The sequence below is a fragment of the Phocaeicola plebeius DSM 17135 genome, from assembly GCF_000187895.1.
Taxonomy (GTDB): Bacteria; Bacteroidota; Bacteroidia; order Bacteroidales; family Bacteroidaceae; genus Phocaeicola; species Phocaeicola plebeius.
In genome coordinates, this window is record NZ_DS990135.1 from 57,672 (window position 1) to 113,619 (window position 55,948).

Annotated in this window: 60 protein-coding genes and 5 pseudogenes (2 of these 65 only partly in view); 41 read left to right on the forward strand and 24 right to left on the reverse strand. The window is 42.7% G+C overall.

What is annotated here, in order from left to right; translation table 11 throughout:
• On the reverse strand, positions 1–77 hold the beginning of the coding sequence (dnaG, locus tag BACPLE_RS17915) for a DNA primase (protein ID WP_007564585.1). The gene continues 2,053 nt to the left of window position 1, outside the view; only the first 77 of its 2,130 coding nucleotides appear in the window; it begins with the start codon at positions 75–77; its stop codon lies beyond the left edge, outside the window.
• A 295-nt stretch (positions 78–372) separates the two neighbouring features.
• On the opposite strand from dnaG, the gene BACPLE_RS17920 reads away from it, so the two are divergent.
• The 16 genes and pseudogenes from BACPLE_RS17920 to istB all read left to right on the forward strand — a co-directional run bounded on the left by BACPLE_RS17920 (position 373) and on the right by istB (position 20,012).
• Positions 373–2,301: a glycoside hydrolase family 97 protein gene (locus tag BACPLE_RS17920; RefSeq protein WP_007564587.1), complete on the forward strand. Its 1,929-nt coding sequence runs from the start codon at positions 373–375 to the stop codon at positions 2,299–2,301.
• 30 nt (positions 2,302–2,331) lie between these two features.
• Positions 2,332–5,454, forward strand: a complete 3,123-nt coding sequence (locus BACPLE_RS17925) for a SusC/RagA family TonB-linked outer membrane protein (RefSeq protein WP_040313458.1) — start codon at positions 2,332–2,334, stop codon at positions 5,452–5,454.
• A gap of 21 nt (positions 5,455–5,475) precedes the next feature.
• Positions 5,476–7,146, forward strand: coding sequence for a RagB/SusD family nutrient uptake outer membrane protein (locus BACPLE_RS17930; RefSeq protein ID WP_007564591.1), 1,671 nt, complete (start codon positions 5,476–5,478; stop codon positions 7,144–7,146).
• A 98-nt stretch (positions 7,147–7,244) separates the two neighbouring features.
• Entirely contained in the window at positions 7,245–9,257 is a 2,013-nt protein-coding gene (locus BACPLE_RS17935; RefSeq protein ID WP_007564593.1) for a glucosidase family protein, read from the forward strand.
• 1 nt (position 9,258) lies between these two features.
• The gene (locus BACPLE_RS17940) at positions 9,259–10,737 is read left to right on the forward strand and encodes a hypothetical protein (protein WP_007564594.1); all 1,479 of its coding nucleotides are present in this window, start codon (positions 9,259–9,261) and stop codon (positions 10,735–10,737) included.
• Between the two features lie 190 nt (positions 10,738–10,927).
• A complete protein-coding gene (locus BACPLE_RS17945) occupies positions 10,928–13,384 on the forward strand; it encodes a ligand-binding sensor domain-containing protein (RefSeq protein ID WP_007564596.1) in 2,457 nt (818 codons plus the stop codon).
• 724 nt (positions 13,385–14,108) lie between these two features.
• Positions 14,109–14,402 (forward strand): hypothetical protein, encoded by a 294-nt coding sequence (locus BACPLE_RS17960; RefSeq protein ID WP_007562314.1) that lies wholly within the window; start codon positions 14,109–14,111, stop codon positions 14,400–14,402.
• Positions 14,403–14,420: 18 nt separating this feature from the next.
• Positions 14,421–14,597: a hypothetical protein gene (locus BACPLE_RS17965; protein WP_007562312.1), complete on the forward strand. Its 177-nt coding sequence runs from the start codon at positions 14,421–14,423 to the stop codon at positions 14,595–14,597.
• 14 nt (positions 14,598–14,611) lie between these two features.
• Positions 14,612–14,944: a hypothetical protein gene (locus BACPLE_RS17970; protein WP_007562311.1), complete on the forward strand. Its 333-nt coding sequence runs from the start codon at positions 14,612–14,614 to the stop codon at positions 14,942–14,944.
• A 12-nt stretch (positions 14,945–14,956) separates the two neighbouring features.
• Positions 14,957–15,253 (forward strand): hypothetical protein, encoded by a 297-nt coding sequence (locus tag BACPLE_RS17975; RefSeq protein ID WP_007562309.1) that lies wholly within the window; start codon positions 14,957–14,959, stop codon positions 15,251–15,253.
• A gap of 4 nt (positions 15,254–15,257) precedes the next feature.
• On the forward strand, positions 15,258–15,515 hold the full coding sequence (locus tag BACPLE_RS17980; protein ID WP_004289503.1) for a hypothetical protein: 258 nt from the start codon (positions 15,258–15,260) through the stop codon (positions 15,513–15,515).
• Between the two features lie 465 nt (positions 15,516–15,980).
• A complete protein-coding gene (locus BACPLE_RS17985; protein WP_007562306.1) occupies positions 15,981–16,268 on the forward strand; it encodes an LPD11 domain-containing protein in 288 nt (95 codons plus the stop codon).
• A gap of 36 nt (positions 16,269–16,304) precedes the next feature.
• Positions 16,305–16,538: a hypothetical protein gene (locus BACPLE_RS17990; RefSeq protein WP_007562304.1), complete on the forward strand. Its 234-nt coding sequence runs from the start codon at positions 16,305–16,307 to the stop codon at positions 16,536–16,538.
• A 757-nt stretch (positions 16,539–17,295) separates the two neighbouring features.
• Positions 17,296–17,457 (forward strand): annotated as a pseudogene (locus BACPLE_RS17995) (single stranded DNA-binding domain-containing protein); the annotation flags it as partial.
• Between the two features lie 179 nt (positions 17,458–17,636).
• Complete coding sequence (gene istA / locus BACPLE_RS18000) at positions 17,637–19,217, forward strand: IS21 family transposase (RefSeq protein ID WP_004353653.1); 1,581 nt, start codon at positions 17,637–17,639, stop codon at positions 19,215–19,217.
• 6 nt (positions 19,218–19,223) lie between these two features.
• A complete protein-coding gene (gene istB, locus BACPLE_RS18005) occupies positions 19,224–20,012 on the forward strand; it encodes an IS21-like element helper ATPase IstB (protein ID WP_004353655.1) in 789 nt (262 codons plus the stop codon).
• 67 nt (positions 20,013–20,079) lie between these two features.
• On the opposite strand, the gene BACPLE_RS18010 is transcribed toward istB, so the two are convergent.
• The 4 genes from BACPLE_RS18010 to BACPLE_RS18025 form a co-directional block, all read right to left on the reverse strand.
• Positions 20,080–21,636, reverse strand: a complete 1,557-nt coding sequence (locus BACPLE_RS18010; RefSeq protein ID WP_007564604.1) for a type II toxin-antitoxin system HipA family toxin — start codon at positions 21,634–21,636, stop codon at positions 20,080–20,082.
• A complete protein-coding gene (locus tag BACPLE_RS18015) occupies positions 21,626–21,946 on the reverse strand; it encodes a helix-turn-helix domain-containing protein (protein ID WP_005868815.1) in 321 nt (106 codons plus the stop codon). The genes BACPLE_RS18010 and BACPLE_RS18015 overlap by 11 nt, the downstream gene beginning before the upstream one ends.
• Before the next feature lie 99 nt (positions 21,947–22,045).
• Positions 22,046–23,635: a type II toxin-antitoxin system HipA family toxin gene (locus tag BACPLE_RS18020; protein ID WP_005868813.1), complete on the reverse strand. Its 1,590-nt coding sequence runs from the start codon at positions 23,633–23,635 to the stop codon at positions 22,046–22,048.
• Positions 23,628–23,978 carry a helix-turn-helix transcriptional regulator gene (locus tag BACPLE_RS18025; RefSeq protein WP_005868812.1) on the reverse strand — a complete coding sequence of 117 codons (351 nt, stop codon included), beginning with the start codon at positions 23,976–23,978 and terminating at the stop codon, positions 23,628–23,630. Before BACPLE_RS18025 ends, BACPLE_RS18020 begins: the two co-directional genes overlap by 8 nt.
• Positions 23,979–24,107: 129 nt before the next feature.
• On the opposite strand from BACPLE_RS18025, the pseudogene BACPLE_RS19790 reads away from it, so the two are divergent.
• Positions 24,108–24,267 (forward strand): annotated as a pseudogene (locus tag BACPLE_RS19790) (helix-turn-helix domain-containing protein).
• A gap of 126 nt (positions 24,268–24,393) precedes the next feature.
• On the forward strand, positions 24,394–25,674 hold the full coding sequence (locus BACPLE_RS18030; RefSeq protein ID WP_005868811.1) for an ATP-binding protein: 1,281 nt from the start codon (positions 24,394–24,396) through the stop codon (positions 25,672–25,674).
• A gap of 305 nt (positions 25,675–25,979) precedes the next feature.
• Here the strand turns inward: BACPLE_RS18030 and BACPLE_RS18035 are convergent, their stop codons facing one another.
• A complete protein-coding gene (locus BACPLE_RS18035) occupies positions 25,980–27,038 on the reverse strand; it encodes a helix-turn-helix domain-containing protein (RefSeq protein WP_007564609.1) in 1,059 nt (352 codons plus the stop codon).
• Positions 27,039–27,340: 302 nt separating this feature from the next.
• On the opposite strand from BACPLE_RS18035, the gene BACPLE_RS18040 reads away from it, so the two are divergent.
• The 3 genes from BACPLE_RS18040 to BACPLE_RS18050 all read left to right on the forward strand — a co-directional run bounded on the left by BACPLE_RS18040 (position 27,341) and on the right by BACPLE_RS18050 (position 30,741).
• Positions 27,341–28,573: a DUF3575 domain-containing protein gene (locus BACPLE_RS18040; protein ID WP_007564611.1), complete on the forward strand. Its 1,233-nt coding sequence runs from the start codon at positions 27,341–27,343 to the stop codon at positions 28,571–28,573.
• Positions 28,570–29,490 carry a DUF5119 domain-containing protein gene (locus BACPLE_RS18045; RefSeq protein ID WP_007564613.1) on the forward strand — a complete coding sequence of 307 codons (921 nt, stop codon included), beginning with the start codon at positions 28,570–28,572 and terminating at the stop codon, positions 29,488–29,490. The genes BACPLE_RS18040 and BACPLE_RS18045 overlap by 4 nt, the downstream gene beginning before the upstream one ends.
• A gap of 108 nt (positions 29,491–29,598) precedes the next feature.
• Positions 29,599–30,741 (forward strand): fimbrillin family protein, encoded by a 1,143-nt coding sequence (locus BACPLE_RS18050; RefSeq protein WP_227994799.1) that lies wholly within the window; start codon positions 29,599–29,601, stop codon positions 30,739–30,741.
• A gap of 188 nt (positions 30,742–30,929) precedes the next feature.
• On the opposite strand, the gene BACPLE_RS18055 is transcribed toward BACPLE_RS18050, so the two are convergent.
• Both BACPLE_RS18055 and BACPLE_RS18060 read right to left on the reverse strand, forming a co-directional pair.
• Positions 30,930–31,187 (reverse strand): hypothetical protein, encoded by a 258-nt coding sequence (locus tag BACPLE_RS18055; RefSeq protein ID WP_005648607.1) that lies wholly within the window; start codon positions 31,185–31,187, stop codon positions 30,930–30,932.
• 4 nt (positions 31,188–31,191) lie between these two features.
• Positions 31,192–31,950: a ParA family protein gene (locus BACPLE_RS18060; RefSeq protein WP_007564630.1), complete on the reverse strand. Its 759-nt coding sequence runs from the start codon at positions 31,948–31,950 to the stop codon at positions 31,192–31,194.
• A gap of 286 nt (positions 31,951–32,236) precedes the next feature.
• On the opposite strand from BACPLE_RS18060, the gene BACPLE_RS18065 reads away from it, so the two are divergent.
• From BACPLE_RS18065 to BACPLE_RS18075, 3 genes are all read left to right on the forward strand, one after another.
• Positions 32,237–32,566 carry a hypothetical protein gene (locus BACPLE_RS18065; RefSeq protein WP_007564632.1) on the forward strand — a complete coding sequence of 110 codons (330 nt, stop codon included), beginning with the start codon at positions 32,237–32,239 and terminating at the stop codon, positions 32,564–32,566.
• A 3-nt stretch (positions 32,567–32,569) separates the two neighbouring features.
• Positions 32,570–33,406, forward strand: a complete 837-nt coding sequence (locus tag BACPLE_RS18070; protein ID WP_007564633.1) for a virulence RhuM family protein — start codon at positions 32,570–32,572, stop codon at positions 33,404–33,406.
• 241 nt (positions 33,407–33,647) lie between these two features.
• Positions 33,648–34,286: a recombinase family protein gene (locus tag BACPLE_RS18075; RefSeq protein WP_007564634.1), complete on the forward strand. Its 639-nt coding sequence runs from the start codon at positions 33,648–33,650 to the stop codon at positions 34,284–34,286.
• Positions 34,287–34,560: 274 nt separating this feature from the next.
• On the opposite strand, the pseudogene BACPLE_RS18085 reads toward BACPLE_RS18075, so the two are convergent.
• The 4 genes and pseudogenes from BACPLE_RS18085 to BACPLE_RS18100 form a co-directional block, all read right to left on the reverse strand.
• Positions 34,561–35,052: pseudogene (locus BACPLE_RS18085) on the reverse strand (sensor histidine kinase); the annotation flags it as partial.
• Positions 35,053–35,928, reverse strand: a complete 876-nt coding sequence (locus BACPLE_RS18090) for a radical SAM mobile pair protein B (RefSeq protein ID WP_004329298.1) — start codon at positions 35,926–35,928, stop codon at positions 35,053–35,055. It lies immediately after the preceding pseudogene.
• The gene (locus BACPLE_RS18095; protein WP_004329299.1) at positions 35,925–36,593 is read right to left on the reverse strand and encodes a radical SAM mobile pair protein A; all 669 of its coding nucleotides are present in this window, start codon (positions 36,591–36,593) and stop codon (positions 35,925–35,927) included. Before BACPLE_RS18095 ends, BACPLE_RS18090 begins: the two co-directional genes overlap by 4 nt.
• On the reverse strand, positions 36,590–37,366 hold the full coding sequence (locus BACPLE_RS18100) for an MBL fold metallo-hydrolase (protein ID WP_004329300.1): 777 nt from the start codon (positions 37,364–37,366) through the stop codon (positions 36,590–36,592). The genes BACPLE_RS18095 and BACPLE_RS18100 overlap by 4 nt, the downstream gene beginning before the upstream one ends.
• A 130-nt stretch (positions 37,367–37,496) precedes the next feature.
• On the opposite strand from BACPLE_RS18100, the gene BACPLE_RS18105 reads away from it, so the two are divergent.
• Positions 37,497–38,396: a helix-turn-helix domain-containing protein gene (locus BACPLE_RS18105; protein WP_004329302.1), complete on the forward strand. Its 900-nt coding sequence runs from the start codon at positions 37,497–37,499 to the stop codon at positions 38,394–38,396.
• 47 nt (positions 38,397–38,443) lie between these two features.
• Here the strand turns inward: BACPLE_RS18105 and BACPLE_RS19540 are convergent, their stop codons facing one another.
• Positions 38,444–38,593: a hypothetical protein gene (locus BACPLE_RS19540; RefSeq protein ID WP_004329303.1), complete on the reverse strand. Its 150-nt coding sequence runs from the start codon at positions 38,591–38,593 to the stop codon at positions 38,444–38,446.
• Between the two features lie 62 nt (positions 38,594–38,655).
• Between BACPLE_RS19540 and BACPLE_RS18110 the strand changes: the two genes are divergently transcribed.
• Positions 38,656–39,315 carry a helix-turn-helix domain-containing protein gene (locus BACPLE_RS18110; protein ID WP_004329304.1) on the forward strand — a complete coding sequence of 220 codons (660 nt, stop codon included), beginning with the start codon at positions 38,656–38,658 and terminating at the stop codon, positions 39,313–39,315.
• Positions 39,316–39,336: 21 nt separating this feature from the next.
• Here the strand turns inward: BACPLE_RS18110 and BACPLE_RS18115 are convergent, their stop codons facing one another.
• The 3 genes and pseudogenes from BACPLE_RS18115 to BACPLE_RS19095 all read right to left on the reverse strand — a co-directional run.
• Entirely contained in the window at positions 39,337–40,284 is a 948-nt protein-coding gene (locus tag BACPLE_RS18115) for a relaxase/mobilization nuclease domain-containing protein (protein ID WP_005868790.1), read from the reverse strand.
• The gene (locus BACPLE_RS18120) at positions 40,281–40,673 is read right to left on the reverse strand and encodes a MobC family plasmid mobilization relaxosome protein (RefSeq protein WP_005868789.1); all 393 of its coding nucleotides are present in this window, start codon (positions 40,671–40,673) and stop codon (positions 40,281–40,283) included. The genes BACPLE_RS18115 and BACPLE_RS18120 overlap by 4 nt, the downstream gene beginning before the upstream one ends.
• 114 nt (positions 40,674–40,787) lie before the next feature.
• Positions 40,788–42,047, reverse strand: a pseudogene (locus BACPLE_RS19095) (IS1380 family transposase); the annotation flags it as partial.
• A gap of 359 nt (positions 42,048–42,406) precedes the next feature.
• Between BACPLE_RS19095 and BACPLE_RS18140 the strand changes: the two are divergent.
• From BACPLE_RS18140 to BACPLE_RS18155, 4 genes are all read left to right on the forward strand, one after another.
• Complete coding sequence (locus BACPLE_RS18140; protein WP_005868786.1) at positions 42,407–43,615, forward strand: hypothetical protein; 1,209 nt, start codon at positions 42,407–42,409, stop codon at positions 43,613–43,615.
• Between the two features lie 881 nt (positions 43,616–44,496).
• Positions 44,497–45,123 carry a JAB domain-containing protein gene (locus tag BACPLE_RS18145; protein ID WP_005868785.1) on the forward strand — a complete coding sequence of 209 codons (627 nt, stop codon included), beginning with the start codon at positions 44,497–44,499 and terminating at the stop codon, positions 45,121–45,123.
• A gap of 176 nt (positions 45,124–45,299) precedes the next feature.
• The gene (locus tag BACPLE_RS18150; RefSeq protein ID WP_005868783.1) at positions 45,300–45,710 is read left to right on the forward strand and encodes a hypothetical protein; all 411 of its coding nucleotides are present in this window, start codon (positions 45,300–45,302) and stop codon (positions 45,708–45,710) included.
• A 348-nt stretch (positions 45,711–46,058) separates the two neighbouring features.
• Positions 46,059–46,457 carry a hypothetical protein gene (locus BACPLE_RS18155; RefSeq protein WP_005868782.1) on the forward strand — a complete coding sequence of 133 codons (399 nt, stop codon included), beginning with the start codon at positions 46,059–46,061 and terminating at the stop codon, positions 46,455–46,457.
• A 112-nt stretch (positions 46,458–46,569) separates the two neighbouring features.
• On the opposite strand, the gene BACPLE_RS18160 is transcribed toward BACPLE_RS18155, so the two are convergent.
• The 3 genes and pseudogenes from BACPLE_RS18160 to BACPLE_RS18170 form a co-directional block, all read right to left on the reverse strand.
• Complete coding sequence (locus BACPLE_RS18160) at positions 46,570–47,166, reverse strand: recombinase family protein (RefSeq protein ID WP_005868781.1); 597 nt, start codon at positions 47,164–47,166, stop codon at positions 46,570–46,572.
• Between the two features lie 41 nt (positions 47,167–47,207).
• Positions 47,208–47,537 (reverse strand): hypothetical protein, encoded by a 330-nt coding sequence (locus BACPLE_RS18165; protein ID WP_005868780.1) that lies wholly within the window; start codon positions 47,535–47,537, stop codon positions 47,208–47,210.
• 16 nt (positions 47,538–47,553) lie between these two features.
• Positions 47,554–48,406 (reverse strand): annotated as a pseudogene (locus BACPLE_RS18170) (virulence RhuM family protein).
• A gap of 433 nt (positions 48,407–48,839) precedes the next feature.
• Here BACPLE_RS18170 and BACPLE_RS18175 point away from each other — a divergent pair.
• From BACPLE_RS18175 to BACPLE_RS18195, 5 genes are all read left to right on the forward strand, one after another.
• The gene (locus tag BACPLE_RS18175) at positions 48,840–49,088 is read left to right on the forward strand and encodes an AbrB/MazE/SpoVT family DNA-binding domain-containing protein (protein WP_005868778.1); all 249 of its coding nucleotides are present in this window, start codon (positions 48,840–48,842) and stop codon (positions 49,086–49,088) included.
• Positions 49,082–49,402, forward strand: coding sequence for a type II toxin-antitoxin system PemK/MazF family toxin (locus BACPLE_RS18180; RefSeq protein WP_005868777.1), 321 nt, complete (start codon positions 49,082–49,084; stop codon positions 49,400–49,402). Before BACPLE_RS18175 ends, BACPLE_RS18180 begins: the two co-directional genes overlap by 7 nt.
• Before the next feature lie 49 nt (positions 49,403–49,451).
• Entirely contained in the window at positions 49,452–49,850 is a 399-nt protein-coding gene (locus BACPLE_RS18185) for a hypothetical protein (RefSeq protein ID WP_005868776.1), read from the forward strand.
• A 99-nt stretch (positions 49,851–49,949) separates the two neighbouring features.
• Positions 49,950–50,234 carry an HU family DNA-binding protein gene (locus BACPLE_RS18190; RefSeq protein ID WP_005868774.1) on the forward strand — a complete coding sequence of 95 codons (285 nt, stop codon included), beginning with the start codon at positions 49,950–49,952 and terminating at the stop codon, positions 50,232–50,234.
• 12 nt (positions 50,235–50,246) lie between these two features.
• Positions 50,247–50,519, forward strand: a complete 273-nt coding sequence (locus BACPLE_RS18195; RefSeq protein ID WP_005868772.1) for a hypothetical protein — start codon at positions 50,247–50,249, stop codon at positions 50,517–50,519.
• 61 nt (positions 50,520–50,580) lie between these two features.
• On the opposite strand, the gene BACPLE_RS18200 is transcribed toward BACPLE_RS18195, so the two are convergent.
• From BACPLE_RS18200 to BACPLE_RS19925, 4 genes are all read right to left on the reverse strand, one after another.
• Complete coding sequence (locus BACPLE_RS18200; protein WP_005868770.1) at positions 50,581–50,958, reverse strand: hypothetical protein; 378 nt, start codon at positions 50,956–50,958, stop codon at positions 50,581–50,583.
• Between the two features lie 14 nt (positions 50,959–50,972).
• Complete coding sequence (locus BACPLE_RS18205) at positions 50,973–51,299, reverse strand: hypothetical protein (RefSeq protein ID WP_005868769.1); 327 nt, start codon at positions 51,297–51,299, stop codon at positions 50,973–50,975.
• A 45-nt stretch (positions 51,300–51,344) separates the two neighbouring features.
• The gene (locus BACPLE_RS18210) at positions 51,345–51,599 is read right to left on the reverse strand and encodes a hypothetical protein (protein ID WP_005868768.1); all 255 of its coding nucleotides are present in this window, start codon (positions 51,597–51,599) and stop codon (positions 51,345–51,347) included.
• Between the two features lie 197 nt (positions 51,600–51,796).
• Positions 51,797–51,997: a hypothetical protein gene (locus BACPLE_RS19925; RefSeq protein ID WP_007564649.1), complete on the reverse strand. Its 201-nt coding sequence runs from the start codon at positions 51,995–51,997 to the stop codon at positions 51,797–51,799.
• A 410-nt stretch (positions 51,998–52,407) separates the two neighbouring features.
• Between BACPLE_RS19925 and BACPLE_RS18220 the strand changes: the two genes are divergently transcribed.
• The 5 genes from BACPLE_RS18220 (at position 52,408) to BACPLE_RS18240 (ending at position 54,654) form a co-directional block, all read left to right on the forward strand.
• Complete coding sequence (locus BACPLE_RS18220; protein ID WP_005868767.1) at positions 52,408–52,887, forward strand: LPD28 domain-containing protein; 480 nt, start codon at positions 52,408–52,410, stop codon at positions 52,885–52,887.
• 56 nt (positions 52,888–52,943) lie between these two features.
• Complete coding sequence (locus BACPLE_RS18225; protein WP_005868765.1) at positions 52,944–53,207, forward strand: hypothetical protein; 264 nt, start codon at positions 52,944–52,946, stop codon at positions 53,205–53,207.
• Between the two features lie 177 nt (positions 53,208–53,384).
• Positions 53,385–53,948, forward strand: coding sequence for an N-6 DNA methylase (locus BACPLE_RS18230; RefSeq protein WP_225990576.1), 564 nt, complete (start codon positions 53,385–53,387; stop codon positions 53,946–53,948).
• Between the two features lie 29 nt (positions 53,949–53,977).
• Positions 53,978–54,301, forward strand: a complete 324-nt coding sequence (locus BACPLE_RS18235; protein WP_005868762.1) for a hypothetical protein — start codon at positions 53,978–53,980, stop codon at positions 54,299–54,301.
• A 44-nt stretch (positions 54,302–54,345) separates the two neighbouring features.
• Positions 54,346–54,654 carry a hypothetical protein gene (locus tag BACPLE_RS18240; protein ID WP_224263218.1) on the forward strand — a complete coding sequence of 103 codons (309 nt, stop codon included), beginning with the start codon at positions 54,346–54,348 and terminating at the stop codon, positions 54,652–54,654.
• Between the two features lie 212 nt (positions 54,655–54,866).
• On the opposite strand, the gene BACPLE_RS19930 is transcribed toward BACPLE_RS18240, so the two are convergent.
• Positions 54,867–55,067, reverse strand: coding sequence for a hypothetical protein (locus BACPLE_RS19930; protein WP_008782408.1), 201 nt, complete (start codon positions 55,065–55,067; stop codon positions 54,867–54,869).
• Between the two features lie 398 nt (positions 55,068–55,465).
• On the opposite strand from BACPLE_RS19930, the gene BACPLE_RS18250 reads away from it, so the two are divergent.
• Positions 55,466–55,948, forward strand: partial view of a phosphoribosyltransferase gene (locus BACPLE_RS18250; protein ID WP_005868760.1) — the 5' portion only. The gene runs 84 nt beyond the window's last position; 483 of the gene's 567 nt are visible here — the first part of the coding sequence; its start codon is at positions 55,466–55,468; its stop codon lies beyond the right edge, outside the window.

The window sequence follows — 55,948 nt, forward strand, 5'->3', positions numbered from 1 at the left end:
AGGGTGACAAACTCGGATACAACATCTACTATTTGTGCGGCATCCAGTATTCGGTCTATGGTAGCTTGGTCAATCATTTCGAAGGGCGAAAATAATAAAAATAAGTAGAATGTGCAATTGGCCGTAGCAAATCGTGGAATGACAACGATGGTACAGTTAATTGTATGGCATTTTTTCGATGAATAATCGAGCGTTTTGTAAAATGTTTATATTCAGCTGTTTGTGTGATTATTTTGGATAATAGAGTTCAAATTTTGGACAATAGAATTTCTCTTATAGACATTTGCGGCTGTAGTTTGGATATTTCGTTCCATGCTCATGGGAGGCTTATTGTACTTTTGCTACCAGAGTTAACAAATAAAAAGAACTAATATGAGAAAGACTTTATTCTTTTTGTTGCTGGCATCCAGTGCTGCAATGTTTGCGGAGAATTATACAGTGAAATCTCCGGATGAACGTATCCTTGTGAATGTAGAAACAGGAGCTACTACTACGTATTCTGTAACTTTCAATGGTAAAACTATTTTGAATCCTTCTCCTTTATCTATGACTTTTGATAATGGGGTAGTGATTGGCCGTAATATGAAGGTAAAAGATGTTCAGCATCGTACGGAAGACCAGATGTTGACACCTGTAGTCCGCCAAAAGAGCGATAAAATTAGAGATCACTATAATGAAATGGTGTTAAGTGCTGACCAGTATAAACTATATTTTCGTGTATATAATGATGGATTAGCTTATCGCTTCCATACAGATTTTGCTGACTCGCTGAAGGTAATCAGTGAAGAGGTGGACTATTGTTTCCCGGAAGATTATAATACACTTTTCCCTGAAGAAAGAACCATATTGTCTGCACAGCAGCCTTTGTTTAAACCGATGAAATTGTCGGAAATCGGAACTGACCGTTTTTGCAGTACTCCTGTATTGATTAAGGTAGATGATCAGGCACGTATCTTTATCAGTGAATCTGATTTGGAAAGTTATCCGGGTATGTTCTTGAAAAAACAAGGAAAATATGAACTGGCTGGAAAATTTGCTGCTTATTCTTTGGAAGAAGAAAAAACAGACGATCGTCAGATTTTCCCTACTAAACGGGCTGATTATATAGCAAGAGTAAGCGGAACCCGTAATTATCCTTGGCGTGCCATGATTGTAGCAGAGAACGATGCTAACCTTGTAACGAATCAGTTGATTTATAAATTGGCTCCAGAGTCACAGGGAGATTTTTCTTGGGTTAAACCGGGAAAGATTGCATGGGACTGGTATAATGCATTAATCTTGACAGGTGTTGACTTCAAATGTGGAGTAAATAATGATACTTATAAATATTATATAGATTTTGCTTCTAAATACGGTATTGAATATGTGGTGCTTGATGACGGTTGGTCAGAAGCATGGGATGTGACGAAAACAGTTCCAGAAATCAATATGGAAGAATTGGTGGCATACGGTAAAAAGAAAAATGTGGATTTGATTTTATGGGTATCATGGGCTCCTTTCCGTGAAAAACTGGATGAAGCATTCGATTTGTTTAGCAAATGGGGCATTAAAGGTATTAAAATGGACTTTATGAACCGTGACGATCAGGCTATGGTTGATTTCTACTATACTGTAGCCCGTAAGGCTGCCGAGCATAAAATGTTGGTTGATTTCCACGGAGCTTACAAACCGACTGGCTGGTTGAGAACATTTCCGAATGTATTGAGCTCTGAAGGTGTTGCCGGATTGGAAAATCATAAATGGGGAAGCTTTGTTACTCCGGAACACAATGTGACATTACCTTTTACTCGTATGGTAGCAGGTCCGATGGATTATACACCGGGAGCGATGATTAACTTCCATGAGAAAGATCATAAGGTATGGTTTAACTTGCCTGCTTCTGTGGGAACTCGTTGTCATCAGCTGGGTATGTATGTAGTGTATGAAAGTCCGCTTCAGATGCTGGCTGATTCTCCATCCAACTATTATCGTGAAGAAAAATGCATGGATTTCTTGAGTCAGGTTCCTGTGGTATGGGATGAAACACGTGTCTTGAAAGCATCTGTAGGCGAATACATTGTAGTGGCACGTCGCTCTGGTAATACTTGGTTCATTGGTGGTATGGTTGGTAAAAAAGGGCAGAAGTTCGATATTACTCTTGATTTCATTAAGGGAAATAAGACATTGACTTGTTGGGAAGATGGTGTGAATGTAGACCTCCAAGCACAAGATTTTGCTTGTCGTACAAAGAAAGTGAAACAAGGAGACACCATCACGATCAGCATGTATGATGGAGGTGGCTATGTAGCTATTATTAAATAATATATTAACCTGTTTTAATTACCTAATCTAATGAAAACATTTCAATCAACTTCAAAATGCAGGCATATTCTGATGGCAGGAATGCTGGCATGGGGAGTTCTGCCGGGCTTGGCAGTTCCCGAAACGAATGATGCGGCTGTATCTTTAGCGGTTACTCAGCAAAATGTGACACTGAAAGGTACGGTAGTAGACAAAAAGACAGGAGAGCCGATTATTGGAGCGAATGTCATTGTGAAGGGTACGACTAATGGAGTCATCACTGATTTGGATGGAAATTATACCTTGCAGGCACCTGCTGGATCTTTGCTGGAAATTTCGTATATCGGTTATCAGTCTGTTGAAATAAAAGCTACGGCTCAACCTCAAAAAATCCAGTTGGGAGAAGATACAGAAGTGTTGGAGGAAGTAGTGGTTGTAGGTTATGGTGTGCAGAAAAAAGCCACAGTGACCGGTTCTGTTGCAACCGTCAAAGGGAGTGATTTGAAGACAACAGGTAATGCCAATATTACGAATACATTCGCAGGTAAAATACCGGGTGTTGTTGCTACTAACCGTTCAGGTGAACCTGGTAACGATGCTTCTAAGATTTATATTCGTGGTATGGGTACTTTGGGTGATACGAATCCGTTGGTTGTAATTGATGGAGTAGCCGATCCAAATAATGGTTTGAGCAACTTGGAACGTATGAATCCGAATGATATTGAATCAATCAACGTACTGAAAGATGCCTCAGCGGCTATTTATGGTTCTCAAGCTGCTAATGGTGTAATCTTGGTTACGACAAAACGCGGTTCATCTGGTAATGATAAGCCAATGGTCAATTATAGCGGTTCTGTATCATTGACACAAAATACACGTGTTCCGGATTTGATGAATGCGTATGAATACATGACTTATTCGGATGAAATCCGTAAGTATAAAGGAGAAGCTCCTCTTTATGAGAATATTAAGGAAGGCTATCTGGATGGAACTATTGACCGTCTTCAGTATGCAGATACTGACTGGATGGATGCGGTGTTCCGCGACGTAGCTCCTCAAACTCGTCATTCTCTTTCTATTAACGGAGGAACAGATAAGGTTAGATATTACGTTTCAGGTGACTACTCTTATCAGGAACCCATGTATGAAAATACGGAGTTTAATTATAATACTTTCCAGGTACGTTCAAATATTGATGCACAGGTAAGTAAGAATTTGAAGATTGGTGTAGATTTAGACGGACGTAAAGAACGTCGTAATATGGGTATTTATGATTCCTATAAGATTTTCTGGGAAACTACCAATGCTTATCCTTACTTGTACGATTATTATCCGAACGGTTTACCGGGTCCAGGCATTAATCAGGGTAATAACCCTGCTGTATTGGTTTCAGGAAAAGATACGGGTTATGATAAGGTAGATGATTATTTTGTAAACTCTAAGTTTACTTTTGATTTGAAAATGCCTTGGATTACCGAAGGATTATCTTTGTCGGGGTATGGTGCTTTTAATTTCCATTTCCGTAATGAGAAATATTTAATTGATGTATGGGATACTTATCGTTATGATCCTACTACCCAGGATTATATCAAGCAGACTACTAATCCGGAAGGAGGTACTATCAAGTTAACACAATCACATGAAAACAGCCTTTCTCGTACGTTGCACTTGAAACTGAATTATGATCGCACTTTTGGTGACCATCATATCAGCGCCTTTGTGGCTTATGAACAGAATAAATATGACGGAGAGGTATTTGAAGCATTCCGAAATTACTTCTTGAACAGTAAACTGGATTACTTAAGTTTTGGCGGTGATAAGGAAAAGACAAACTCTGGTAGCGGTTATGTTTCTGTCAGACAGAATTTCTTCGGACGTTTGAATTATACATTGAAAGACCGTTATATGTTTGAATTCTCTATTCGTCGTGATGGTTCTATGAATTTTGCTCCCGGTCATCGTTGGGGTACTTTCCCAGGATTGTCTGTTGGATGGCGTTTGAGTGAAGAACGTTTTATTAAAGAAAAAGCCCCGTTTATTAATGACTTGAAGTTACGTGCTTCGTGGGGTAAATTAGGTAATGACCGAATTGATCCATTCCAATATATTAATCCGTATGTGATGGAGGATGGAGCTATTCTTGGAAAGACTCCTTCCATTGGTAAGGCAATTTATCCGGGCGTACTGGCTAATCCTAATGTAACCTGGGAAAAAGTTGATTCTAAGAATGTGGCTGTTGATGGTAACTTCTGGAACGGTATGTTAGGATTTACTGTGGAATATTTCTTCCAGAACCGTAAAGATATTCTGACTGCAAGACAAGCTTCTATACCTTCATACACAGGATTGGGAAATACATTGCCTGATGAAAATCTGGGAGAAGTTAATAATCAGGGTATTGAAATTATGTTGAATCATCGTAATAAAATCGGAGAAGTAAATTATTATATCGGAGGTAACTTTACTTTTGCCCGTAATAAAATTAAATTCTTTGATGAAGCGGCTAACATTCCTGAATGGCAAAGACAAACCGGGGGACCGCTTAACACATGGTTGATGTATAAGACTGATGGAATTTATCAGAATTGGGATGAAGTAAACAACAGTGTACACATGCCAGGAGCACAGCCGGGTGATATCAAATATGTAGATGTGGACAATAATGGAGTAATCAGTGAAAATGACAAGGTTCGCAGCGAAACGGGAAATGTACCTGAAATTGTGTATGGTATCAATTATGGTATTGAATGGAAAGGTCTGGAAGTAAGCATGATGTGGACCGGACAAGGCAGAGCTTCACAGATGATTGTTCCTTATTCTTACAACCAGGATAAAGATTTGTATTATAATCGCTGGATTTCGGAAGAGGAAACTCCTAATTCTAAATATCCTCGTGCTTTTGATAAAGACGATGTGATTAATACACCTTGGAGTGATTTCTGGTTGTATGATGCTTCATTCATTCGTTTGAAGAATGTAGAAGTTGCCTATACCTTACCGCAGAAGTGGGTAGAAAAAATGAAATTGCAGAATGTGCGTTTCTCATTGTCAGGTACAAACTTGTTGACTTTCGATAAGATTAAACTGCAAGATCCGGAATCGGATGCAACAGGTCTTGGTCAGGCTTATCCGTTGGCAAGAACTTACTCATTTGGCATCAATGTGACTTTCTAACCTTTTAAGAAAACTAAGAATATGAAGACAACATTTATAAAAACAATATGCTTCGGAACATTGCTGGCTTCTATGGCGGCATGCGATATTCTGGATGTGGATCCATTGGATACTTACACTGAAGAAGATGTGTTCTCAGATGTAAGTCTGCTGAAATCATACGTACACCGGAATTATAACCTTCCGCAAACTGGATGGGATCATACAGCTTTACGGTATTCGTGTGATGAGTCAATCAATAACTTCAACTGGAACAATTCTTATCAAGTACTGGAAGGATCGGTCACTCCTGACCAGTTGGGTAACCTTGATATTTGGGAAGCCTATTATGAGAATATCAAGAACTGTAATATCTTCTTTGAGCACATGGAGTATGTGAATAAGGTAGACCAGCCGGAGCAGAACTACTTGATTGGAGAAACAACCTTCTTCCGTGCGCTTTACTATATGGAACTGGTAAACCGTTATGGAGGAGTACCGATGATAACAAAATCTTATCAATTGGATGACACGGCTGAGGCTTTGAATGTCAAGCGTGCGAGCTATGAAGAATGTGTGGATTCTATTGTTACTTGGTTTGACCGCGCTGCTAATTATCTTCCAGAAGAATATGCGAGTGATGCAGATTTTGGTCGTGTGACAAAAGTGGCTGCTTTGGCCATGAAGAGTCGTATGCTACTTTATGCTGCCAGTCCATGGTGGGGAGTAAGAACTTATGAAGAAGCTGCCGATGCTGCAGAAGAAGTCATCGAACTTTGTGGAGGCCTTGGTGTTAATAATCTGGATCCGGATTATCAAGGGTTGTTCTTAAATCCTGAAAGTCCTGAGATTATTTTCCAGCGTCTTTATAATCAAGAGTATGGCCATTACTTTGATGCTGAAAACAGCCCGAATGGCTGGCATGGGTATTCTGCTACTTGTGTTACTCAGGAAATGGTTGACAGTTATGAAAAGAGAGGTGGAGTAATGCCTGATACACAGTGGTATGATGATAAGACTACTACAACTGCTAATCCTTGGGAAGATCGTGATCCGCGTTTCTATGCTTCTATCGTATGCGATGGACAGTCATTCCGTGATGGAGAAGCTGAGTTCTATGTCAATGAAGATGGTACAACAGGTGGAAAGGATAGTGAGTATGGAACAGATAACTGGAATTATTCTGAAACTCATTACACCATCCGTAAATTTATGGATGAGGCTCTTATTAACTTGTGGTCCGAAAAAGCATATCATCCTTGGATTTATTGTCGCTTGGCTGAAATTTATTTGAACTATGCGGAAGCGAAATATTTTTGCGGGGATGAGGTTACAGCTCGTCAGTATGTAAACTTTGTACGGGAAAGAGCCCGTAACATGGCTGAAGATCCTACAAACATGTTGCCGGATGTCACAGAAAGTGGAGATGCTTTGTTGAAGAAAATTCAGCAGGAACGCAAGGTGGAACTGGCCTTTGAGGAACATCGTTATTTTGATGTACGCCGTTGGAAAATTGCGGAAGATACGCAAGTGGGACAATTCCATGGCATTAAGATTACTAAAAAAGCCGATGGAACTAAAACATATACTATATCGAATGTAGGTAATCCTCGTAAGTTTATTTCTCCTAATCACTATTTGGCTCCTATTCCGAATTATGAACGTCGTAAGAATAGTGCATTAGAGCAGAATCCGGGATATTCTGACTTATAAGAATAGTAGAGGAAATCTGTTCCTGAATGAAAAATAAAACTTAATTTAGGAACAGATTTCTGATGTTTGTACATACTTAATTTTTAAATCTGTAATTGATGAATTTACTTAGAACAATTTTGATTGGTGGAATTGGATTCACAGCATTAGGAGTAAATGCAGTGGAGACAAGTCGTTGGCACATAGCTCCAGATAATCAGATTATCTGGTCGGTGAACGAAAATATTCCGCATGAGGATCATATAGAGATGAGTGGAAAGGCTGTTTCTGTGGTTCTCCGTTATGGAGTTGACGGTGAGGGAGCTTTTCGCTTGAACAAGAGTATGGTATGGCCGCGTCTGCGAACCATTCCTAATAATACCCATGCCAGCCTGATGCGTCGCTATGATTGGAATCCACTTGCAGGAATTACAGTGAACGGACGTAGTTTGCAACGTGGAGAAAAGGTAAAAGAACTTGGCATAAAAGGTAAATTGCAGGTAAAGAGTGTAGTAAACCAAGGGTATTATGGAGAATGGGAGATTATTCGTGAATATTTTCCGTCTACAGAACTTCCTGCTTTGGTAGAGTTGTATCAGGTGATAAATAAAGGAAAGAATTCACTGGCAGTGGAAATTCCGAAAGATGGTTTCATGGCTCAGACCGATCCGTCTAAAGGAGTAAAGGGAACTTATTTTATTGAAGGAAAACTGCTTCAGAATGGATATTTTACTTTACAGCCTGGGGACACTTTACGTTTCTCTGCTTCCATTTCTGCGCATGATTCAGAAAACAGCAGCCTTGTGCTCGATGCCTGTGCAGAGAAGGTAAAAAGAGAATCGTTAGTAGCTTCCTGGATGAATAATCTGGTACTGGAAACCCCAGACCCTGTGATAAACCAGATGTTTGCATTTTCAAAGATACGCGCTTGCGAAAGTATCTATGAAACTCAGGGAGGCCCTATGCATGGTCCGGGAGGAGAGTCGTATTATGCAGCCATTTGGGCTAACGACCAGGCTGAATATATCAATCCTTATTTCCCTTATACTGGCTATGAATACGGAAATGTTTCAGCTTTAAATAGTTTCAAGCATTTTGCTCGTTTTATAAATGATGAATGGAAGCCTATTCCGAGTTCAATTGTAGCTGAGGGACTGGATATCTGGGCTGGAGTAGGCGATCGTGGAGATGCTGCCATGATTGCTTATGGAGCTTCTCGTTACGCTTTGACTCGTGCAAGCCGTGAAGAAGCCGAAGAGTTGTGGCCGCTTATTTCCTGGTGTCTGGAATATTGTCACCGGAAATTGAATGAAGGAGGAGTGGTAGCTTCGGATACGGATGAGCTGGAAAATCGTTTCCCTTCAGGAGATGCCAATCTTTGTACCTCTTCTCTTTATTATGATGCCTTGATTTCGGCTGCATATTTGGCTAAGGAATTAGGAAAGGGAAATAATGTGGCAAATACTTATAGAAAGCAAGCTTCTACATTACGTAAGAATATTGAAACATATTTTGGAAGTACAGTAGAAGGTTATTCTACCTATGCCTATTATAAAGGAAATGATGTACTTCGTTCCTGGATTTGTATTCCTCTGACAATGGGTATTGACGAACGAAAAGAGGGTACTATTCAAGCATTGTTCTCACCACGGTTGTGGACAGAAAACGGATTGCTTACACAAGCAGGAAGCGAGACTTTCTGGGATCGTTCCACACTTTATGCTTTGCGGGGAGTATACGCGGCTGGCGAAACAGAAAAAGCCACTGAATATTTACAGCGCTACTCTAAAACCCGGTTGCTGGGTGAACATGTTCCTTATGCCATTGAGGCATGGCCTGAAGGAGAACAACGGCATCTTTCAGCAGAAAGCGGTTTGTATGGTCGTATCATCACCGAGGGCTTGTTTGGTATCCGTCCCATTGGATTTAAGTCGTTTACTTTGACTCCTCGCCTTCCGCAAAAATGGAATCAGATGGCACTGCATCACGTACGTGCTTTTGGGGCAGACTTTGATTTAATGATTCAACGCCAGGGGGCAGGAAAGTTGCAAGTCATAATGACTACAAGCCAAGGTAAGAAGAAGGTTTATAACCTGAAAGAAGGGAAAACAATCACAATCAATTTGAAGTAATATGATGAGACATTTATTATTGCTTGGTACTACGGCTTTACTTTTGTCAGGGTGTGGAAATTCGTCCCAAAAAGCTGTGATGGAAAAACTTCCTCAAGAGCAGATTGCAGTATTTGTTTCTACAGACAAACATTTGGATAACACCTATAACTGGGCCCGAAAAATGGCATTGTCGTATGCTCACGATGGTACGGATCCGGTAGGGTATTGGTATGAGGCTGCTCTACCTCAGCGCGAAGCTTTTTGTATGCGTGATGTTTCTCATCAATCGGTGGGTGCCCAAATTTTAGGATTGTCTGCACATAATAAAAATATGTTCAGAAAATTTGCAGAGAATATCAGTGAGAGCAAGGACTGGTGTACATACTGGGAAATCAACCGTTATGACAAGCCTGCACCGGCGGATTATACGAATGATAAAGAATTCTGGTATAACCTGAATGCGAATTTCGATGTGATTCAGGCTTGTTGGAAAATGTATGAATGGACTGGTGACAAGGATTATCTGACGGATTCCTGTTTTGTCAATTTCTATGACAAATCTTTGAATGAGTATATTTCTCGCTGGAAACTCCAGCCTGAGAATGTCATGTCACGGCCACGCTACATGAATCAGCCGGAGAATTTTGACTTGAACAATAACTTCCATACTTGCAGGGGACTGGCTTCTTATGTAGAGAACTTCAGAGGACTGACAATGGGAGTGGATTTGATAGCTACACTATATGCAGGATTTAATGCCAGCTCTCAGATGGCTTCGTTGTTAGGCAATAAGGAAAAGGCGGAAAAGGATAAGCAGATGGCACTTGCATATCGGGATATTCTGGAAAAAGAATGGTGGTGTGAAGACAGTGCCTATTATCAGACTTTTTGGACGGAAGACCGTACTTTCCATCGCGGAGAGGGAGTTCCATTTATTTTGTGGTTTGGGGCAACGGATAACACAAACCGTATCCAGGCTTCTGTCAAGGATATTCTGAGTAAGGAATGGAATGTAGAGAACATGTCTGCTTTTCCTGCATTACTGTACCGGTTGGGATATCTTAAGGAAGCCTATACTTATCTGACGGAACTTCCCCAGATGAACCGTTCGGAGTATCCAGAAGTGTCGTATGGAGTAATCGAGGGTACTGTATGTGGCGTGATGGGAGTGCTTCCTTCTGCCAGTGAGAATATAATCTCCACTTGCTCTCGCTTAACTTCAGATACTTTAAATGCTGAAATCAGAAATCTACCTGTACTTGATGGATATGTCAGTGTAAAGCATACCGGATGTATTGCTACTGAGATAGAAAACAATACCTCACAGGAACTTGTATGGAGGGTTGCATTTATGGGGCAGTATCCGCAGGTTAAAATTGATGGAAAACGTTATCAGACAGATTCTTGTCAGGATGTGTATGGAAATAGATATTCAATGGTAGAGGTGAAACTGCCTTCAGGCAAGAAGATGTATGCACAGGTATCGGATGAAAAATAATAAGAGTTTTTCTTAATGTATATTTAGACTATAGGGATATTCAATAGGTCTTTTTATAGGGAACCGGTTATTGAAGAAAAATCATGAATTCTTCAATAACCGGTATGTTTTTTAAAAGGAAATATAAATGCTGGGGTAGAATTTTGTATTTTTGCTTAAATGAACATGCTTTAATATAAACTAATAGGGTATGAAATTCGCAAAGCTGCTTTTTTCGATTATATTTTTAGGCTATTTCCTTTTGTGTGGGGGAGCATCCCGTAATGTGACTCATTACACCATCAGTGACGGACTTTCGAATAATGCGGTATATAGCATTACGCAGGATACGAAAGGGCGTATGTGGTTTGGAACGATTGACGGTTTGCACAGCTTTGACGGGAATCATATTCGGGTGTGGAGAGATAGTCGGGTAGAATCCTTGGGCGCTTGCATTTATACCATATTGGAAGATAGCATGCAACTTTATGTAGGAAGTGAACGAGGACTGGCAATCTTCAATTTATTGACCGAGAGCTTTTCTGATTTTCAGGCCCGTTCCGAGTTTGGTGAGAGCATACATTCTTCCGTATCTCATGTGATGCGTGACAGTAAGCATAATATCTGGATAACTACTGCAGGACAAGGAGTGTTTCGTTACAATCTTCCCAATAAGACACTTCATCAGTATATGGCTATTGGAAAGGTAAACTGTGATTTTGTGTATTATATAATGGAGGATTCTTCCGGTACGATATGGCTTGCTACCCGTGAAGGAGGAATCAGTCGTTATGTAGCTTCGCAGGATATGTTTCAACCGGTAGCTTTACAGGATGTGAAAGATGCACGTGTGCTGTTTGAGGATTCTTCTCATCGCCTTTGGGTAGGAACTGGAAGAGATGGACTTTATTTATTGGATAAAGAGCATGGGCGACTGATTCAGAAAATTCCTCCTTTACAGTTTAATCATCCATTTCAAGTAAGAAGAATTGTTGAATGGCAGCCCGGTCATCTGCTGTTGGCTTCGGATGAAGGGTTGACGAAGTATGATGTGACTACGGAAAAAGTCGATGTGATAAAAGCAGATAGCAGACATCCGGAAGGACTGAATGATAATTACCTGCATGAATTGTTTCTTGACCGGGAGAATGCGCTTTGGATAGGTACTTATTTTGGTGGGGTAAACTATGTTTCTTCTGTGCAAGATAATTTCCGGCATTATCATAAAGATAATTCTCAATTGGATGCACGTATTATCAGTGTGTTTGCCCATGCAGATAAGGGTAATTTATGGATTGGAACAGATGATGCCGGCTTCTTCTATTGGGACAGACAAAAGCAGACATTTCAGGGGTATCGCCCTCAAAAAGGAAAGCCAGGACCTGCCTATCATAACATACATGCTTTGTTACAAGATGGAGACAAATTGTTTGTGGGTATGTTTATGGGTGGTCTGGATATCCTGGATTTGCGGACAGGCAAGTTTAAAAATTATAAGGCAGATACTTCTCCGCGTTCATTGTATTCTTCTGAAATCTATGCACTTTATAAAGATTCCAGACAGAAAATATGGATTGGTACTACTGCCGGATTGAATTGTTACAATTCGCAAACGGACGATTTTGAACGAATATATGAGCTGCATGGAGCCAATATTTCATATATTTTTGAAGAAAAAGGGAAGAATTTGTGGGTATGTTCGCTTAACAGTGGAGTATATTGTCTGGATTATCAGACCGGGAAATGGATGCATTATTTTCATCAGTTGAAAGATGAAGAAGGCACTCTGCCGACGAATCAAATCATTACCGGCTGTTTGGATATGCAGGGAGTTCTTTGGCTCGGTACGGATGGAGACGGCTTACTTCGATATGATCGGAAAAAGGATGTATTCGTACGTGAAGGACTGCCGGAGCACATACGTGTGATTTATAAGATATTACCGGATAAAGATAAATTGTGGTTTACTACCAATAATGGCATGTATTGTTATCAGCCTCTTACTTCTTCTTTGAAGTTTTATAATAAGAAAGACGGTTTACAAGAAAATTTGTTTCTTCCCAATTCAGGAATCCAGTTGTCTGACGGAACAATAATGGTGGGAGGTGTAAATGGATTCAATGAGTTCCGTCCTGATAAGATACAAGTTGATACACAGATTCCTACCGTCATTCTGACTGATTTTCAGCTATTCAATAAACCGGTGGTTATTGGAAGTGAAGACTCTCCATTAAAAGTTTCCATCACTTATGCAGACCGTTTGGTGTTGGACTATTCTCATTCCATGTTTAGTTTTTCGGTAGCTGCCTTGAGTTATATTAATACCTCAAAAAACAAGTATCGTTATCGTTTGGAAGGATTTGAAAAAGATTGGACGGAAACGAATGATGCTCCTCATGTGACGTACACAAATTTACCTGCCGGGGATTATGTATTTCAGGTGAGTGCGTCTAATTCTGATGGGATGTGGAATGAAAATGCCATAGCCTTTCCTATTAAAGTGCTGCCTCCCTGGTGGGCATCTTCGTATATGATTGTTGGATATGTATTGTTAGGGATAGCGGGTCTGGTTTATGCTTATTATCGGATGAATAAAATACATCGTCGGCGCATGACTTTATTGGAAAATAAATTCAATCTCTCAAAAATAGCATATATAATGACTTGAAATTCAGTGTATTGAAAATTTCATAGTTTTAATTGAGGAACAAATAAGAAACAAAATTGCTAATTAAAGGCATTTCCCGATTTTTTGTTTTCACTCTGTTTCTTTCCTTGCACTTGCTTATAATCGGGACTTCTTGAACCAGCTTCCTTCCAGAATTTTTTTCCTCGTCCGACGGTTGTATTTGAACTTCCAAGAACCATTGCAGCCAAAAGAAAAGCAAGCCTTCTCTAATTCATACAAAGATAAGGAAAAACTTATAGGCAGGCAAATTTGTCTGCCTAAATATAGTTTACTTTGATTTAGCATATATATAGGCTAATGGACTAAACTAAACCTTTTCCCGAACTTCGTAAAACGCTCTGGTCCCATTGTACAGCCAAAAGAAAAAAATATTCCACGGCATATTTTTCTTTTCGCTGCAACTCCCTTTTTATAAACCATCAACCCTTTACACGAGATCTTCTCTTCCCTGTATTCGTACATCCGCTTTCGGGCTGCTGATATGAATTGTGTCGCAAAGGTATCTGTCATGTCTTTCTTGTATGCAAGGTCTCTGCCTGACGGTTCACGACAAAATCTCCACGCTCCGCTTTGCGGAGGTAGTATTTGGTTGTGAAACCCTGCATAAAGAGCCATGCCACCTTTTAAGGCGACATAATTAAATCAAGCCCGAAAGTAGCTGATTGCTACAAGAGGGAAAAAAGAAAACTTAAAATTCAAAGTTATGGCAAACTATGCAACAAACATTTTTCATGCAAGTACAGAAAACAAGCAAGACCTCGATAAAATAGAGGCATTTCTGGACGATAATTTCAACGGCTTTGTCAATCGGTATAGTGATATAGTAGATGCCGAATTTTCTTCCCGTTGGGAATACCCGGAAAAAGAAATCGACGAACTGGTAGCTTCTTTGGAAGCCAAAGATAAAATCTATATCCGCATACTGACATACGAGTTAGAGGACGAATACGTGAGCTTTCGGATATTCTCGCAAGGCAAGTGGGACATTAAGCTGTAACCTAAAAACGCATTCACTATGTACGAATACGAAGAAGACAGCGATATTATCGGTTTGTCCTGTACACTGCTCAATCCATACAAAGGTTACACGGAAGGTACAATCGTGGGCGACTATGGTAACACCATAGTTGTCCGCCTTGAAAGCGGCAAGGAAATTTCAGAATACCGTGATGAAGTGATTATCCATGATTAAACGATAGCAAACGTATGACACAGATAGCAACAAAATTCGTCAAATGGGATATTCCCGAACTGGCGACATTACAGGATAGCAAGGTTTACAAATTGCGGGTACACCTGAACAACGGAGGCAAGTTAAACAGGGAAGAAAAAAACTGGATTACCCGTAACGTGTGGGAAAGCATCTATTTCAAACGTGGAATTGCCTTGAACGGTTATCACTTTGACTTTTCCGACGTCCTCAAGCGGTATTTCGTCAAACAGCACGGAAGCATTCACGAGTATTATGCGATTGACAAAACAGCTTTACGCTCGATACTGTACGGCAGGATCGAGGATATTGTAGAAGTGAACAATTAAAAAAACAAGGATATGGGAGAATACAAATTTTATCAAGACCGTAAGGTTACAAGTTGGGAGCGGGATTATTTCAGTGTAAAAGCAAACAGTTACGAAGAAGCCGAGGCAATCGTCCGCTCATGGAACTGTGAGGACGTGTCGAACATCATTGACAACCGTCTTTGCTATGAAGAGTGGCAAGCATTGACTGACACGTCAGAAAATATGCTCCCCGAAGAAAACGACGGCAACCCGACAATAGAGATTTTCAACGAAGACGGAGAATCCATAATGACCAATGTACCCAAAACACCTCAATCAAACCAATAGAACCATGAACGTAACAATCGAACACGTCTTTTGCCGCTATAGCGATGAAGCGGAAGAAATCTATTTCAGAATCATGAACACGATTCTTTTTGCAACTGACGAAACCGAACTTCGTGCAAGTATGGAACGTTTGAAAAACGAGACCTCACTCGATGAGTATTTTATATTCGGATACGGAGCACACCATATCTGGATAAACCAACGGCGACCGAGTGATAAAAACAGAATTTTCAAAAATCGGATTATGGTAGCCCATTTCTGACGGGAACGGGCAAGAGACCTCCGATGTACTTTTGCGGGCTGAACCGGAACTGCCAGTTTCAGCCCGTTTCTTTTTCTCTCGGCAGACATGCCGGCGCAATACCTTTTTTATCCTCATAATCATTATACAGCCCGGAGATCCATTTATATTTCTTTTCGCTGCAACCCTTTTATATAAGCTATCGGACCTTTTGCAAGAGACCTTCTTTTCCCTGTGTTCGCACATCGCTTTCGGGCTGCCTGATATGAATTGTGTCGCAAAGGTACTTGTCATGCCATTCTTGTATGCAAGGTCAAAGCCTGACGGTTCACGACAAAATCTCCACCCTTCGCTCCGCACGGGTAGTATTTAATCGTGAAACCTTGCATAAAGAGCCATGACACCTTTGGGGGCGACATAATTAAATCAGGCCCGAAAGTAGCTGGTGCTACAAGAGGGAAAAAAGAAAACTCAAAATTTTAGATTATGGCAAACGATGTAACAAATTCAAATGGACGAGTAACGGTAGACGAAGTAATACACAGAGATTCGGTTTTCAGATACCAACTGTTAGACCGCTTACGGTCAGACTGCGAGTATTACCTTAATTACGGTAACAGACATCCCAAATCTTTATGGGCTGGCGACGAAAAATTGCAAATTGAATTTATGATAAAACTGCATGAGAGTTTCAAAGAGGACGAAAAACCGGAGTGGCTTACGATGGATAAAATTTTGGAATACAGTAAGAGAATGATAGCTCAAGAAGAATAAAATTATCACAGAGAAACAGGTTAAAAATGTAATATTATGGCATGGTTGGCAGTAAATAAAGACGGAACAGAATGGATTATGCCCGAAAAGCCCGTTCGGGGCTGGTGTGGGCATTGGGAGTACTCGGAAGAAGTGTACATCGAGAGCGAGCAAGGGTACGTACCAATCGAGATAGAACTCCCAAAGGGGTCTGTTTACAAACTACTCGGTAAGGAACTGACATGGGATGATGAACCGGTGGAATTGCAGACCGAAACAGAAAGGAGGTAAAAGCAAGTGGGCTGAACGTAGCATCGGTTTCAGCCCGCTTATACCGGCTAAACAGGTACACACCGGCGGGAATCCCTTTTTTATCTCCGTAACAGACATCCGTACCGTTTCCTTCGGAAATAACCCTTTATACCTTTTGGCAGGCCATATCCTTTTGTAAAAGACGTCCATTCGTGCGAAGGGGCGGTTCCTCCGCTTTGTTTCAAGGCAGACTTCAGCCTTTTTTCCTTTTCCTCTTCTTTCCCTCATTTCTCTTGCCGGATAGAGACAGCGACATCAATACGCCGCATACATCTTTTGTCGGCTCTTCGTTTGGGCTCCTTTTCCACTATGCAGCGTACATGGTTGTATAAACGGTATATCGTTCTTGCCGCTTCAACCCCAAACAGCCGATACGCTTTCTTGCCAGATGTTCTTCCCGCCCACCTGCCGGAACGGGAGCGGTCTTGTGTCGGTGGACGGACAGGTCTTTCATGTCTCCGAACCCGCTGCGATTGTTTCGCCTCGACTTTTTCGCGACCGCTTTCTATTTGAAGTCGCCATATCGTTTTTCGTTGCAAAGTTAGTATGCAGACGGGCGCGACCTGGTGGTCTTGACCAATGGCGTATCGCACAAATCTTCCTTTATCGGGCCTGCGGTTTGGGGCTTCGCCTCCAAAATAAAGAGTATTTATGCGCTATCCTTGGTGCAGCCCTTTACTGCACCTACTTTTTATGCACCGTAAAACTGATTTATTAACTTCAAAAAGCAATCGCAATGAAAAAGATCGAGAACAATTTCGCAGTAACCGGATTCGTGGCAAAAGATGCCGAAGTCCGTCAGTTCACCACCACAAGTGTCGCACGTTTCCCGCTGGCAGTAGCCCGTCAGGAGAAGAACGGTGAGGAAACCAAGCGTATATCCGCTTTCATGAACATTGGAAAAGCCACACTAATTTGACCCACCCTGGCAAGTATTTTAGACCCAGTAAGGTTAAAATAATGAGACCCACCTCACCAAAATAAGAATGACCCTTTGAAACGCTAGTTTTTTAGGGTCATTTTGTAGTTTTGTGTTACTGCCCTGGCCGGCATTAAAAACATAAAACTATTATTTATATGACAAAATTAAAGAATTTATTGCGCTGTTACGCATCTGGTATGGGAATAAGAAGTATTTCTAGTACTTTCCATATATCTCGTAACACCCTCCGCAAGTATGTCCGTAAATTCCAAGAAAGTGGCTTGTCCATGGAGCAAATTCTGTCGCTTTCAGATGATAAGCTGGCGGACTTGTTTTCAGATGGGCATTCTCGTAACCGTCCGCCTTCTGCTCGCAAGTTGGAGTTAGAGGCACTTGTTCCTGATTATGTGAAACGGCTTAGCAAGAAGGGTGTTTCTATCTTATCTCTTCACACGGAGTATCTCAAAACTCATCCTAATGGTTACCAGTATTCTACTTTCAAACACGCAATCCATGCCTACAGATGTCAAACACGAGCCGTAGGACATGTAGAGCACCTTGCTGGCGATCAGATGTATATTGATTATGCAGGTGATAAGCTAGAGATAGTCGAAGAACAGACGGGTGAGGTGCGGAAGGTAGAGGTTTTTGTGGCTACCCTTCCATGCAGTCATTACACCTATTGCGAGGCAGTGTGGTCGCAGAAGAAGGAAGACCTTATCGTTGCTTGCGAGAATGCTCTTCATTTCTTTGGTGGTGTACCCAAGGCTGTTGTGCCTGACAACTTAAAATCAGCCGTTATCCGCAGTGATCGTAATGAGCCTGTTATCAATGACGACTTCGCTGCTATGGCTGAATTTTATGACATGGCTGTTTATCCAGCTAGGGTGCGCCGTCCCAAGGACAAGGCACTGGTTGAGAATGCTGTAAAGCTAATGTATCGGTCGGTATATGTAGATATTGAAGGGCAAATTTTCCATAATCTAGAATCACTTAATGTTGCTATACGCACATCTTTAGAAGCATTTAACAGCCGTAGATTGAGTGGGCGTAAGGAATCCCGTCAAGAACTATTTGAGGAAATGGAAAAAGATTTTCTTCGTCCTCTTCCTACCGCTCGCTATCAGATGAAGTCTAGAAAGTCTGCTACTGTCATGGCTAATAGCTTCGTTATGCTAAGAAAGCATAGTTATAGTGTTCCAACAGAGTATATCGGCAAACGTATGGAGCTTATTTACGATAATGACAATGTTCAAATCTACTATGGGTTAAAGTTAGTTACCATCCATCAGCGAGATGATACTCCCTATACCTACTCACAGAAAGATGCACATAATCTTCCTGGTCATCATGGTAGCTTTGAAAAGGATTTGGAGGAAATATATCAACGGGCAGGGCAAATAGACAACATCCTTCTGCTTTATCTCAAGGAAGTCGCTACGCAGATGAAATATCCACCAAAAGCCTTCCGCTCTTGCCGTGGTATCATGTCGCTGGAGAAGAAGTATGGCATGGCTCGTCTAGTAGCAGCTTGTAACTGTGCCTCGGAAGGACGACGCTATGGCTATAATGAGATAAAGGATATACTACAGAAGGGTGATGATGCTCCCTATATATCTATGGATGAAGATAATATGGAGCTATCTCCTGAATATAAACCAAAAACTCATAAGAACATACGAGGCAAGGATTATTTCTCAAAGCAATTATCCAATAATAGCAAACAATTAAAGTAAACAACTATGGAACTAAATAATAATAAGACAGCACCTATTGTGCAAGAAATGGATAAGAATCAGTTATCTCTTGATTTAATGCATAGAATGAGGCTTACGGGTATGGCAACTGCCTTTGAAGAAAGTCTAACAACTACAATTGCAGATACGATGACACCAGATGCCTTTTTATCTTGGCTCTTATCTCGAGAATGGGACTATCGTTCTGCAGCAGCCATTGAAAGACTCATAAAATCAGCAGGGTTTAGATATAAAACCTATCCTGAGCAAATAGATTATAATATCAATCGCAACCTTAGCCAAAACAAAATGGAGAGAATACTCTCACTTGATTTTATCAAGCAAGGACGCAATATATTTATTACTGGTTCATCAGGAACTGGTAAAAGTTTTATCGCTACAGCTATAGGCTATCATGCTTGTAAAAATGGTATTAGAACGATGTATGCTAACATGTCAAAGCTGCTGGGGACACTTAAGGTTGCCAAGAACAAAGGAACGTTAGAAACAGAGCTAAAGAAGATAGAGCGATGTCGCTTGTTAATCCTCGATGATGCCTTCCTTGTACCTGTAGATGCAAAAGAGCGTCCTATATTACTTGATATTATAGAAGATAGGCATGAAAGGAAGTCGATTATCATATCTTCTCAACTTCCTGTAGACAACTGGTATGATGCAATAGGCGACCCTACCGTGGCAGATGCTGTACTAGATAGAATTGTGCATACCTCATATCAAATAGAACTAACTGGAGAGAGTCTTAGAAAGATAAAAGCAAAGAATATTACCAAGTAATAGCGAAATAAAATGACCCACCCGACCAGGGCATTTAGTGGGTCAATAATAAATCGTTTTACTGGGTCTAAAATACTTTGACAGGGTGGGTCAAATTAGTGTGGCTTTTCCAAGGCAGTAACAACCGTTCCACAAGTTCTTTCTTGTTCTCAACGGGCATCTTGTTTCTGCCTTTGGCAATGACTTCAGCAGCCAAATCGCTTTTACGCCCGGCAATGTATTTCTGTCGCTTTCCGTTTATGAAGGCCTCGATACGGAAATCATGCCGGGTGTTTTCGATGATGTTGATTTCTGATACCAAAAAGCCATCCTCTGTCTCGTAGGGTTCGACAATGGTGGGCAGGTAGTGTTTCATGGTTTTCCCTATGATCGGAGATACCAAACCGGAAAGATGCTCTTCGATGCGGTCTTTCCAATAGTCATCGATTTGATGATTGGTGGCATAATCGTAAAAATGGCTGATGGCAAGGCTGACTTCTTCGATTATCCTTTTCGCATTCTTTATTCCGTTCTGTTTGGCAAATTGCATCAGGTCATCTTCCGTGATGTCGTTATCTTTTCCTGCAATGCTCATGGAGTGTGCGTTTTCGTATGCCGCACCGTCCAAATTGGTGGTGAATGTCATGTCGTAGGCTGGGGTGATGTGCCATGTGCCGTTTCTTTCCATCAGGAAAGAGAAATTCTTGATGTGGTCATCCACATTGCCGCCCATGATATTGAATACCGTCCTACGGTAGAGTTCGGACTGTTCGCTTGCCGGGATGTTCAGTTTTCGGCAGACTTCAAACAAATCCTCATAGCTCGTTGCATCCGGATTCATGGCAGCAAGTGTCTGTGTATGTATCTTCTCTCCGTTTATCCTATCGTAACGCTCCGTCAGGAAGTGATGTTTTCCCTCAATTTGAATGAGTCGGGAAGGCATCATCGTAATCCCGGCTTCCTTTGCCATCTCATAATATACCATTTCCATTTGCGTGAACGGAAAATCGTCCCCTTCTGCAAACTTCAATATGTAGTAGGTATAGCCCTCCGGTAAAGGGACTTGGCCGGAACGTATATCATGTGTCGTTTCATTGATGGCGATGATGGCTTTCGGGTGCTGCCCTCCGGCTGATGTACCTATCTCATAGATACTTTGCAGTTGCAGTGCTTCGTCATCTTGCACGGATATTTCCTCCCGTTCCTCAAAGATACGGCGTGCCAGTTGGTATAAACTCTCTATCTGGAGAGTGGAAGAGGATTCCAATCCAGGAGTGGCCGGGATGAACTCAAAGGCTCCCATTCCCCGTTTCCCGATGAAAGACAGTTTATCTACCGGTGTGAGTTTGCGCTTGGGGATATGGTTTTGTGCCGCCCATTGGTCGAAGACCATGTTACCCCACCGATCAGGCAATGAATCTGCCAAAAACGGTGGGAGACCTTGATAAGTCTTTTCTTTGTTTCCGAGTATGGGCATACCCTTTGCCGCCGGTCCTTTGACAGAAGCGGTCAGTGGGGCGATTTCCACTCCTTTCTTGATGAAATCCGGATGATAGTTGAAGACGGCTCTTTTGTTTCTTTCGTCCCAATAGAGCTTTCCGACTTCTTCTCCCCATAACATAACACTCACAACATTATTTTCCATGTCTTATCCTTTTCGGCTTTTTATTCATTATTCGTTCCATTGTATAGGCTGAAACAGGTATTTCCGGCATCAGATCATCCATCTGTTCCAGACAGTCCACTACTCGTAACAGGGCAAGAAAGTTGCCCATATTGATGTTATAGGCCTTCCCGTTCTCAAACTGGCGTAAGGTGATAAGGCTGACACCGGCTTTCTCGGCAGCCTCTTTTTGGGTGAGCCTATAGGTTAGCCTGTATTCCTTAAATCGTCTGCCCAGTTCCACTATGATTTCCGGATTGGCCATGGCTTGGGTGATGTGATTCGTTGTCATTTTACAAAGGTAAATATATTAATTGTTAAATCAAAATATGATATATAACAATTAATATATTTACTGTTATATTGAATTGTGCGCGATGTAGTTTGTGTGCTAATCCCCCAATTCCATGCTACGTTTATTGCCGCCTGTAATCGGGCTTTGCGCGGGTTTTATGTCCTGAAGGCTTTTTAGCATCCCTTCCATTTGGAAGATTTTGGCGGCAGCGATGAAGGTGGTGGCGGATACATCCGGCTGGAGGCTTTTCAGTGTGTTCTCCGATGGCTGATATCCTCTCATCTTCAGTTTCAGAATGGTATTGAAGTCATCATTTCGCATAGCCTTCATGAAAGCCTGCTCTTGTTCGTTGGCAATGTCCGGCATATGGATCGTATGCAGTTGCTTGCCGAACAAGAGCAGGTTTTCTCCGATAAAATCGGCGTGTTCCGGCTTGACCCCGCAATCCTTGGCAGTCTCATGCCAATGCGATACGGTTTCCTGTATCTCTTCGATAATCTGTTTGTGTTTCCGGATACCCATGTTCTCACCTACCTTTTGCAGATCTTCCATCGTGAAATTGTCTTGTTTGCCGTTGAGTGACAGCTGGTGGCGGTTCGTCCATTTGCCGCCCGGTGTGTATGAGTAGCAGAGGTCGTATGCTGGGGCCAGTTTCCACTTCCCTTGTCTATCCATCAGGAAAGATAAGTTCTTGCTATGGTCGTCATGGTTCCGGCTCATGACGTTGAACACCATTCTTCGGTATAGTTCCTCCTGCTCTGGATAAGGGAGGTTCATCTGCCGCATGATACGGAATATCTCTTCGTATGAATGGCGTTGGTCACGGTCATAGTGGGCAAGCCCGGCCAATGTCTGTACATGGATCTTCTCTCCGTCTTCCATACGGTCAAAACGTCGTGTCATAAAGTGATATGACTCTTTTTCCTGAAGTAACCGGCATTCCATCATATCGATACCGCAGGCTTTTGCCATCCGGTGATAGGCATATTCGATATTTCCTATTCCTTGTGGATTGTCCGTTATCTGCGTGTGTTCGCTGTATTTGCCGCCATCAAATTTCAACAGCCAATACCCGAATCCTTCAGGAGCTTTTACCTGTCCGGAGCGTACCTCTCCGGTAATATCGTTGTAGGCGATGATGGCCTTGGGCTTGGCACCTCCGGCAGATGTTCCCACTTTCAGTATATCCAGAATGTTTCTTCCTTCCTGGCGCAGTTGGACCTGAAAAGCCATTCTGTCCGTGAATACGGATTTGGCAAGCTCAGTCAGTTCCTCGATATGGAGCACTGATGATTCGTTCATGCCGTTGATTGGCGAGGACGGCTCAAACTCCAGTGCGCCCATGCCACGTTTGCCTACATAGCAAAGCCTGTCTAAAGGGGTAATCTCTTCTCCGGACAATCCCTTGCTGGCAAACCATTCATTGATGATCTGGTTTCCGAAAGTGTCCGGCAGTGAATCGGCAAACAGGCCGGGCAACCCCTTGAAACAGTCGGTACGGTTTTCAAGGAACCGGTAGGGGGTGTTCCTGTACTGGCTGATGGGCATGATGATGGGAGAAATGTCAAGACCGGAGCGGATGAACTTCCGTTCATAGTCGAACAAGGCGGCATTGCTTTCCTTTTCCCAATAGAGAGAGCCTACGCTTTCTCCCCATAGCTTTACATCTACTATCAAATCATTCATGGTTATCTTGTTTTAAATGGCGTACACGGTAGCGTTTCTTTCCTTGCAGTTTTTTGAGCTCTATCGGGCTGACCCGGATTTCCGGTACCAGTTGCTCCAGGTTCTCCAGCAGGCCGAGCGAGCGGAGTACGCTGATGAACAACAGCAGCGATACCGATTTGCCCTTCTCGATGTTCGCAACGGTCAAGGGGCTTACACCGGAAGCCGTTGCCAGTTCTTCCTGCGTGATATGCTGCCTGATACGTGTCTCTTTGATGCGCTGGCCGATTCTCATCAGCACAGCTGGATTGCTCATTTCATTCCACATGGTTGTTCCTTTTTTGCAAATATACAAATAATCCATGTAAATATATAGATTAACTTGAATATATGATGTTAATCTATATGAATACAATGATTATAGTTGCTTTATCGGCTGTTTTTTTCTTTGAACTAGGATGAAAACTGACTAAAATCACAATGTGTTGTGAATATGAAAGAGCTAGGAAAGATGATTAAAGAGTGCAGGAAGAGTTTGAAGGTCAATCAGCTGGAACTTCTCCGAACTGGCGGGCGTGGGCATCAATACGCTGGTGGCCATCGAGCGTGGAGAAGGCAATCCTAAATTGGCTACTGCTTTCCATTGGAGTTGATTAAAGTGCGGAAAAATGTATAAGATTGCTTCTATTATCTGTTTATTTTAGTATATTTGTGCTTTAAATAAGTGCGGATAAATGTATTATACGCTGTTTTTACATGTATAAAAATGCTGTTTGTAGATGAAAAGATTTGTTTTGCAACAACTTATAGAATGGAAAAACCGTGAGGATAGAAAACCTCTGATTTTAAATGGTGCCCGACAAGTTGGGAAAACATGGCTGCTCCATGAGTTTGCCAAACTTGAATACAAAAAAGAGGCTTATGTGGTATGCCGTAAGAATAACCTTGCACGCCAGCTTTTTTCTCAGGATTTCAATGTTGACAGAATTTTACGGGGGCTGCGTGCGATGACTTCCGTTGACATTACTCCGGGTGATACGCTTATTATCCTTGATGAGATACAAGATATCCCGGAAGCACTGGAATCTTTGAAGTATTTTAAAGAGGAGGTTCCGGAGTATCATATAGCTGTGGCAGGTTCACTTTTGGGGATATCCCTTCATCAGGATGTGTCTTATCCCGTAGGGAAGGTAAATGTCATCAATATATTTCCTATGAACTTTGAAGAGTTTCTTGTCGCCAAGGGAGAAGAAGAAGCTTGTAAATTGCTTATGAGTGGGGATTTTGAAACGATAAGCCTCCTGCATGACAAATATACGGATCTCCTTCGGCAATATTATTATGTAGGTGGTATGCCGGAAGTTGTACTCAAATATGTAGAAACGGATTCCTTGCTGGAAGTCAGAAGAATACAGTCGGAGATTTTGCAAGGCTATGATCTTGACTTCTCAAAACATGCGCCCAAAGAACAGGTTCCGCGTGTCCGAATGGTATGGAACAGCATTCCTTCCCAATTATTTAAAGAAAACAAGAAATTCATTTACGGAGCTTTGCGAAAAGGTGCCAGAGCCAATGATTTTGAGATGGCCATTCAATGGCTTGTAAATGCCGGGTTGTTGTATAAAGTGCCTCGATGTACCAAACCGGAGCTTCCGCTTGATATTTATGAAGACCTGTCGGCTTTCAAACTCTATATGGTTGATTTGGGGCTTATGGGTGCTATGGTCAAGACAGATCCGGCCCAAGTCTTGATTAAAAACGACATATTTAAGGAATACAAGGGAGGAATGACTGAACAGTATGTATTGCAGCAGATGAAAAGTAAGGGCGTGTCACCGATTTATTACCATAACACAGACAATTCGCGTCTTGAGTTGGATTTTGTTATTCAACGTAATGCCCAAATGGTGCCGATAGAAGTGAAGGCCGAAGGGAATGTCCGGGCCAATTCGTTGACAGCATTACTGGGAAAAAGACCGGAATTGCATGCGGAGAGATTTTCTATGTTGCCTTATAAAGTACAGGGTAATCTTACAAATTTTCCGCTATATGCAATATAGGTGTATCCTTTTCCCATGCCGGTCATACCGTTAGAACTGATTGATAAGTATGATGCGTATGTTGGCCGGTATGTCTATCTTTGTGGCAATGAAAACAGAGAGAGGATTGATTTACGCCTTGTTTTCCGGGACGGAAAGGAGATTGGCACGGATGATCTGAATCTGTATTATAATTGATGTGACGGCTTGGATGTCCCCCGGATGAATGTTCGGGGGATTCTTTTTCTTTTGGGCGTTCCTGTGGGACGGTCAGGCTTTCCGTTGCAAGTCCTCGCCTAAAGGCTGTGGGCTTTACTCTGCAATCCCTAACGCATGGCTGAAAAGTCCTCTTGCCGGTGTTCTTCTTCATACAGCCTCATGCGTTCTTGTAATGCTTCTTTTAAATTGTCGCTTTTTTTCAGTCCGAGTTTGGCACGTATGTTCGCTCGTTGGCTGGTTATGTTTCCGCTACTCCGATGTAATAATTCGCATATTTGGCTGACGGTCTTGTCTTGCAGTATTAAACGGCAGATGTTTAATTCGGACGGGGATAAATTGGGATATATTCTCCTGATTGTATCAAGTTTACTTTTTTCCTTTTTCTGGTATGCGGCAAGGGCTGTAAAAAGATTTTCTTTGGATTGTTCCCCTATTATGCTTAACAGGGAGCTTGTCTTTTCTTCCGGGTTATTCTCGCTTAACAACTCGGCGAACGCGAATAGTTCTTCCTTTTTCATTTGGAGACGTTTCAAAAGCATTTCCTCTTCCTCTTTTAGCAAGTTGCTACTTTTTAGCAAGCTGCTGATATTACTGTGTAAGGATCTTCCTAATAAGGGGATCATGGTGTATATGATGATGATCAAAGGCAGATAACTGTATAGGAACGGTTCGTCGGTGATAAGTGTGCAGATTGTATAGGAAGCTATGGTAAGGGAGGACAATAGGATGGAGATATTACTCATATAGGCACAGATGGAAAGCATGGTAAATAAGAGAGAGATACTAATGTTACTCATTATCAATGCTCTTTGATAACTATATTCATATCCGCTACATATTGAGCAATAAATTATTTCGATAAAAATCTCGATATGTATGGCTATCAGTATAATGGAAAAGGTCGTGGTCAGATTTACTCTCTTTTTAAAATAAGCGAGAGTGCACATAATGATAAACAGGAATAATACGCTGTTAATATAATAAAACTGTTCATTGGGAAATGGAACTGAATATATGTATATGGGTGCGCATAAGGCCAGCATGAGCAGGGATAGATGAAAGACACGTTTTTGTTGATACGTTATTATCATTTCTCTTTCTTTTTTGTCGTAAGTTTGAGTTTTTATTGAACTTAGAAAAGTAGCGGCTTTTGTGCTGATTTTCATGTGTTTTATTGTTTTAAGTGTTATTAAGTATAATGTTTCCTGCAAAAATAACTGTTTTTTTTTTTTTTTGTATGTTTAAGTACTTTTCTTTATGATGTTAAGTGTTTTTAATTGTTGTGTAAGCGTGATTGGCTGCTGTGGTAAGTGTTGTAGCTGTTGTGTGGTTGTCTTTTTAAGTATTTATAAGTTTAAAATACTTGTTTTTTGCTTTGGAGGTTGGTTTATAAGTGCATATCTTTAGCGGTTGAAATTCAGGGGGTGTAAAAGCCTGGGTTTGGATTGTCATATTAACAAATGATTAAATGACGAAAAGATGTTTTTTTTATATTAAATGTGTATTGTTCGTGCTCGTGTTGAGTATAAGCGGAGAAATATCCGCTCAGGAGAAGCGTGATTCGGTAAGGATCTATTTTCATCAAGGAAAGGTAAATATAGATACATGTTTACTTGACAATGGGAACGAGATGGAGCGGTTTGCTAAAATCTGTTCCGCATTGAACGACTCCGTCCGTCTTATCAGGAAAATTCAAATAATAGGAGGAGCTTCCCCGGAAGGAGGGGGGCTGTTGAATGGAAGGCTGTCTGAAAAACGAGCAGAGGTTTTGTGGCGGTATATATCACCTTATATAAAGATTCCGGTATTGGAGAAGGATTTTCATTTTTCGGGAAGTGACTGGAACGGACTTATAACGATGGTGAGAGCGGATGTGAATGTTCCGGAGAGGGAGGATGTCCTTCGTTTGTTGGAGAAGATCGTACGTTTGGAAAACCAGGACAGCCCTTATTGGGGGGGAGAACTGAAAAGACTGAAAGGGGGGAGGCCATACTCATATTTGTATAAATTCCATTTTCCGAAACTTCGTTCGTCGATGGTGAAAATATGCTATGATAGTGATCCGATAAATCCCGTCAGAGATACGGTATATATACATACACGTGATACGTTGTGCATCCGTGATACCGTTACCGTCATAGCTCCGGTAAAGAAACGGCCGTTTTGCATGGCGGTGAAAACAAACTTGCTTTATGACGCTGTTTTGATACCTGACATCGGGGTTGAGTTCTGTTTGGGGAAGAACTGGTCTGTGGCCGGGAATTGGATGTATGCCTGGTGGAAAAGTGATCGGAAGCATAATTATTGGCGTATCTATGGGGGAGATGTGGAGTTGCGCCGCTGGTTCGGTCGGAGAGCGGTGGAAAAACCGTTTTCCGGGCATCATGTCGGATTGTACGGGCAGATCGTCACCTATGATTTCGAATTGGGTGGGAAAGGTTACTTGGGGGATAAATGGAGTTACGGGGGAGGCGTGGCTTACGGCTACTCGTTACCTGTGGGACATCGGTTCAATGTGGATTTCACGTTGGGAATCGGCTACCTTGGAGGATCGTACAAGGAGTACATCCCTTTGGACGGTCACTATGTATGGCAGACCACTAAAAACCGCCGCTGGTTCGGCCCGACCAAGGCGGGTATCTCTTTGGTGTGGTTGATCGGGCGGGGGAATTATAGCCGGAAGAAAGGAGGCAGGCAGTGATACGGATACGCTTTAGTCTGGTGTTCATATTTTTATGGATAGGACTGACGGCTTGTGAGCATAAGGATTTATGTTACGATCATCCGCACTTTGCCACGGTGCGGGTAATATTCGACTGGACCAAGATTTCCAATCATGACAAGCCTGAAGGCATGAGGGTCGTATTTTATCCGACCGATGATGAAAGCAACACGTGGATATTTGATTTCCCCGGAGGAGAGGGGGGGGAAGTGGAGCTCCCCGAGAATGATTACCGGGTAATTTGCTTCAACTACGATACCGACGGGATGGTTTGGAAAGGAAACGGCAGTTACACGCTTTTTACTGCCGATACGCGTGATGTTCGGTCACCGGATAACCGGACAATGGCTGTCACCCCACCCTGGCTGTGTGGCGACCATATAGACGGAGTTATCCTCAAGGACATTCCGGGAGGAAGCGCGGAGATAGTACGGCTAACTCCCGTAAACATGGTATGTCACTACACGTATGAGGTGAACGGTCTTCGGGGACTGGATAGGGTGGCGGATTTGCGGGCCGCTCTTTCCGGCATGTCCGGCTCGCTTAACATGTCCGGCGACAGTTTGCCCGCCGGTCTTTCGGAGAGCCTGCTCTTTGATGGAATGGTTTCACGGAATCAGATTATAGGCGGATTCTATACGTTTGGACATTCCGCACTTGAAGGAGAGCCCAATGTTTTCCGGCTGTATCTCAAGAACCGTTCCGGCAGCATGTCTGTATTGGAACAGGACGTGAGCGACCAAGTGCATGATGTCCCGGTAGCGGGGCATGTCGGTGATGTGCATCTGGTGTTGAATTTTGATTATGAGGTACCATTCGAGCCGGGAAGTGACGGTGCGGGATTTGATGTGGACGTTGATGATTGGGATGATGTGAATGTGGATATAGTGTTATAAACGGATATTTGAGTTTTCAGTGCGGATTGGATGCCGGGTAAACGCTATGTCAACTATTAAGTAATCGAGTTTATTAATTATATGTATCAATTTAATTTATTTTTATTTATGAAAAAAAGTACAGTAATGCTTTGGGCAATCTTTGGAGCACTACTCATGGGTTGCTCAGACGAGGAGATTGCGAATGTGGAAACCTCCTCACGAAATGCGATTGGTTTTAACGTGTTAAGTAATGCGGCGGAAACGAGGGCTACCCCTACTACCAACACCAACTTGAAGAACACCGATTTCGACGTGTTCGCTTTTACGGCGGATGGTACTGCCTTCATGGGAAAGGTCGACACGGAATTTGGACATGACGGAGTGAATATCGTGTACAAAGATAATAAGTGGGATTATAAAAATGCGGGCGATCTTCGTTATTGGCCTACCGAGCCTTTGGACTTTTACGCGTTCAATCCCGGAACGGTTGATGAAGCCATGCAGTGGAGTTATATGTGGGAAGCCACCAAGGATACTCAAAAGATAACTTATTCCTGCTCCGATGAGTATGGATCTGGTATCAATGCTCATGAAAACTACGACGTGATGTATGCCATAGCCAAAGGCCAGACAAAAGACAAGAACAACGGAGTAGTGAAATTTAACTTCAAGCATATTCTGTCACAGGTCGTATTCAAAGCAAAGACTGAATACGATAACATGCAGGTGAATATAAAGGACATCAAGATTTTTAATGTAAAAATGGGCGGCGTCTACACATTGCCTGCGACAGCCGATGGAACGGGAAGTTGGGCTGTGGGTGATTGGCCTGAAAGCTCTACAGGAGGAGGTTTTATTACCGTAGTGCAAGGCAAATCCATTGAGGTCAATAGTAATACCACAGCTACCGATATTTCCGAAAAAACTCCTATGCTGAATATACCACAGAAGCTGACAGCATGGAAAGTTTCCGAAGAAGCCACCAATACCAAGATAAAAGCCGACGGTGCGCATCAATGTTACCTGTCGATCACCTGCAAAATCCAGCAGTCCGGAGGTTATCTGTTGGGTTCAGCAGATAGTTACGGAACAATTTATGTTCCGTTCGGAGATACATGGGTAGCGGGCAAGCGTCATATCTACACGTTGATTTTCGGTGGTGGTTATACTGATCAGGGAGTGGCTGTGTTGAATCCGATCCAGTTTGATGCAGAGACAACAGGCTGGGTTGATGCAGATAAAGACGTAAACGTCCAACCCCAACCTTAATCCAAACGTTTATTAATATCGTACCCGTTGGCAGGTTAAACATACGCAAGATTAATCCTGCCAACGGGTTCTTTATAGGGAATCGCATTTTCAATATACTTTTTGATGTGTAGGGGTGCTTTTTGCGTACCTTTTTCCTGGAGAATTTCTTTTGTGGAGTGTTTGCCCTGTATATTCCCGATACGCTGTTATAGCAGGGAACTGTTTTTATCCAAGTAGTCAGATATAGCCTCTTGCAATACCGATTTTAGCGAATCGCCTTTGCGGATCGCGATCAGCTTTAAGTTCTGGTGATAGGTTTCGTCCATGACAAAATTACAATGCACGGTTTTCGCTTTCTTCGGCTTTTGAGCCTCTTTTTGCCCGGCCGTGGATTGGATCAGGCTGTCTAATCCCCCGGTCAGCCCGGCCGACATACTGTTTTTTAAATCGTTCTTCTTTGCCATATGGTTACTTTATTTCTGTTAGCAGTTCGTTACATACCTTTTCGTAGTCCTCTGCCCCGGCAGATTTGGGGGCATAGTGAAAAATATCCTGCCCTTGTGTCGGGGCTTCGGCCAGCGCAATGGAGTTGCGTATATGGGTGCTGAACACTTTGCCCTGGAATGTTTCCTGTACCAGTTCCGAAACGCTCTTGTTCAGGTTCTTTCTTCCGTCGTACTGGGTTATCAGAACCCCGGCTATCGAAAGATCCGAGTTCAAACGTTGCTGCACCTTGTGGACGACCTGCATAAGTTTGGCCATTCCACGCATTGCCAGGAATTGAGCCTGAACCGGGATAATCAGCCGATCCGAGGCCGTCAGTGCGTTAAGCGTGAGCAGCGACAGCGAGGGGGGACAGTCGATCAGGATATAATCGAATTTCTCCTTTTGGCCCTTGATAAGGTGGGCTAAGATAAGTTCCCGCCCGGCCTCGTTGATTAACTCCGTTTCAACGGCCGAGAGATCCAGGCAGGAGGGAACGACGCTAAGGCCGTCCTTATGCTCGTAGATCGGCAGGTCGTATTCGCCTTTCATCGCGCCGTAGATCGTTTGGGGAAGCTCCGCAGAGAAGCCCAGCGATTCAGTCAGGTTGGCTTGTCCGTCAAGGTCGATCAAAAGAACCTTGTACCCTTTTTGACGTAACGCGCCGCCCAGGTTGATCGTGGTTGTAGTCTTTCCTACTCCCCCTTTGTGATTCAATACGGAGATTACTTTTGCTTTGCTCATAAATTCAGTTTTTTAAATGGTTGTCATGTCCGCAAATATAGTCAAAAACTAATATACTAAAATACTAAAAGTAGTATTTTTCGTTTTTTGCGTGTTTTTTGTGCCGATCGGGGAAGCGTACCGAAATAAATCCGGTTTCCACCTTTCGGTACGTTTTGTTTCTGTACCGGAATTAATCAAAGATTAGAATAACCATAAATGTTTTTATACGTTAATCATACGTATGTATATATGTATATATTTGTTTTTGAGTATCTTTGTGTGCTATAAATAAAAAATAAAAGACATGAGCACTTATTCGTATAAAAATCCGAAGTTTATAAATTCCCCTAAAGGGATGGTTGAAGTTGTAGAAGTGATTTATGACGGCAAAGATGATCCGGCCTATTCACTGGCTATTATTAAATGGGAAAATACCTATAAATTAGGTATTCGTTGGAACATCGCTTATAGTGAATGGGACGATTACCGCAAACAGAACGGGCAAGATGAATGTATAGGTAATCCACAGTCGAGAGGTATTCCCACCTGGTTTGTTTTGCCCGATGATATGATGTTTAGTGAGAAGTTCAGCGGTGCGATGCAGAGGCTTGATGAATTAAGAAAAGGTAAATAAGTAATGGAACAGGGAGAAATCATATTATACCAGCCGGATGAAGCGGTCAAGTTGGAAGTGAGGCTGGAAGATGAAACCGTTTGGCTGACACAGGCGCAAATTGTGGATCTTTTTCAATCCAGCAAAGCAAATATAAGCGAGCATATAAAAAACATATATGATCAGAAAGAATTAGAGGAAAGTTCAACTGTTCGGGATTTCCGAACAGTTCGACAGGAAGGCAAACGGCAAGTGATGCGCAATCTGACTTATTACAATTTGGATGCGATCATATCCATTGGGTTTCGTGTCAATAGTAAAAGAGGTATTTTATTTAGGCAATGGGCGAATAAGGTTTTAAAGGACTATCTTTTAAAAGGGTATTCCATTAATAAACGTTTGTCAGAACTTGAAAGGACTGTCGCTCAACATACCGAGAAGATAGATTTTTTTGTGCGTACTGCCTTGCCCCCGGTCGAAGGCATTTTTTATAACGGCCAGATTTTCGATGCGTACAAGTTCGCTACCGATCTGGTAAAGTCGGCCAGGCGTTCGATCGTGCTTATCGACAACTATGTGGACGAAACGGTCTTGCTCATGTTGAGTAAACGCAGCGTCGGTGTCTCGGCCACCATTTACACCCAGCGTATCACGCAGCAACTCCAACTTGATCTTGACAGGCATAACAGCCAGTACCCACCTATCGACATCAGGACGTACCGGGACAGTCACGACCGTTTCCTGATCGTTGATGAAACGGACGTGTACCATATCGGAGCCTCGTTAAAGGATCTGGGGAAAAAGATGTTCGCTTTCTCAAAGCTGGATATTCCGGCGGCTGTGATTACTGACCTGTTATAATATCCTTTGTCTTATGAATGGGCTGTCGCAAAAGAAAAACCCGTTCTTGATGAACGGGTATATCCTTGACTTGGTTACGTGTTTTGATAACAGAGGCTTTACCAAGCATTACAATGCAAAGATAGTAATTATAGGTTAATTAGCGAATTTCTTTTTTGGATAGATCCGGAAATAATGCCTCCTTGAAAGAGGTGGATAAGGTGATTAAAACAATAGATAAGGAAGAACAAAAGCAAAAGGGATGAATGTGGTTATTTATTCACGTGTAAGCTCGCAGTCGGCCAGGCAATCGACCGAACGGCAGGTTGTCGATCTGGAGAGGTTCGCAGCCGGACGGGGGTACGAGGTGACGGCGGTCTTTGAGGAAAAGATAAGCGGACGAAAGGCCAATATCGAACGCCCGGTTTTAAGCCGTTGCCTGGAATACTGCACAGATCCGCAGAACCGGGTGGATATGTTGTTGCTGACCGAGATCTCACGCCTGGGGCGTTCAACCCTGGAGATCCTAAAGTCACTCGATACGCTGCACACGCATAAAATATGCGTGTATATTCAAAACCTGAACCTGGAAACGTTACGGCCGGACAAGACGGTAAACCCCTTGTCCTCTCTGATCACTACCCTGTTGGGGGAACTGGCCGCGATCGAACGCCAGGGGATCATCGACCGCCTTAATAGCGGACGGGAGTTGTACATCCAGAAAGGGGGCAGGCTGGGACGGAAGCCGGGAAGCCGGAAAACGGCCGAACAGAGGAAAGAGGAATACCGGGAGGCGATCGCCTTGTTAAAGAAAGGCTACTCGATCCGGAACGTGGCGAAGCTCACGGGAAAGGCCGTTTCGACGATACAACAAGTAAAAAAAGACTTCATTAGTAGCTGATTATCGGAACAAATATTGTATTTTTGCAACAAATACGAGTAAATGCACATAATTAAAAACGAGTATTTACACGTGTCTAAAAACGAGTATTTGCACGAAAATAATCAGAATCTAAATAAAAACGGTTATGGCAACAATGGCGGAGAAAATGGCGGCTTCACTGGAGGAATTAAGAAAGCTCCAGGAGAAAGACCGCTGTGTCGTCCTGCAAGGGACGGCCGAGATAGGGAGGACGCATTTAACCCGGCTGTTGGATAACGGCTGGTTGCAGGAAGCCTAATCCGAAGCCGTCTTTTGCGGCGGCATTTGAAAGACGTTCAAATGCACCGAATACTCGTTGTTGCTCATCTTCGGTCATGCCCGTACCGGTATCTTCAACGATAAGTTTCAGCAAACCGTTATCATAATCCGCTGCCAATGATACACTACCGTTATCCGTGAACTTGATGGCGTTTGACAACAAGTTGTTGCCGATTTGCAGGATACGTTCCTTGTCGGTCAAAACCACCGCATCGGTGTGGCTCTCCACTATCAAAGTCAGCCCCTTGTTCATGGCAATGGGCATGAACTCCGTTTCAAGAATATGCGTGATTGCGGAAATCCTGCAAGGGGAAAGGTTGGGTTGCTCCTTGCCGTTGTCCAGACGGAAGAAATCCAGCAGCGTGTTGAGCATCTCCCGCATACGCTCGGAAGATTGCCGGATATTATCCACATACATGGTGCTTTTATCCGCGCTACAACTTTTCTGCATCAGTCCGGCATAGCCTCATTTTGTCAATCGTATTTTTTCGTGGTAGAAGTAGTTTACGATGACAGGTTTGCCTTTTTCCGAGCGTCCGTATGGCAGATCGTTTATACGATACGGGAAGCCCTGCTCCTTGGCGTAATTTGAAATGTCCTGCTCCAATGCCTGCCAGTATTCAAGCCTTTTTTTATTGTAAATTTCCTCGTAAAGCGGTATGAGGTCAGGATACTTCTCACGGATATACGTCATTATCCCGCCTTTGAACTGCCCGCGTAAATTCAGGTTTTCAAGCCAGATTAAATCAGCATAATCTTTTACCTCCTCTATTATTGCCTTTACGTCTGTTATTCTGGGGAATATGGGCGAGACGAAGCATACGGTGCGGATACCTGCCTCGTATGTCTGACGCATCGCTTTCAGACGGCGTTCAATGCTTACGGCGTTGTCCATATCTGCGCAGAACTGCTCGTCGAGCGTATTGACAGACCATGACACAGTCACTTTGGGAAAACTCTTCAACAGGTCGAGATCGCGAAGGACAAGATCGGACTTTGTGCATATCATAATCTCGGCATCGCTTCCTCGCAGCTCTTCGAGCAGCCTTCGGGTACGGTGGAATTCTTCTTCATACGGATTGTAACCGTCCGTCACAGACCCTATTACAACACGTTCACCGTCGTATTTATGAGGATTCGTTATCGGCTTCCAGTTTTTTACATCTAAAAACGTACCCCACGGCTCGGTGTGCCCGGTGAACCGTTTCATGAACGATGCGTAGCAATACCTGCAGGCGTGGGGACACCCTACATAAGGGTTGACCGAATATCCTCCCACCGGCAGAGAGGATTTGGTCATTACACTCTTTACATCTATTTCCTTTATTGTATCCATATTCATTGTATTCGTCTGGTAAATTGTTCCGGCAATTCCTGAATCATTCTTTCGTCGCCCATAATCGGCAGCAAATCCTCTTTCATGAACACCGGTATGCCATGAGCCTTTGCCTGTTCTGCAATGCTAAGCACCCATTCGGGGCGCGAATATGACTTTCCTTTTCGGTTTCCGGTCTCTGTGCCTATGACAATCCAGTCAATTCCCTCGAAATCAATCTCGCCGATATCATCGAAGAGAGGTTCAAACGTGACATGGTAGTGTCGTGCTTTGATATTCTTTTTCAAATCATCAATCCTCCTTTTCTCGGAACTGCGCGTAACGGTCACGCCCATCCATACGTTCTCGTCGTCAGAGGAGAAACTGATTTTGTCAGGGCGCTTCGTCAGAAAGATATAGGCGTGCTGGGGATTGCTGCTGATCCGCTCGAAAATTTCTGCGTTCCATTCAGGCTTCCAATCGGAGAAATCGCTCATTCCTGTCATGAGCCACACATGAGGACGGGACGTATCGATGATGCGCAGTTTTCGTTCCATGTATTCAGGCACGGAAAAGTCGTCGGTAATGTGGAAACGGCGGCAGTTGTTACGGGCATAGCAGTAAGGGCATCCTATAGTGCACCCTACCACTATGTTCATGTTTTTTATCAGGGATTTAATGCAGACACTCATAACACAACTGTTTCTCCGTCCTCCGGGATAATCAGCCGGCTCATGTCGGCTTCGTGATGCGTTGCCTCATTGCGCAGAATTGCACGGGTGGTCTGGCAATGGTCGATGGCATCCATGTGTACGGCTATCAGCTTGATATGCGAAGGCAATTCGTCAAGTATCTGCATCACTTCGTTCTCGTCGGGGATGATAGGACCGTCCGTTTTGGAAAATTCGGGAAAGATTGCACCTCCGGAGTTTACCACGATATAGTCAGGATTGAACCGTTCCACGGTGTCTCGGATACATGCTTCCCATCGGCAGTCACCCATTATATAAACGGTCGGGAAGCCCTCGGCTTTTAGCACATAACCTGATACAGGTCCCATCATCTGCCCGATCTGCCCGAAACCATGATGTCCGGTCGTGCGGTAAATGGATATGCCGTCTATTGTTTTTATTTCTTCGATGGGTATCACATTTGTAAATCCGTCGTTTCTGATGGCGTCCGCGTCCTGGGGCTGAACGTAGAAAGGAATTTCTTTGGGCAAATGTGTGGGGACACTCGGCTCGTAATGGTCGATGTGATTGTGGGTCAGGAGCACCATGTCCACGCCTCCGATAATATCCTGAATAGGAATGGTGAGGTGTACCCTCGGTGTTTTATTCACACCGAGGGCCGATATCAAAGTGCCTTTGTCGGCTAAAACGGGGTCAATTAGCATGGTGTGTCCCGCATACCTGATTTTCAAGGTGGCATTGCGCACCAATTGTACTGTAGATGTCTTTTTCATGACTATATGTCTTGTTATTGATTACGGGTGCAAAGTTCGGAAGAATCCGGCGAAACATCTATGCCTGAAAAAACGGTAATTATGCCATTTTGATAAATGAAATTATTATCTTTGCAAAAACGACAAGGATATGGACGAGATAATCAACCCTGATCGACTGGTCAGCGTACCGTTCAACAAGACACGCTGCGGCGTGGATTTTTACATCAATACTGCCATAAACAAGGACATCGGACTTGTGCTGACAGAAAACAAGCGGTTTAAGACAGACTTCTTCAGCTTCTACTTTTTCCGTAAGGCAAACGGATATTTGCTACTGAACTTCCGCAAGATTGAACTGCGCGACGGCATGGTTCTCCTGCTTTCACCCCATCAGCAACAAGAGTGGCATGTAGATGAGACGGCGTTGGATTACACGTTCCTTATATTCCGCGAAGATTTCATGCGTACTTTTATCGCCGACAAGTTCTTCGTTTTTCGCCTTTTGTATTGTTACCAGACAGATACGCCGCCTTACATCAATGCCACACATGACGAAATGAAGGAATATATGCGGCTGCTCGGAAAGATTAAGTATGAGCTGATGAATCCAGTGTCCGATACGTACAATATCATTGTTTCCTTACTATATTATCTTTTGCTGATTATCAATCGTACATACGCTGCCGCCTATTGCTTGCCCGCTGAAATTGCTAAAAACAATTTCGCTTTTCGGTTCAAGGACTTGTTGGAACAGAATATCCGCACCCACCAGCGGGTGCAGGAATATGCAGACATGCTTCATGTCAGTCGCATCACACTCAATAACTCAGTAAAAGCCCAATTCGGAGTATCAGCTACCCATTTGATAAAACAACGTCTGCTTGAGGAACTGAAGAACGAATTGCTATTCTCCAACCGCACTGTCAGTGAAATGGCGGATGATTTCAATTTCTCTGATCCGAGCCATCTCATGCGCTTCTTCAAACAGCAAACAGGCAAAACATTTACTCAGTACATGACGGATTACAATAAAGGCATATACGAATAACTTCTTAATATAGTCGATAGCGGCTATCGAAATATGGTTGTTGATGTTCAGGCGTTTTTGTACTGCATGAACCATTTTACGATTTCTGGATCTTCGTGCGAGCCGAGTAAGAAAGGCTTGTCGGTATCCAGCGTCTTTATCCGTGCCATGTCGTCGGCCGACAGGGTGAAGTCTAATATGTCGAGATTCTGCTTCATGCGTTCCGGTTTCACAGACTTAGGAATAATTATGCACACTGATATTTATCGCGCCCGGACAGGTGTTCGGTGCGGAAGATGACGGCATGCAGTTCCAACCAGATGGCTACCTGCTTATGTTCCATCCCGACCTGCTGCGGAATACACCTCTCGGGCGGATAATGCGTGAATATTCGTTCTTTTCCTACGAGACAAACGAGGCATTGCACCTTAGTGTGGAAGAACGGCAAATCATCATGGATTGCTTCCACAAGATTCAATATGAATTGAACCATCCGATACACCGTCACAGCAAGAACCTCATCACAGACAGCATCAAGACGTTCCTTGATTACTGCACACGTTTCTATGACCGTCAGTTCATCACACGCGACAACCAAAACCGAGACATCCTCGCAAGATTTGAGCGGTTGCTTGACGAATACTTCCATGATGGGGCTGCTAAACGGATAGGCTTGCCCACTGTACAGTATTGTGCAGACAAGCTCTGCCTCTCGCCCAACTATTTCAGTGATTTATTGAAAAAAGAAACAGGTTCAACCGCCCTGCATTTCATTCATGACAAGTCTATTGAAATAGCCAAGACGGAACTTGCATCTACAGACGACACCGTTAATGAAATCGCCTATAATCTCGGTTTTCAGTACCCGCAACATTTTACCCGACTGTTCAAGAAAGAGGTAGGTTACACTCCGAATGAATATAGAGCGCAAGTGTCGTGAGAATTGGATTAGTACAGAATATTAGAACCCAACACCTCTCTTGCGCTTAACTTTCTTCCTTCTGCGAAGTATATCCACCATTTCCTGATTGGCTTCCGCATCAGCAGTGTTATAAGATGAGCCACTGCTTTTTAGCAATCCCCAAGAGCCGTTGAACAACTCGCTTTGTGCCGTGCCGGACGGTGCGCTTGGTGTAGCCGTTTCATATATTCCGGCTGTTATTCCCATACGTTCCCTGCATCTGTTGTGCTGCAAAGCCGCGTCAATCTTGGAATAACTGAAACGCCTGTCCACTTTGGAGCCGTTGAAATGGTAGCCATTCATGGAGAATACAACACCCTGCACCTCGCTGGTCTGCCCCTTATGCTTGAAATGTACTTCCACTCCCTGCCGTTTCAGGTTGGCGATAAGCACGTTCCAGTTGCCGCATCTGCCGACTTCCATTTTGATGATGTCGTAAAGCGCATATTTCGTCCTGTCTGGCTCTTTCAGGCGGTTGCGTTTGACATTGTCCTTTCCGCCAGCCATATGCAAGCCGTATTTCAAGGTCAATTCCTTGCAGATGCGGGTACTGCGCAGACGCTCGTGCCTGTCCGATATGGTATTGCCGTTGTTGTCTATGCGGTTGAAAGCAATATGCACGTGCGGATGCTCCTTGTCGAAATGCTGGGCGATGAAGAACTGCGTATTCTTGATTCCCATCCGTTCCATATATTCAAGCGCGATGCCTGCCATGATACGGTTCGTCAGCCGTAACTCATCCTCTTTGGAAAAACTCAACGCGATATGTCCGACAGGTTTTGTCACCTTATCGTTCATCCGTGACTGGGCATTGAAACTCATGGCGATAGTTTCCAGATTTTCCATAAACAAGCCTTCGCTTGCTACTATCTGCGTATCCTTCTTCTTGTCGATGATGTAATCCACCGCACCCTTGAAGTCGCTTCCTTTTACGATTTTCGCCATCATATCCCTATCTTGGTTATAAGTTCATGAATCCTTGCCACTGCCACCTTGCAGTCCCACCGTTCATCGTGGAAGCCTCCGGCGTTTGCCTTACGCGCAAGCTGGTTGAGATTGTTAGCCATGCCGCAGAGTTGGCGGATGTATCCGGCATGTTCCTCCGACAGCCGTTCTTTCACATGACCGTTACGGAAACATTCCCTCATGTACTCGCTTGGTGATACGCCCGCCTCATGCGATCGTGTCAGCAGGCGGAAGTAGTCGGCTGCCGTCATTTTCACTGCGATACGGTATTTCAGTTTCTCGGTTGCTGTTAATTCTTTGTATTTTCTTACCTGCCTCAAATCCGCAACTAAGCCCTTCAACGTCCTTCTTGCGTGTACACGTCCTCTCATTACTGAATTATCAGATAAATTGAGGCAGAAACACCCACTTCTGCCTACAACATCCCCTTACCCCACAATGCGACTTGAGACAATACGCAGTATCATACCCATAAGTTGTAGGCGTTATCCAAAATCAGTCTGAAAAATATCTGCGTAAGCATTGTTACAGGTATAGATATTCAGCACATACCGCCTTGATGTCCTGATCCACTTGGCTGGTACAGAGATAAACCTGAAGACAAACGCTTTTATGCGACTTGTTGCATTGAGTCCGAACCTCTTTACGTCAAGTCTTTGGATAATGGCCTTGTAGAAGTTACGGATAAGTGCTGTAAGAAGAAGGAACACAGTGTTCTCGGCCATGAAGGATTTGGGCAATCTGTCCCACCCGAAACCATTGTTCATATCATCAAAGATACGTTCCTTTCCTCCACGAAGGTTATAGAACTCGACAATTTCTCTTACGGAAGATTCATAGTCGTTAGTCAGGATACAACGGTATGTGTATTCTCCTTCCCAAAGATCCTGCACACCATCCATCCGTTTCTGTCTTTGAATCACAAGTCGGTATGCTTTACCCTTCCACTTCTCAACAAGGATAGAGTTCAATTCAAACTCAATGCCATTGATTTCCTCAGTCTTCCAGCCTCTGAGAGCAAATATGTCATTGTAGAGCGAACTGCAGCGGTTAGTGCGGATATAGAAGGACTTGCAGTGTTTCTCTATTTCCTCCACGATTTCCTCGGAACATGATCCGCAATCAGCTCTGAAACGATTGATAGTGAGCCTGTTCTGTTCAAATCTCTCAAAGAACCTCTTCAGCGTGTCCTTCTGATGAAAACGAAGGTTTTCGTTAAGCCAGATGAGCAGAGCTAAGTTTACTTAAGCTCTGCCATGGCGAGAAAACGTGCCATGAAATGGAACTTTTGTGTTACCATCGCTATTCTCAATGCCAACAATCAAGTCACCAATAACCGCCACGCCAGGGCGATAACCAGAGAACTTCTTGTATGTAGGCTTTGCATCATACTTCTCACCCTCTTTCAGTTGGTCAGATGCAAACATACAATTGAGCAGTAAAGTATTGAGAGTGTCAGCCGTGTTGAAATCGTAGTTCTTACCCGTATCTGATGTGTATGAGATGTTTTCTTGCGTCAGTTCCTTTATCGCTCTGAGGATAGTATCAGAACTACAAGTATGAAGTGTCGGATGAAGCGAGAGATGGTTCATCAAATGAGTAGTGACATCCTCAATACATGAGCCACCACAGAAGTAGATACTCATGAGAGAACGGATGATTTCGCTGTACTGATAACCTAACGATCTACACCTTAGACCGAGGGTTGAGTCGATTACAGATGACAATGTGGAGTCAAATTGCTCATCAGGTAGGGCGGAAGGATTTCGAGGAATTTGGACGACGCATAGGGTTGGGCAATAAATTGATAAAGCGTGAGCTTGATGAGTTTGTCAAAGAGAAACCATTGGTGCAAGTATTGATAGACCGTTCCTTTTTTATCGGAAGAACTGAAAAAGTAATATAGGATGTCTATGGGGTACAGGTGTAAGATGCTTTCTTTCTGATGAAGGGCGGATAAAGCATTCTTCAGGAAAGTACTTCTCCTTTTCCCATACCGGTCATACCGTTAAAACTGATTGATAATTATGACGCGTATGTTGGCCGGTATGCCTATCTTTGTGGCAATGAAAACAGAGAAAGGATTGATTTTGTAAGTATTATCATGGCAAAAGAACTGATTCGTGTCCCTAGGGTGCTTGGGGAAAGCTATAATTCCGTGCTGATTGAACGGTTGTATGAGGCAGGTGGAAATGTCATGCTCGATCTGATCATATACCTGGGCAGCTATCACCTCAAAGACTTGTTCGGGACTTCCTGGTTCTCCGTAGAAGACTTCTGCCGTAAGATGGGGTATGACCGTACCAACTTGCAGCGCAAGCTGGATAGCCGGCAGCTCGCGGCCATGTTCGGAAAGAATATGCAGCCGGAATATGTATGTACCGACACGGCAGGACAGAGAATCAGCCATCCTATCGAGACGGTTTTTGAGGCGGCTCTCTATAAACTGGGATTGGAGAACCTCTGCTATCCGACCATTGGCGAGGATGGCCGTACATCCTATAATTTCGTGCAGATCTTGAAACGTTTCGACATAATGACCGATTTCAAGACGAAGAAGTCAACGAAAAGGCTGTACTCGGCAGTGGTAAGCCCGGAGATAAAGAATTTCATGTTCTCGCTCTATAACCTCTTGGAACTTCAGGATTACCGTAGCCTGCCCAGCCGTTACCGCTATTTCTATCTGGAACTTTCCAAGATGGTTTACCTGATCAAGTATAAGACCACCAAGAATGAGGCTCCTTTTTATGTGCTGACAGTCGATCAGCTGGCTAAAAAGCTCGGCATAGAGATTGCCGAACCCAAAGACCGGAAAAAGAAGGTCGCCTCGATACTGAAAAAGATGAATACTTACCTGAAATATACCAATTTCAATTTCTCTTTTGTGAAAGGCGATCATGAGAGATGGGCATATACCGTGTTGTTCTCGTTTCCTAGGCATACGCTGCACTATTTTGATGAAGGACAATATGCTGTCGTGGTGAAGAAATTCTATAAGAACCTGCTTGGGCTGTATGTCGAGATTGCCTACCCGGACACGGATATGGCTGTCAGGAGGAAGAAGATCAAAGAGGTGGAGGAAGATGCCGGACTGTATAAAGAGTTCCTTTTATGGGCAAACTCCCCGGAAAGCGTAGAAAAGAAGAAACAGATATATATCAGTGATTTCGTGGCTGTATTCGGCAGGTTTCCGGAAGGATGGGCACAGGAAGAGTTGGAGAGTGCCAATGGAACGGAAGTTGCTCCTGCTCCTGAAGAGTTCATATCTCCGGAGACGGACGGGGCGGTGAACATGGACGATCCAGCTGTGTAGAACCGTCCACGTTTCACGGTTTTTTATAGAATTAGTTGTGTAGAAGTGTCCCTATTGGGGTGATTAGATGTGTGGAGTCATCCGCTTTGCCTGTTTTAGTTGTGTAGAAGTGTCCCGTTTGTTGCTTCTAGTTGTGTAGAACCGTCCACTCCTTTTGCTTTAGTTGTGTAAAAGCGTCCGGTTTCACTTGTCAGCTGTGTAAAACCGTCCACCCGTTAATGAAGGGAATAGGTAATCCCTGTTTTTTTTATATGTCGGTATATCAGTGAAATAAAAGAGAGAAATTTTTAAATAAAAGGTATCGGCTGTGTAAAACCATCCACCAAAATACATAATAAAGACCTAAACTCCTAACCCCTTTAAATATCCCCAAAGCGATAACATAGAAATGACTGGGAAAATAAATTTTCCCTTCACATGCCCTATACGTACTTTCGGAAAAAGATTTTTCGGAAGTATGTGTTGATTTTCACGTTTTTTTATATGATTGGAAGGCGGTTCTGTTCATCTTCTGTATCCGAATTAGTTTTTCAGGGCGTTCCCTTCTGACCGGGCTATTCGTTGCAAGTCCTCGTTACCCTCCAGGCTTTTCCCTGCTATCCCTAACGCTCTACGCTCCGGCTATGCCGGAAGAGAGGTATGATGATTTTTTCCTGAACTGATAGGAACATTGCGAAGGTAGGCGTGGCCGGAACGCCCGATATTGAAAAGCCAAATCTCCATCCTCCCATTCCGGGAGGTAGTATTTACCAGTTCAATCCCGTTCTGATCCGTCTTTCCCGCTTTCTCTTCAATGCACTGTTCCCAATCAGTTGAGGAAAAATTTATGGTTGGGGCGACAAGCGATGTTTGCGAGTATTAATCTTTTAATTTTTGGCAGTATGAAAACGAAGAGAACCGTATTTGAAGTGAATGACGTTTATCGGGTGATGGAAAACAGCGAGTTGATTTATACCTTGACGAACAGTGAGAAACTGAAACGTGAAGAATATAAGTATGAACAGATGGAAATAGAAGGATTGTGCTTGTCTGATGTACTGGAAACACTAACACCCAGCCGTAAAAAAGTCGCTTATGCGGCGATTGAGCTATATAAACGGCTGAAAGAAGGGCAAGTTGAAAGTCCTGCGCTTTTATCCAGCAATAATGTTTATAAAATGATGCATCCTGTTTTGTGCGATATAGCTACTGAAGAGATGTGGGTGCTGTTGCTGAACAGTTCGTCCAAACTCATCCGTAAAGTCCGTATCTCATGCGGCGGGATAAATACCGCCCCTGTGGATATACGGGTTATCATGAAGCAGGCATTGTATTATAACGCCGTATCTTTTATCATGGTACATAACCACCCATCAGGAGCACGCAAGCCCAGCAGTGCGGATGACCGCTTGACGGAAGCAGTTAAAAAAGCCGCTGAAACATTAGACATCCGTTTGGTTGACCATGTGATTGTGGCAGGCAATAACTATTATAGCTATGCGGACGAGGGAAGATTGCAAAATAGGTAAGGTGGACGGGAGAAATCCCGTCTGCCCGGGATTTCGGCTTCGGGGTTCTTTTTTGGCAGTCACCCCAAAAAAGAACCAAAAAAATGCTTCCCGGACTATCGGATGCGACATCGTAAAATACGCAAAGACGTGGCTTTTCAGAATAAATACATATCTTCGCGCCAAAGGTGATCGGAATGAATGTATTTTCTACTTTTGATACAGGCGTTATGGTGGCTCTCTTACTGGGCATTGAGTTTCTTAGAAGTGATATCCGAACGATTCTCTATTGTAAAAGGAATGATCCCAGGATTCTTAAGAGTTGCTTATATACGCTGCTTATATTATTGACCAGCCTTTATTCTATTGTGGCCGGAGCCATGCTTCATCCGGAACCCGTACCTGTTTATGAGTTGATACCCGGTTTTCAATATGGGGTTTATGGCTTTTCTTTTTCGTTTATATTGCTCGCTGTTGCATGTCTTTATCGTAAAACATTACCTTTTGTCCTTTTGGGCTACGCTATGATATATGTGATCGGTGTATTGATACCACTACTTAGGTATGTAGTGTCTATGATGGATTATTTCACTCGCACAAGGGTATAGCAGGTTAATTTCTTGATTGTATCGGATTGCCCTTTCTGTGGGCTGCCTCCCCCGGCTTCTTTCCTCCGATCCGAGTCCGGCTTTTTGCTCGGCAAAGGTTTCGGGATTCCGCAAATGGCAAGTTACGGCCATGCGCCTTTACTGTATGGAAAATAACGATGAAGAAGTGTCTTCCCGACATTTTCCATAAGTGAAACTTGGCTTATTGCTTGCAATCCAGACCTTGATATGCCGAAAAAAGGCTCAGAACTCAGATGGGGAATGACATCAAAAAAAAGGTCGGCTGACCAAAGACCTTCCCGATACAAAAAATGAAAAGGTCTTGAATCTAGCTGAAGAATAAATCAGATGTTCAACTTAAATAATGCTAATATGGAAAATTTGATTACACAAATCAACAAAGAGAGATTGGTTAATAGCGACACAGCTCTTATGATGAAGGAATTATACTATTACGTGCCTTGTGAGTATTGGTATGACAAACAGGATAGGCTACGCACCGATATTGAGGGAAGGAATACCCCGATGTATATGTGCGAGTGCCCGACACTGGCAGCATGTATCCAATGGATGATACAGACTCGTGAATATACGTTTCAAACAGAACAAAACGTGGCGGTCTGGCATGTGGTTGTGAGGGCTGGAGATTATGTGTTGTATGACTCCGAAAGTAATGCGGACGCTTTTTGTTGTTTGGAAGAAGCATTGGAAAAAGCGGTACAGGAGTGCATGGAGTTATTGTATTAAAATTAAAAAAAATCAGTCCCCGTGAAGGGGACTTTCCTATAATCTTGCTGAGAGGTGGAATTGCAGACGATCTTTGAGAATCATCTTTGAAGGATGGGCAGAGGTTTATTCGTTATTTGTTATTTTTGTTCTCGGATTTCAGCGCAATTCCATTCCTTCTTAATAGGCGATATACTGTTCCGCTACTGCCTATGTTTAATATTTTCTGTATCTCCCTTACCGGCGTTCCGGATTCATAGAGTTGGATGCAGCTTTTCTGCTTGGCGATGTTGTTTTTGTTGATAAGTGTCTTTCTGCCGAATTTGACACCTTTTTCCTTGGCGATTCTTCTGCCTTCTTGGGTTCTCTCATAGATAAGGTCTCTTTCAAACTGAGCGAAAGCACCGAGAATGTTGTTCATCAGTTGGCCGATTGCGCCTTCCGTACTGATGTTGTCTTGCAGTGAGGTGAATTGGATGCCCCTATTCTTGAAATCTTCCAATAGCGTAAGGATATTCTTCAGCGAACGGCCAAGCCGGTCCAGCTTATATACGACAAGTGTGTCGCCTTCCCGGAGAAAGCTCAGGCAGGCATCCAGTTCCGGGCGGTTTTGTTGACGTCCGGTCATTTTCTCAGAGAAGATTTTCTCGCATCCGGCAGCCTTCAACGCTTCCAGTTGCATATCCAGATGTTGTTCCTTGGTGGAAACACGGGCATATCCTATTTTCATCCTGTTTTCGTATTTAAATGTGTAATGAAGGTTTTAATTCTTCACTTTTTCAAATATGAAGACATTAATTCTTCATATTCCTCACGGCTGTATTGGTTGAACCCCTTTTGCTTCATTGCCAAAAGAAGCCTTTCCAGTTCTCCGATAGTCACTACCTGTTTGCCGATAACGGTAAATTGTTCCCATTCTCCCTTTTCGTTGAGCAGGTATTCCCGGTGTGCAAAACAGTAAAGAGAACCATCGATGTCATTCCGTTTCTGCCATTGACGCAGGTGCTTCAAACTGGTGAAATCACGGGTGACAGTACGTGGAATGGGAACCAATACGTCAATTTCCATCTTGAATTTTATATTCTCTTCCGCTTCTCGCATGGGTGATTAGCTTATTTCATAATACATCAATTATCGTATGGGCAGGAAGTTCCAGTTTGGAGAAAGCAAACATTTTCTTGCCCAAATCCTTTAGCGATGCCCCAATATGATATACTTCCGTATTATCAATGATTAAGAAGCGGTCATGACTACTTTTGTAGGTTCTAGCTTCAATGGGAGGATATTGGTCATTGTGTTTGTTTAAATCAAGTTGGAGCTGTGCGTTTATTTTGTGTATAAATAGTAGCTGATACTCCACTGTTTCGTTTGCTCAACATGAGTAACACGGATTCATCTACATAGTTGTCGATAAGCACAAGTGAGCATTTGGCAGACTTTATTAAATCTGTAGCAAACTTATACGCATCGAATATCTGACCGTCAAAGAATATACCTTCCACCGGAGGCAATGAGGTGCGTACAAAGAAGTCTATCTTTGCATCATGTTCAGCAATGGTTTTCTCTATTTGGAAGAATCTATTGTTCATTCTATATTCCATGTCATTGAGCCGTTGGTTTATAGAATAACCTTTCAATAAATATTCTTTTAAAATTTTATTTGCCCATTGCCTGAATTGCGTACCTCTTACGCTTTTAACTCTGTATCCAACTGAAATTATTACGTCTAGACTAAAGAACTTGACAGGCTTATCGGAATTAGCAATGTGCAAAAAATGCACATTGCTTTTCTCTTCCAATTCCTTTTCCTTAAAAACATTATTTATATGTTTGGTAATAACGGTTCTGTCACGTTGAAAAAGTTCTGCTATCTGCGCTTGTGTGAGCCAAACGGTTTCATCTTCTAAACGTACTTCCAACCTTACAGCTTCATCCGGTTGGTATAGTATGATTTCTCCTTGCTTCTCCATTATATGTTTCGCTTTTATTATATTGTTGCAAATGTACGAAAAAGAAACGTTATAAAGTCTGTTTTTTCCGTAAGTATTACCTTAAAAATTTGTTCCCTTTTTATTTTAATAAAACAGAAACATTCTGCTGTTTTAAAAATCAGTTATCTGTTTGCTATTCATAGTTAGGGTATCAAATAACTAAAATTCAAATGGAAACGCAAATCTATATTTTATGCAGATTTGTTTGTTAGAAGCGGAGAAAAGGACACAAGACATGATAAGAATCATAGGTCGGGGAGCGCCGCACGGCAAGGGGGGCACTAGCCTCCCGACGAGTGCAGCCGTTGGCCGGGTTATCGGTGAAAATGGAAAAAAGTTGGCTTTTCTTTTGGTATTGTTATAACTTTGTCTATATTTGTGTTGTGATAATCAATTTTAAAGTTATAACATTATGGTAACAAACATTATTCAGATTGGAAACAGCAAGGGGATAATACTTCCTTCCGAGATATTGAAACAGTTGCGTTTGTCCTTGAAATCGGCTGTGAGCATTTCTTTGGACGGGAACAATATTGTGATAAAGGCACAACCACGGCAGGGATGGGCGGAAGCTGCCAAACGTGCCCATGAGAATGGGGATGATGAGTTGCTTATCCCTGATGTGTTTGAGGATGAAAAGTTTGAGGATTGGACATGGTAGAACAGTATGGAGTGTATTGGGTAGAGTTAGACCCTACCCGTGGGGGTGAAATGGCAAAGACACGGCCATGTGTTGTTGTAACTCCTTCAGATTTGAATATGTACCTTACAATAGTAGTCATTGCTCCGATAACCTCCACCATAAGGAACTATCCTTACCGGGTTCTGTGTTCTGTAGCCGGGCGTGATGGGGAGATAGCCACGGATCAGATTCGCACGGTGGACAAAAGCCGGCTGAAAAGAAAGATTGGAGATTTGAATTTCAGTGAGATAAAAAGACTGAAGGAAGTGTTTCATCAAATGTTCTGTGAATAATGGAAAGTGTGCAAATAACAGGTTATGTAGCGTATTCAAAAAAGATATTATGAAGCCAACTACTTATATTAATTGGGACGGTCTGAAAGACATTCCATTCTTCTACTGCGATACAAAGGAAGATGAAGAAAACAAGGATTTCGACATCTATTACCAGGGCAAGCTGGTGTTGCATGACTACAACCATTGCGGACACTACCTTTACACTGCTGCGCTGCTGTTCAGTAAAATCAGAAACATTACAGCCGACTGGGTGAACCTGCATAACCTTTGGATTCTGCGTGATTGCGTGCGCGAGAATTACAATCACGGCATAGGAGTGGACGACCTTATTTTCGGAGAGAATTTCGATGGCAAGAACCTCGATACACTCACACCGCTTACCAAGAAACGCTTTGATTATTTGTGTAAGCGGATTAAGGAACTTGACCCATACGCAACAATTTAACACTTCATTGGGCGAAGGCAGGGCTTGCTGCGGATGCCAGACTTTAAATAATCCATTGGATTAATTATCTTTGCACGCTAATTTTCAAATTATAAAGAAATGACTAAATCGGAAATCGTAAAGGAAATATCTGCCAGAACCGGCATCGACGGCAAAGCGGTGCTTGCTGTTTTGGAAGGATTCATGAACGAGGTAAAGACTTCGTTGGGTAAGGAGGAAAATGTCTATCTTCGTGGATTCGGTAGTTTCATAGTGAAGAAGAGAGCGCAAAAGACAGCTCGGAATATCTCTAAGAATACTACTATGATTATTCCGGCTCATAACATACCGGCATTTAAACCGTCTGACGAATTTTTGAAAATGGTAAAACAACAGAACGCATAATAGGTAAACACAATGAAAGATCAGTTACGATTATTGAGAGACTGTATCAATAATGATCGTCCGGCAGTTGTCTTTCAGGGAGACGATTTTTGCGCTCCTGAGATTTTGGAAGCAGCAAAAGAAATTTATCGTAAACATGGTTGTTCCGAAGAATTTCTTTTTGACTGGCAGCTGCTTATCAATGAGGTGAAGGCTTACCAGTTAGAAAGTCCGGCAACTGTCAAATTGCCGAAACTCTCCCCGACAGAAACGGAACTGGTGCGGGAAGAGATGACTAAACGCTAAAAAATATTCTCGTTTAATACGCACCTTTTATTCTTCAGGCAGCGTATTGAACGGGATGGGATTAAAATGTTGGCGAACCTGCTTTTTTCGAAAGTTCCTGCCAATAGTTGAAGTCACTCGGTGAAAGATGCTCTTGCATCCAGTCACGCATACCAATATCGTTTCTTTCGTTCACATATCTCGTAAACGGAATCATTGTCTTACATGCTTCAAATCCAAGCATTCTCATATGGCGTGAAATGTTGGGAGGAAGACCTTCCAACCACTCTTTATAATACATTATCAATCTGTTTTCTTGGATTGGAACCGCTTGTTGGTGGTAAATATAGCTGGCGTTTCCGATTCTAATATCTCTGGCCTTATTTTCCCGTTCTTCTTCAGGTAGCCGACTTAAATATTCAGCTTGTGCTATTCTGCATTTGGAGTTTGGATGTTCCATGGTATTTTATATAATTAAGACTCTTCAATGATACGGTTCATCAAATCACATATTTTTTGGCAGCTATGACGGTCTGCGCAAGCAGGATAGGGGCATTTCTCAAAGGATGCCTGATTATCCGTAACTATGAAACCTCCGGAACGACGTACATAACTTACCGGATGAAAATAAATATCTTCCTTTTTCGGCCTATAAGTACATAGTCTTATAAGGCTGTTCAGCTCTTTGCAAATTTGCTCACATTTTTCTTTGGGATAATGTGGCAAATCACTGAATGCTTCGTAGGGGACAAAGGCAAATGCTTTGTCATCCCACATGACAGGTGTGTAATTCTGTACCATTTGTTATTTGGAATAAGGATGGCTGGCAGATTCCGTATTTCTGTATCAGTTAGGTAATCCGTCACTATTTAAGTGCGCCTGGGCAAACTCCCGGAGGTTCGTTTCGGCAATGCACTTTTCATAAATCTCATCCAATACTTCTTGCATATTTTCTACTTTATTGAATTTTAAGGGGCTGCCGTTTGTTGCGGCTTGCCTTTCCAGTTGTTCGATGATACTGGGAAATATCCCACGCAATAAACCGACGGTAGCTACGGCTGTAGCTGGTTCTACCTCTATTGTAATCTTTTTCTTTTCCATATCGTTGTATTATGTTATCAAAAGTAATAATTATTAGGATATTGGTAAGCATTTCTTCTGAAAAACTTTTTAAAGATATTGTTTTAAGATGACATACTGTGTTTTTGCGTTCACGCAGTATTCTTTCCCACCCTCCCCTTCATCGGAATGACTGTTCTCATTTCCGGTTTACCCGTAGTCATCCGCTATGCGGCTGATTATGGGCAAACCAGAAAAGAGAAGTTCCAAACGTGGGCGGGATTGCAATGGTCATCATCCGGAGCTTCGGCATTGCCGAAACAACCTCCTTCTTCCGTATTGCAGCCCCGTCCTTTTACCGTTTGTCCCGGCAGTCCGTTGCTAACCCGTTCCCCCCTGCCACTTGTGGCAGGGAGATAGGAATACGGTTTTGCAGGCAAAACCGTATGGCTTGTTTTACTTTCCGTACTGCCCTTTTCCTAGTTTTCTGCCTCCCTTAATGTGCGTTTTTCATAGCCCCATCTGAGACCCTTTGTTTTTGAACGGCAAATTTATTTCGGTGGATGGATACGAAAGAGTTCCGGTCTTCGCCCTTTGTCCCGAAAAAAATAACGCCGGACGGCTTCGCTGTCCCCAACATTTTTTGTCGTCCAAAACTTTTCTTAATCCCTCCTTCCTTATTGTTGTGTGCCGTAAAAAAAAGGCTCATAAACTCAGATGGGGCATGAAAGCTCAAAAAAAAAGTCGGCAGAAAGAAAAGGCCATCCCGGAAAGGGGTTTTAAAAAAAGGTCTTTAAATCTAGCTGAAGCATAAAATTAGAAGTTTAACAATCCCAAAAAACAACGAGTTATGTCACGAGTACACTATTTAGAAGGAGATTATGAACAGTTAGTTATTAATGAAACGATAGACGGTCTTTTTTCCAGTTATCGTATAGACCGCAATTCATTGCCAAAAGGATTTTTCCTTTATGAGATTAGATGGGATGACAGCTTATCTTCATTGGCAGAGATTAGCCCCTCTGTGGTGGTGAATCATGCAGGTTCATTCATTACAAAGTCACCCCTTGAATTTGATGCAAACAATAGCATACGGATAACCTATACCAATTTTATCGAGTTCTGCCAGTTTGGTGAGTGGGCTTATGAGAAACTGGCTGTATTGGATTGTAATTCCGGTAATGTTGCGGTGATAAGCCCAGACAGGAGATTGCAGACCACTGAAGAGATTGAGATTTTTTTGAGTGGGCATTGTGGCTATCATCTGAGTGAGATTAATTGGATGGTGATGAAAGGCGATGTGCTGTTTTTGAACGAGAACGATTTTTAATGAGTATAACCGTAACTGCCTCTTGGAATGGGGCAATTACATAAAATATTATAAGTATGAAGTGGATAGATAAGATGGTAGAACGCATTACCCGAAAAGAAACTGCTTTAAATGACCACTTTTGTGTAAATCGGCATACGGTTGTATGTCAGAGTGGTATGACTGATTATGTTTCTGTAACGATTGATAATACCGATGGTTTTGATTTCGATTTTTGGACAAAACAACTTTGTTTTGAGAAGGACTGTAAATATCGCTCGGAGATAAAAGCGGCTTTTGATAAAATCTATGGCACAAGGAATATAGAATGTTGTGAATAATGAAGTCAGAAAAGTATGATACCAAAGGAGATAATGAAACTTTATGAAAAGCTTGCTTTCAGTCGGGGATATGAAGAAGCCTTTCGGGATTTTTTGGATGTTTGTCTTTACTATTTGTCTGTCGGGATGTTGGCGGAGGATTATCGTAGAGTGGAAAAAAGATATAAGCCATATGAAATGGAACTTTTTGTTCAAATGTTTTATAGGGTGTCTGAATATTCGGAAGGATTTTGCGATGTCTTGGGAGATATGTTCATGGAGTGTGTCAGTCATGGGAATAACGGACAGTTCTTTACCCCGATACACGTTGCTGATTTGATGGCATGTATGGGGGGAAATAGGCTGAAACCTAAACAGTCGGTCTGTGATTCGTGCTGTGGTTCCGGCAGGATGCTACTTTCCGCTGTAAAAAAATGTGCGGAAGAGAATGATGGAGGAAGGCTTTTTTGTTATGGCTCGGATATAGATTTGATTTGTGTAAAGATGACCGTTGTCAATCTGATGATGAATAGCGTACCCGGTGAAGTCGCATGGATGAATACATTGACAATGCAGCATTGGAGAAGTTATCATATAGATTTACAGCTGATAGCCGGAGTATGGTTGCCTATTTTAAAGATAACGGAAGCAGGTGACACTTCTTTTATTAGGAAACTTGAAAATGCAATGGAGGATAATTCTGAATTGAAGAGGTCGATTCAGAGCAACGCAAGGGCTACGCAGCTGACTTTTGATTTTTGACAAGATAAATATGTAAAAAGGATTTTGGTATGAAAGCAATAAGAACAAAAGAGGTGAATGAGAACGTCAAAGCGGCGAACAGTTGTTTGCGTAAAGCGAAATGGCAGGCTAAGGAATTGGCTGTTTTTACAGGTGAAGTAGTGCGTCTGATGGATAAGGAAGGGCATTCTCTACAAGGGTTCTTTAATCGGGTGGAGTTTGTTCTGGTGGACGGCACTATTAAATTCCGTGTAGTTATAAATCCTATTCTTGAATGTGAGAACTGTATAATGGCTTCTTGCCATGAAGACTATCTTTATGAGGTGGTCTCGGTGGAAAAGTTTACCTATAAAAATTATAGGTATCATTTGTAATGATATTGTATTTTAATGATTATAAACTGATTTATATTATAACAATGATGGGCAAAATTAATAATATTCCCGTTTTGAATGAAGATGTTATTCGTTTGGTTGTACTCAATGAGGAAATTATTGGGTATATCTATCCACGAAGGACTTCTTATGTGGTGGCATTGGAGATAAAGCCGGGACGTACTACCTCTTTGGCTACATCTGTCAATAAACAATGCATGGTTTTGTTGAGTGATAAGGTTCGTTTGGCCACGGAACAGGATTTCGATGATTTTCATATATGCTTTGATGGTTTCAGAAATAACACTATGTATTGTTATAATCAGGGAACGGAACCTATATACCTTCAATGAAGCACATTCTCCCTTCTTTTGGATTAGGGAAGGGAGGGTATTTTGCTGTCCGCTACTTTTTGGCAAGCACCCCAAAAAAGTAGCAAAAAACGCTTGGAGTTACTGGTAATCCCATTAATTTGCGTTCACGCAGTATTCTTTCCCACCCTCCCCTTCATCGGAATGACTGTTCTCATTCCCGGTTTACCCGTAATCATCCGCTATGCGGCTGATTATGGGTAAACCGGAAAAGAGAAGTTCCAAACGTGGGCGGGATTGCAATGGTCATCATCCGGAGCTTCGGCATTGCCGAAACAACCTCCTTCTTCCGTATTGCAGTCCCTTCCTTTTACCGTTTGTCCCGGCAGTCCGTTGCTAACCCGTTCCCCCCTGTCACTTGTGGCAGGGAGATAGGAGTATGGTTTTGCTTGCAAAACCGTATGGCTTGTTTTACTTTCCGTACTGCCCTTTTCCTTGTTTTCTGCCTCCCCTAATGTGCTTTTTTCATAGCTCCATCTGAGATCCTTTGTTTTTGAACGGCAAATTTATTTCGGTGGATGGATACGAAAGAGTTCCGGTCTTCGCCCTTTGTCCCGAAAAAAATAACGCCGGACGGCTTCGCTGTCCCCAACATTTTTTGTCGTCCAAAACTTTTCTTAATCCCTCCTTCCTTATTGATGCGTGCCGTAAAAAAAAGGCTCATAAACTCAGATGGGGCATGAAAGCTCAAAAAAAAAGTCGGCAGAAAGAAAAGGCCATCCCGGAAAGGGGTTTAAAAAAAGGTCTTTAAATCTAGCTGAAGCATAAGTTTAATTTTAATAGATAAAAGACTATGGCACATCAGAGTAAATATCCTAGTTTAGACAGACAATGGCATAAGATGATGTTTTCTTTCTTTGAGTATCTTCCTATGCAATATCGGCAGGCAACGGAAAGAGAATGGCAAATTCGTAAGATGATATGGAGTTTTAAGGATGGAAAAGCTTATTTGAATATAGCTTGGATGATAGCGAATAAGTTACATCAAGTTTTTGGTGATGATGTTAAGAATATTGTTTTTGCTTGTGTTCCGGCTTCTTCCGCTGATAAGAATGAACTTCGTTATAAGGGGTTTGCTTCGGCTGTGTGTAAGTTTTCAGGTGCTATCAATGCGTATGAACATATACGTGTCAGTGGAGATCGTTTGGCTATTCACGAGAAATTTGACAGCAAGTCGCTTCAAAAAGTACAAGTGATAGAATTTGACAAGGACTTTTTTCGGGGTAAGAAAATCTTGGTATTTGACGATATTTTAACAAAAGGGTTTTCGTATGCT

What these genes read in the sequence shown, in the direction of transcription:
- BACPLE_RS17920 (WP_007564587.1), top strand. Translation starts at nt 373, where the DNA reads ATGAGAAAGACTTTATTCTTTTTGTTGCTGGCATCCAGTGCTGCAATG.
- BACPLE_RS17925 (WP_040313458.1), top strand. Translation starts at nt 2,332, where the DNA reads ATGAAAACATTTCAATCAACTTCAAAATGCAGGCATATTCTGATGGCA.
- BACPLE_RS17930 (WP_007564591.1), top strand. Translation starts at nt 5,476, where the DNA reads ATGAAGACAACATTTATAAAAACAATATGCTTCGGAACATTGCTGGCT.
- BACPLE_RS17935 (WP_007564593.1), top strand. Translation starts at nt 7,245, where the DNA reads ATGAATTTACTTAGAACAATTTTGATTGGTGGAATTGGATTCACAGCA.
- BACPLE_RS17940 (WP_007564594.1), top strand. Translation starts at nt 9,259, where the DNA reads ATGATGAGACATTTATTATTGCTTGGTACTACGGCTTTACTTTTGTCA.
- BACPLE_RS17945 (WP_007564596.1), top strand. Translation starts at nt 10,928, where the DNA reads ATGAAATTCGCAAAGCTGCTTTTTTCGATTATATTTTTAGGCTATTTC.
- BACPLE_RS17960 (WP_007562314.1), top strand. Translation starts at nt 14,109, where the DNA reads ATGGCAAACTATGCAACAAACATTTTTCATGCAAGTACAGAAAACAAG.
- BACPLE_RS17965 (WP_007562312.1), top strand. Translation starts at nt 14,421, where the DNA reads ATGTACGAATACGAAGAAGACAGCGATATTATCGGTTTGTCCTGTACA.
- BACPLE_RS17970 (WP_007562311.1), top strand. Translation starts at nt 14,612, where the DNA reads ATGACACAGATAGCAACAAAATTCGTCAAATGGGATATTCCCGAACTG.
- BACPLE_RS17975 (WP_007562309.1), top strand. Translation starts at nt 14,957, where the DNA reads ATGGGAGAATACAAATTTTATCAAGACCGTAAGGTTACAAGTTGGGAG.
- BACPLE_RS17980 (WP_004289503.1), top strand. Translation starts at nt 15,258, where the DNA reads ATGAACGTAACAATCGAACACGTCTTTTGCCGCTATAGCGATGAAGCG.
- BACPLE_RS17985 (WP_007562306.1), top strand. Translation starts at nt 15,981, where the DNA reads ATGGCAAACGATGTAACAAATTCAAATGGACGAGTAACGGTAGACGAA.
- BACPLE_RS17990 (WP_007562304.1), top strand. Translation starts at nt 16,305, where the DNA reads ATGGCATGGTTGGCAGTAAATAAAGACGGAACAGAATGGATTATGCCC.
- istA (WP_004353653.1), top strand. Translation starts at nt 17,637, where the DNA reads ATGACAAAATTAAAGAATTTATTGCGCTGTTACGCATCTGGTATGGGA.
- istB (WP_004353655.1), top strand. Translation starts at nt 19,224, where the DNA reads ATGGAACTAAATAATAATAAGACAGCACCTATTGTGCAAGAAATGGAT.
- BACPLE_RS18010 (WP_007564604.1), bottom strand. Translation starts at nt 21,636, where the DNA reads ATGGAAAATAATGTTGTGAGTGTTATGTTATGGGGAGAAGAAGTCGGA.
- BACPLE_RS18015 (WP_005868815.1), bottom strand. Translation starts at nt 21,946, where the DNA reads ATGACAACGAATCACATCACCCAAGCCATGGCCAATCCGGAAATCATA.
- BACPLE_RS18020 (WP_005868813.1), bottom strand. Translation starts at nt 23,635, where the DNA reads ATGAATGATTTGATAGTAGATGTAAAGCTATGGGGAGAAAGCGTAGGC.
- BACPLE_RS18025 (WP_005868812.1), bottom strand. Translation starts at nt 23,978, where the DNA reads ATGGATTATTTGTATATTTGCAAAAAAGGAACAACCATGTGGAATGAA.
- BACPLE_RS18030 (WP_005868811.1), top strand. Translation starts at nt 24,394, where the DNA reads ATGAAAAGATTTGTTTTGCAACAACTTATAGAATGGAAAAACCGTGAG.
- BACPLE_RS18035 (WP_007564609.1), bottom strand. Translation starts at nt 27,038, where the DNA reads ATGAAAATCAGCACAAAAGCCGCTACTTTTCTAAGTTCAATAAAAACT.
- BACPLE_RS18040 (WP_007564611.1), top strand. Translation starts at nt 27,341, where the DNA reads ATGACGAAAAGATGTTTTTTTTATATTAAATGTGTATTGTTCGTGCTC.
- BACPLE_RS18050 (WP_227994799.1), top strand. Translation starts at nt 29,599, where the DNA reads ATGAAAAAAAGTACAGTAATGCTTTGGGCAATCTTTGGAGCACTACTC.
- BACPLE_RS18055 (WP_005648607.1), bottom strand. Translation starts at nt 31,187, where the DNA reads ATGGCAAAGAAGAACGATTTAAAAAACAGTATGTCGGCCGGGCTGACC.
- BACPLE_RS18060 (WP_007564630.1), bottom strand. Translation starts at nt 31,950, where the DNA reads ATGAGCAAAGCAAAAGTAATCTCCGTATTGAATCACAAAGGGGGAGTA.
- BACPLE_RS18065 (WP_007564632.1), top strand. Translation starts at nt 32,237, where the DNA reads ATGAGCACTTATTCGTATAAAAATCCGAAGTTTATAAATTCCCCTAAA.
- BACPLE_RS18070 (WP_007564633.1), top strand. Translation starts at nt 32,570, where the DNA reads ATGGAACAGGGAGAAATCATATTATACCAGCCGGATGAAGCGGTCAAG.
- BACPLE_RS18075 (WP_007564634.1), top strand. Translation starts at nt 33,648, where the DNA reads ATGAATGTGGTTATTTATTCACGTGTAAGCTCGCAGTCGGCCAGGCAA.
- BACPLE_RS18090 (WP_004329298.1), bottom strand. Translation starts at nt 35,928, where the DNA reads ATGAATATGGATACAATAAAGGAAATAGATGTAAAGAGTGTAATGACC.
- BACPLE_RS18095 (WP_004329299.1), bottom strand. Translation starts at nt 36,593, where the DNA reads ATGAGTGTCTGCATTAAATCCCTGATAAAAAACATGAACATAGTGGTA.
- BACPLE_RS18100 (WP_004329300.1), bottom strand. Translation starts at nt 37,366, where the DNA reads ATGAAAAAGACATCTACAGTACAATTGGTGCGCAATGCCACCTTGAAA.
- BACPLE_RS18105 (WP_004329302.1), top strand. Translation starts at nt 37,497, where the DNA reads ATGGACGAGATAATCAACCCTGATCGACTGGTCAGCGTACCGTTCAAC.
- BACPLE_RS19540 (WP_004329303.1), bottom strand. Translation starts at nt 38,593, where the DNA reads ATGAAGCAGAATCTCGACATATTAGACTTCACCCTGTCGGCCGACGAC.
- BACPLE_RS18115 (WP_005868790.1), bottom strand. Translation starts at nt 40,284, where the DNA reads ATGATGGCGAAAATCGTAAAAGGAAGCGACTTCAAGGGTGCGGTGGAT.
- BACPLE_RS18120 (WP_005868789.1), bottom strand. Translation starts at nt 40,673, where the DNA reads ATGAGAGGACGTGTACACGCAAGAAGGACGTTGAAGGGCTTAGTTGCG.
- BACPLE_RS18140 (WP_005868786.1), top strand. Translation starts at nt 42,407, where the DNA reads ATGGCAAAAGAACTGATTCGTGTCCCTAGGGTGCTTGGGGAAAGCTAT.
- BACPLE_RS18145 (WP_005868785.1), top strand. Translation starts at nt 44,497, where the DNA reads ATGAAAACGAAGAGAACCGTATTTGAAGTGAATGACGTTTATCGGGTG.
- BACPLE_RS18150 (WP_005868783.1), top strand. Translation starts at nt 45,300, where the DNA reads ATGAATGTATTTTCTACTTTTGATACAGGCGTTATGGTGGCTCTCTTA.
- BACPLE_RS18155 (WP_005868782.1), top strand. Translation starts at nt 46,059, where the DNA reads ATGTTCAACTTAAATAATGCTAATATGGAAAATTTGATTACACAAATC.
- BACPLE_RS18160 (WP_005868781.1), bottom strand. Translation starts at nt 47,166, where the DNA reads ATGAAAATAGGATATGCCCGTGTTTCCACCAAGGAACAACATCTGGAT.
- BACPLE_RS18165 (WP_005868780.1), bottom strand. Translation starts at nt 47,537, where the DNA reads ATGCGAGAAGCGGAAGAGAATATAAAATTCAAGATGGAAATTGACGTA.
- BACPLE_RS18175 (WP_005868778.1), top strand. Translation starts at nt 48,840, where the DNA reads ATGGTAACAAACATTATTCAGATTGGAAACAGCAAGGGGATAATACTT.
- BACPLE_RS18180 (WP_005868777.1), top strand. Translation starts at nt 49,082, where the DNA reads ATGGTAGAACAGTATGGAGTGTATTGGGTAGAGTTAGACCCTACCCGT.
- BACPLE_RS18185 (WP_005868776.1), top strand. Translation starts at nt 49,452, where the DNA reads ATGAAGCCAACTACTTATATTAATTGGGACGGTCTGAAAGACATTCCA.
- BACPLE_RS18190 (WP_005868774.1), top strand. Translation starts at nt 49,950, where the DNA reads ATGACTAAATCGGAAATCGTAAAGGAAATATCTGCCAGAACCGGCATC.
- BACPLE_RS18195 (WP_005868772.1), top strand. Translation starts at nt 50,247, where the DNA reads ATGAAAGATCAGTTACGATTATTGAGAGACTGTATCAATAATGATCGT.
- BACPLE_RS18200 (WP_005868770.1), bottom strand. Translation starts at nt 50,958, where the DNA reads ATGGAACATCCAAACTCCAAATGCAGAATAGCACAAGCTGAATATTTA.
- BACPLE_RS18205 (WP_005868769.1), bottom strand. Translation starts at nt 51,299, where the DNA reads ATGGTACAGAATTACACACCTGTCATGTGGGATGACAAAGCATTTGCC.
- BACPLE_RS18210 (WP_005868768.1), bottom strand. Translation starts at nt 51,599, where the DNA reads ATGGAAAAGAAAAAGATTACAATAGAGGTAGAACCAGCTACAGCCGTA.
- BACPLE_RS18220 (WP_005868767.1), top strand. Translation starts at nt 52,408, where the DNA reads ATGTCACGAGTACACTATTTAGAAGGAGATTATGAACAGTTAGTTATT.
- BACPLE_RS18225 (WP_005868765.1), top strand. Translation starts at nt 52,944, where the DNA reads ATGAAGTGGATAGATAAGATGGTAGAACGCATTACCCGAAAAGAAACT.
- BACPLE_RS18230 (WP_225990576.1), top strand. Translation starts at nt 53,385, where the DNA reads ATGGAACTTTTTGTTCAAATGTTTTATAGGGTGTCTGAATATTCGGAA.
- BACPLE_RS18235 (WP_005868762.1), top strand. Translation starts at nt 53,978, where the DNA reads ATGAAAGCAATAAGAACAAAAGAGGTGAATGAGAACGTCAAAGCGGCG.
- BACPLE_RS18240 (WP_224263218.1), top strand. Translation starts at nt 54,346, where the DNA reads ATGATGGGCAAAATTAATAATATTCCCGTTTTGAATGAAGATGTTATT.